This window comes from Actinospineispora eucalypti (assembly GCF_039543365.1).
Lineage (GTDB): Bacteria > Actinomycetota > Actinomycetes > Mycobacteriales > Pseudonocardiaceae > Pseudonocardia > Pseudonocardia eucalypti.
Genome location: NZ_BAABJP010000036.1, coordinates 1 through 56665, shown reverse-complemented (window position 1 = coordinate 56665; position 56665 = coordinate 1). Strand labels below are relative to the sequence as shown.

Annotated in this window: 53 protein-coding genes (1 of these 53 cut by a window edge); 39 read left to right on the top strand and 14 right to left on the bottom strand. The window is 72.2% G+C overall.

All coding sequences use genetic code 11. The features are described from left to right. The 7 genes from ruvA to ABEB12_RS28505 all read left to right on the top strand — a co-directional run. On the top strand, positions 1 to 373 hold the 3' portion of the coding sequence (gene ruvA / locus ABEB12_RS28535; RefSeq protein ID WP_185061333.1) for a Holliday junction branch migration protein RuvA. The gene continues 242 nt to the left of window position 1, outside the view; only the last 373 of its 615 coding nucleotides appear in the window; the start codon falls outside the window, past its left edge; its stop codon occupies positions 371 to 373. Further along, on the top strand, positions 370 to 1413 hold the full coding sequence (ruvB, locus tag ABEB12_RS28530; protein ID WP_185060542.1) for a Holliday junction branch migration DNA helicase RuvB: 1044 nt from the start codon (positions 370 to 372) through the stop codon (positions 1411 to 1413). The genes ruvA and ruvB overlap by 4 nt, the downstream gene beginning before the upstream one ends. Positions 1414 to 1461: 48 nt before the next feature. Continuing rightward, positions 1462 to 1872: a preprotein translocase subunit YajC gene (yajC, locus tag ABEB12_RS28525; protein ID WP_185060543.1), complete on the top strand. Its 411-nt coding sequence runs from the start codon at positions 1462 to 1464 to the stop codon at positions 1870 to 1872. A 33-nt stretch (positions 1873 to 1905) separates the two neighbouring features. Beyond that, positions 1906 to 3672, top strand: coding sequence for a protein translocase subunit SecD (gene secD / locus ABEB12_RS28520; RefSeq protein WP_185060544.1), 1767 nt, complete (start codon positions 1906 to 1908; stop codon positions 3670 to 3672). Positions 3673 to 3733: 61 nt separating this feature from the next. Next, complete coding sequence (gene secF / locus ABEB12_RS28515; protein ID WP_185061334.1) at positions 3734 to 4909, top strand: protein translocase subunit SecF; 1176 nt, start codon at positions 3734 to 3736, stop codon at positions 4907 to 4909. Beyond that, complete coding sequence (locus ABEB12_RS28510; protein ID WP_185060545.1) at positions 4906 to 5439, top strand: adenine phosphoribosyltransferase; 534 nt, start codon at positions 4906 to 4908, stop codon at positions 5437 to 5439. Before secF ends, ABEB12_RS28510 begins: the two co-directional genes overlap by 4 nt. Before the next feature lie 53 nt (positions 5440 to 5492). Next, a complete protein-coding gene (locus tag ABEB12_RS28505) occupies positions 5493 to 7817 on the top strand; it encodes a RelA/SpoT family protein (RefSeq protein WP_345703216.1) in 2325 nt (774 codons plus the stop codon). Between the two features lie 565 nt (positions 7818 to 8382). Here the strand turns inward: ABEB12_RS28505 and ABEB12_RS28500 are convergent. Genes ABEB12_RS28500 through ABEB12_RS28480 form a run of 5 tightly spaced genes read right to left on the bottom strand, consistent with a single transcriptional unit; the run spans position 8383 to position 14719 of the window. After that, the gene (locus ABEB12_RS28500; RefSeq protein WP_185060547.1) at positions 8383 to 10596 is read right to left on the bottom strand and encodes an FUSC family protein; all 2214 of its coding nucleotides are present in this window, start codon (positions 10594 to 10596) and stop codon (positions 8383 to 8385) included. 2 nt (positions 10597 to 10598) lie between these two features. Continuing rightward, positions 10599 to 11486, bottom strand: coding sequence for a peptidylprolyl isomerase (locus ABEB12_RS28495; RefSeq protein WP_185060548.1), 888 nt, complete (start codon positions 11484 to 11486; stop codon positions 10599 to 10601). 45 nt (positions 11487 to 11531) lie between these two features. Further along, the gene (hisS, locus tag ABEB12_RS28490) at positions 11532 to 12839 is read right to left on the bottom strand and encodes a histidine--tRNA ligase (protein WP_185061335.1); all 1308 of its coding nucleotides are present in this window, start codon (positions 12837 to 12839) and stop codon (positions 11532 to 11534) included. A gap of 55 nt (positions 12840 to 12894) precedes the next feature. Next, positions 12895 to 14169: a YibE/F family protein gene (locus ABEB12_RS28485; protein WP_185060549.1), complete on the bottom strand. Its 1275-nt coding sequence runs from the start codon at positions 14167 to 14169 to the stop codon at positions 12895 to 12897. Then, positions 14102 to 14719, bottom strand: coding sequence for a TetR family transcriptional regulator (locus ABEB12_RS28480; RefSeq protein WP_185060550.1), 618 nt, complete (start codon positions 14717 to 14719; stop codon positions 14102 to 14104). Before ABEB12_RS28480 ends, ABEB12_RS28485 begins: the two co-directional genes overlap by 68 nt. 80 nt (positions 14720 to 14799) lie before the next feature. On the opposite strand from ABEB12_RS28480, the gene ABEB12_RS28475 reads away from it, so the two are divergent. Then, positions 14800 to 15228, top strand: coding sequence for a hypothetical protein (locus ABEB12_RS28475; RefSeq protein ID WP_185060551.1), 429 nt, complete (start codon positions 14800 to 14802; stop codon positions 15226 to 15228). 22 nt (positions 15229 to 15250) lie between these two features. On the opposite strand, the gene ABEB12_RS28470 is transcribed toward ABEB12_RS28475, so the two are convergent. Beyond that, complete coding sequence (locus ABEB12_RS28470) at positions 15251 to 16087, bottom strand: MBL fold metallo-hydrolase (protein ID WP_185060552.1); 837 nt, start codon at positions 16085 to 16087, stop codon at positions 15251 to 15253. A gap of 86 nt (positions 16088 to 16173) precedes the next feature. Here ABEB12_RS28470 and ABEB12_RS28465 point away from each other — a divergent pair, with 86 nt between their 5' ends. From ABEB12_RS28465 to ABEB12_RS28430, 8 genes are all read left to right on the top strand, one after another. After that, positions 16174 to 18270, top strand: a complete 2097-nt coding sequence (locus tag ABEB12_RS28465) for an intein-containing Rv2578c family radical SAM protein (RefSeq protein WP_185060553.1) — start codon at positions 16174 to 16176, stop codon at positions 18268 to 18270. Between the two features lie 164 nt (positions 18271 to 18434). Beyond that, positions 18435 to 19403, top strand: a complete 969-nt coding sequence (locus tag ABEB12_RS28460; RefSeq protein WP_345703214.1) for an isopenicillin N synthase family dioxygenase — start codon at positions 18435 to 18437, stop codon at positions 19401 to 19403. Continuing rightward, positions 19396 to 21030, top strand: coding sequence for a cytosine permease (locus ABEB12_RS28455; RefSeq protein ID WP_221497668.1), 1635 nt, complete (start codon positions 19396 to 19398; stop codon positions 21028 to 21030). Before ABEB12_RS28460 ends, ABEB12_RS28455 begins: the two co-directional genes overlap by 8 nt. Positions 21031 to 21067: 37 nt before the next feature. Further along, positions 21068 to 22036 (top strand): TIGR03621 family F420-dependent LLM class oxidoreductase, encoded by a 969-nt coding sequence (locus tag ABEB12_RS28450; RefSeq protein ID WP_185060554.1) that lies wholly within the window; start codon positions 21068 to 21070, stop codon positions 22034 to 22036. 11 nt (positions 22037 to 22047) lie between these two features. Continuing rightward, complete coding sequence (gene aspS, locus ABEB12_RS28445; protein WP_185060555.1) at positions 22048 to 23832, top strand: aspartate--tRNA ligase; 1785 nt, start codon at positions 22048 to 22050, stop codon at positions 23830 to 23832. A 6-nt stretch (positions 23833 to 23838) separates the two neighbouring features. Continuing rightward, on the top strand, positions 23839 to 24780 hold the full coding sequence (locus ABEB12_RS28440) for a DUF389 domain-containing protein (protein WP_185060556.1): 942 nt from the start codon (positions 23839 to 23841) through the stop codon (positions 24778 to 24780). Positions 24781 to 24791: 11 nt separating this feature from the next. Continuing rightward, complete coding sequence (locus ABEB12_RS28435) at positions 24792 to 26036, top strand: hypothetical protein (RefSeq protein ID WP_221497669.1); 1245 nt, start codon at positions 24792 to 24794, stop codon at positions 26034 to 26036. 88 nt (positions 26037 to 26124) lie between these two features. Further along, entirely contained in the window at positions 26125 to 26967 is an 843-nt protein-coding gene (locus ABEB12_RS28430) for an SGNH/GDSL hydrolase family protein (protein ID WP_345703213.1), read from the top strand. Here ABEB12_RS28430 and ABEB12_RS28425 read toward each other — a convergent pair. The 3 genes from ABEB12_RS28425 to ABEB12_RS28415 form a co-directional block, all read right to left on the bottom strand. Further along, a complete protein-coding gene (locus tag ABEB12_RS28425) occupies positions 26964 to 28301 on the bottom strand; it encodes a DUF2637 domain-containing protein (protein WP_185060557.1) in 1338 nt (445 codons plus the stop codon). The genes ABEB12_RS28430 and ABEB12_RS28425 overlap by 4 nt on opposite strands. 109 nt (positions 28302 to 28410) lie before the next feature. Continuing rightward, entirely contained in the window at positions 28411 to 29562 is a 1152-nt protein-coding gene (locus ABEB12_RS28420; RefSeq protein ID WP_185060558.1) for an aminotransferase class I/II-fold pyridoxal phosphate-dependent enzyme, read from the bottom strand. Then, positions 29559 to 30059, bottom strand: a complete 501-nt coding sequence (locus tag ABEB12_RS28415) for an Lrp/AsnC ligand binding domain-containing protein (protein ID WP_185060559.1) — start codon at positions 30057 to 30059, stop codon at positions 29559 to 29561. Before ABEB12_RS28415 ends, ABEB12_RS28420 begins: the two co-directional genes overlap by 4 nt. A 68-nt stretch (positions 30060 to 30127) precedes the next feature. On the opposite strand from ABEB12_RS28415, the gene ABEB12_RS28410 reads away from it, so the two are divergent. Next, positions 30128 to 31462 (top strand): replication-associated recombination protein A, encoded by a 1335-nt coding sequence (locus ABEB12_RS28410; protein WP_345703236.1) that lies wholly within the window; start codon positions 30128 to 30130, stop codon positions 31460 to 31462. Between the two features lie 531 nt (positions 31463 to 31993). Here ABEB12_RS28410 and ABEB12_RS28405 read toward each other — a convergent pair. Beyond that, on the bottom strand, positions 31994 to 33094 hold the full coding sequence (locus ABEB12_RS28405) for a LacI family DNA-binding transcriptional regulator (protein WP_345703212.1): 1101 nt from the start codon (positions 33092 to 33094) through the stop codon (positions 31994 to 31996). A gap of 165 nt (positions 33095 to 33259) precedes the next feature. Between ABEB12_RS28405 and ABEB12_RS28400 the strand changes: the two genes are divergently transcribed. Genes ABEB12_RS28400 through ABEB12_RS28370 form a run of 7 tightly spaced genes read left to right on the top strand, consistent with a single transcriptional unit; the run spans position 33260 to position 39895 of the window. Beyond that, positions 33260 to 34249 (top strand): asparaginase domain-containing protein, encoded by a 990-nt coding sequence (locus ABEB12_RS28400; protein ID WP_185060560.1) that lies wholly within the window; start codon positions 33260 to 33262, stop codon positions 34247 to 34249. 1 nt (position 34250) lies between these two features. After that, entirely contained in the window at positions 34251 to 35129 is an 879-nt protein-coding gene (locus ABEB12_RS28395; RefSeq protein ID WP_185060561.1) for a polysaccharide deacetylase family protein, read from the top strand. 18 nt (positions 35130 to 35147) lie between these two features. Beyond that, complete coding sequence (locus tag ABEB12_RS28390) at positions 35148 to 36461, top strand: MFS transporter (RefSeq protein WP_185060562.1); 1314 nt, start codon at positions 35148 to 35150, stop codon at positions 36459 to 36461. Continuing rightward, complete coding sequence (locus tag ABEB12_RS28385) at positions 36461 to 37222, top strand: SDR family oxidoreductase (protein WP_185060563.1); 762 nt, start codon at positions 36461 to 36463, stop codon at positions 37220 to 37222. The genes ABEB12_RS28390 and ABEB12_RS28385 overlap by 1 nt, the downstream gene beginning before the upstream one ends. Then, entirely contained in the window at positions 37222 to 37935 is a 714-nt protein-coding gene (locus ABEB12_RS28380) for an SDR family oxidoreductase (protein WP_185060564.1), read from the top strand. The genes ABEB12_RS28385 and ABEB12_RS28380 overlap by 1 nt, the downstream gene beginning before the upstream one ends. Beyond that, positions 37935 to 38450 (top strand): hypothetical protein, encoded by a 516-nt coding sequence (locus ABEB12_RS28375; RefSeq protein WP_185060565.1) that lies wholly within the window; start codon positions 37935 to 37937, stop codon positions 38448 to 38450. Before ABEB12_RS28380 ends, ABEB12_RS28375 begins: the two co-directional genes overlap by 1 nt. A gap of 2 nt (positions 38451 to 38452) precedes the next feature. Then, positions 38453 to 39895 carry a M20/M25/M40 family metallo-hydrolase gene (locus tag ABEB12_RS28370; RefSeq protein ID WP_185060566.1) on the top strand — a complete coding sequence of 481 codons (1443 nt, stop codon included), beginning with the start codon at positions 38453 to 38455 and terminating at the stop codon, positions 39893 to 39895. Between the two features lie 301 nt (positions 39896 to 40196). Here the strand turns inward: ABEB12_RS28370 and ABEB12_RS28365 are convergent, their stop codons facing one another. Further along, on the bottom strand, positions 40197 to 40826 hold the full coding sequence (locus tag ABEB12_RS28365; protein WP_185060567.1) for a methyltransferase domain-containing protein: 630 nt from the start codon (positions 40824 to 40826) through the stop codon (positions 40197 to 40199). Positions 40827 to 40935: 109 nt separating this feature from the next. On the opposite strand from ABEB12_RS28365, the gene ABEB12_RS28360 reads away from it, so the two are divergent. The 6 genes from ABEB12_RS28360 (at position 40936) to ABEB12_RS28335 (ending at position 47003) form a co-directional block, all read left to right on the top strand. After that, on the top strand, positions 40936 to 41310 hold the full coding sequence (locus tag ABEB12_RS28360) for a DUF948 domain-containing protein (protein WP_185060568.1): 375 nt from the start codon (positions 40936 to 40938) through the stop codon (positions 41308 to 41310). Then, entirely contained in the window at positions 41310 to 41636 is a 327-nt protein-coding gene (locus ABEB12_RS28355) for a hypothetical protein (protein ID WP_345703235.1), read from the top strand. The genes ABEB12_RS28360 and ABEB12_RS28355 overlap by 1 nt, the downstream gene beginning before the upstream one ends. Before the next feature lie 103 nt (positions 41637 to 41739). Further along, positions 41740 to 44412 (top strand): alanine--tRNA ligase, encoded by a 2673-nt coding sequence (gene alaS, locus ABEB12_RS28350; RefSeq protein WP_185060569.1) that lies wholly within the window; start codon positions 41740 to 41742, stop codon positions 44410 to 44412. Positions 44413 to 44422: 10 nt separating this feature from the next. Next, on the top strand, positions 44423 to 44881 hold the full coding sequence (gene ruvX / locus ABEB12_RS28345; protein WP_185060570.1) for a Holliday junction resolvase RuvX: 459 nt from the start codon (positions 44423 to 44425) through the stop codon (positions 44879 to 44881). Between the two features lie 143 nt (positions 44882 to 45024). Beyond that, positions 45025 to 46182 (top strand): endolytic transglycosylase MltG, encoded by a 1158-nt coding sequence (mltG, locus tag ABEB12_RS28340; RefSeq protein ID WP_345703211.1) that lies wholly within the window; start codon positions 45025 to 45027, stop codon positions 46180 to 46182. Then, positions 46179 to 47003 carry a shikimate dehydrogenase gene (locus ABEB12_RS28335; RefSeq protein WP_345703234.1) on the top strand — a complete coding sequence of 275 codons (825 nt, stop codon included), beginning with the start codon at positions 46179 to 46181 and terminating at the stop codon, positions 47001 to 47003. Before mltG ends, ABEB12_RS28335 begins: the two co-directional genes overlap by 4 nt. A 395-nt stretch (positions 47004 to 47398) precedes the next feature. Here the strand turns inward: ABEB12_RS28335 and ABEB12_RS28330 are convergent, their stop codons facing one another. Continuing rightward, positions 47399 to 49009: a hypothetical protein gene (locus ABEB12_RS28330; protein ID WP_185060571.1), complete on the bottom strand. Its 1611-nt coding sequence runs from the start codon at positions 49007 to 49009 to the stop codon at positions 47399 to 47401. A gap of 149 nt (positions 49010 to 49158) precedes the next feature. On the opposite strand from ABEB12_RS28330, the gene ABEB12_RS28325 reads away from it, so the two are divergent. From ABEB12_RS28325 to ABEB12_RS28310, 4 genes are all read left to right on the top strand, one after another. Next, entirely contained in the window at positions 49159 to 49560 is a 402-nt protein-coding gene (locus tag ABEB12_RS28325) for a VOC family protein (RefSeq protein WP_185060572.1), read from the top strand. A 65-nt stretch (positions 49561 to 49625) separates the two neighbouring features. Next, complete coding sequence (locus ABEB12_RS28320) at positions 49626 to 49928, top strand: urease subunit gamma (RefSeq protein ID WP_185060573.1); 303 nt, start codon at positions 49626 to 49628, stop codon at positions 49926 to 49928. Next, complete coding sequence (ureB, locus tag ABEB12_RS28315) at positions 49925 to 50254, top strand: urease subunit beta (RefSeq protein ID WP_185060574.1); 330 nt, start codon at positions 49925 to 49927, stop codon at positions 50252 to 50254. Before ABEB12_RS28320 ends, ureB begins: the two co-directional genes overlap by 4 nt. Continuing rightward, positions 50251 to 51972 (top strand): urease subunit alpha, encoded by a 1722-nt coding sequence (locus tag ABEB12_RS28310; protein WP_185060575.1) that lies wholly within the window; start codon positions 50251 to 50253, stop codon positions 51970 to 51972. The genes ureB and ABEB12_RS28310 overlap by 4 nt, the downstream gene beginning before the upstream one ends. Positions 51973 to 52124: 152 nt before the next feature. Here ABEB12_RS28310 and ABEB12_RS28305 read toward each other — a convergent pair whose 3' ends face one another. Both ABEB12_RS28305 and ABEB12_RS28300 read right to left on the bottom strand, forming a co-directional pair. Beyond that, entirely contained in the window at positions 52125 to 52346 is a 222-nt protein-coding gene (locus ABEB12_RS28305; protein WP_185060576.1) for a hypothetical protein, read from the bottom strand. Then, the gene (locus tag ABEB12_RS28300) at positions 52346 to 53242 is read right to left on the bottom strand and encodes a hypothetical protein (RefSeq protein ID WP_185060577.1); all 897 of its coding nucleotides are present in this window, start codon (positions 53240 to 53242) and stop codon (positions 52346 to 52348) included. Before ABEB12_RS28300 ends, ABEB12_RS28305 begins: the two co-directional genes overlap by 1 nt. Before the next feature lie 215 nt (positions 53243 to 53457). On the opposite strand from ABEB12_RS28300, the gene ABEB12_RS28295 reads away from it, so the two are divergent. The 5 genes from ABEB12_RS28295 to ABEB12_RS28275 all read left to right on the top strand — a co-directional run bounded on the left by ABEB12_RS28295 (position 53458) and on the right by ABEB12_RS28275 (position 56419). After that, positions 53458 to 53625, top strand: coding sequence for a hypothetical protein (locus tag ABEB12_RS28295; protein ID WP_185060578.1), 168 nt, complete (start codon positions 53458 to 53460; stop codon positions 53623 to 53625). Positions 53626 to 53635: 10 nt separating this feature from the next. Continuing rightward, positions 53636 to 54316, top strand: coding sequence for an urease accessory protein UreF (locus ABEB12_RS28290; protein WP_185060579.1), 681 nt, complete (start codon positions 53636 to 53638; stop codon positions 54314 to 54316). Continuing rightward, positions 54306 to 54959 carry an urease accessory protein UreG gene (gene ureG / locus ABEB12_RS28285; RefSeq protein WP_185060580.1) on the top strand — a complete coding sequence of 218 codons (654 nt, stop codon included), beginning with the start codon at positions 54306 to 54308 and terminating at the stop codon, positions 54957 to 54959. Before ABEB12_RS28290 ends, ureG begins: the two co-directional genes overlap by 11 nt. A gap of 13 nt (positions 54960 to 54972) precedes the next feature. Further along, on the top strand, positions 54973 to 55725 hold the full coding sequence (locus ABEB12_RS28280; RefSeq protein ID WP_185060581.1) for an urease accessory protein UreD: 753 nt from the start codon (positions 54973 to 54975) through the stop codon (positions 55723 to 55725). Between the two features lie 73 nt (positions 55726 to 55798). Further along, complete coding sequence (locus ABEB12_RS28275; RefSeq protein WP_185060582.1) at positions 55799 to 56419, top strand: GNAT family N-acetyltransferase; 621 nt, start codon at positions 55799 to 55801, stop codon at positions 56417 to 56419. Positions 56420 to 56665 lie beyond the last annotated feature (246 nt).

The window sequence follows — 56665 nt, the reverse complement described above, 5'->3', positions numbered from 1 at the left end:
CCCCCGGTTGGCCCTGGCAATACTGGCGGTGCTGGAGCCGGAGGCGCTGTGCCGGGCGCTGGCCGACCGGGACACCGCCGCGATCAAGCGGGTGCCCGGGGTCGGGCCGAAGATGGCCGAGCGGCTGGTGCTGGAGCTGCGGGACAAGGTGGCCACCGTGGCCAGGGTGCCGGCGGCCGTAGGCGCTCAAGGTGCCGCCCCGCACACCGGCCGGGACCACGTGGTGGAGGCGCTGGTCGGCCTGGGGTTCGCCGCCAAGCAGGCGGAACAGGCGGTGGATGCGGTGCTCGCCGAGTCGGGCGGCAACGGCGGCCCGGTGGACACCGCCGCGGCGCTGCGTTCCGCGCTCAACCGGCTGGGTAAGGCGCGGTGACCGATCCCGCGGTGTCCGCGCACGCCGAGCCGGAGGACCTGGACAGCGAGGCCAGCCTGCGCCCGCGCCGGCTGAGCGAGTTCATCGGCCAGCCCCGGGTGCGGGAGCAGCTGCAGCTGGTGCTGCAGGGCGCACTGCGCCGGGGAGACCCACCGGACCACGTGCTGCTCTCCGGCCCGCCGGGCCTGGGCAAGACCAGCCTGGCCATGATTATCGCAACCGAGCTGGGCGCGGCGATCCGGGTGACCTCGGGGCCGGCCCTGGAACGGGCCGGCGACCTGGCCGCCATGCTGTCCAACCTGATGCCCGGCGACGTGCTGTTCATCGACGAGATCCACCGGGTGGCCCGGCCGGCCGAGGAGATGCTCTACCTGGCCATGGAGGACTTCCGGGTGGACGTGGTGGTCGGCAAGGGGCCGGGCGCGACCAGCATCCCGCTGGACATCGCCCCGTTCACGCTGGTCGGCGCCACCACCAGGGCCGGTGTGCTCACCGGGCCGCTGCGCGACCGGTTCGGCTTCACCGCGCACATGGAGTTCTACGAGCCGGAAGAGCTGGAGCTGGTGCTGCGCCGGGCCGGCGAGATCCTGAACGTGGACCTGCGCCCGGACGGGGCGGAGGAGATCGCCGGCCGGTCCCGGGGCACCCCGCGCATCGCCAACCGGCTGCTCCGCCGGGTACGGGACTACGCCGAGGTGCGCGCGGACGGCGCGGTGACCCGTGCGGTGGCCCGCGCCGCGCTGGCGGTCTACGACGTGGACGAGCTCGGCCTGGACCGGCTGGACCGGGCCGTGCTGACGGCATTGGTGCGCTCTTTCGGCGGCGGTCCGGTGGGGGTATCGACGCTGGCCGTGGCGGTCGGGGAAGAACCCGCTACCGTGGAGGAGGTCTGTGAGCCTTATTTGGTGCGCGCCGGAATGCTGGCCCGCACCCCGCGCGGCCGGGTGGCCACCGCCGGGGCGTGGCGACACCTGAACATGGAACCACCGCCCGACGCGGTGGGGGAGCAGAGCGAGCCCCCACCCACGTTGTTCGGGTGATCGAGGGGGCTGGCAGACTCAGCGAACCTCGAGGAAGAGCCGGAGACGATGAACAGTTCGATGTTGCCGCTGTTGGTGCTGGCCGCGCTGATGATCGGCGTCATGATGATGACCAGCCGCCGCCAGAAGCGGCAGATGCAGGAGCTGCAGAAGCTCCAGAACTCGCTGAGCAACGGCGACACGGTCTACACGACCAGTGGCCTGCGCGGCACGGTGGTCGACGACAGCTACGAGCAGACCATCGACCTGGAGATCGCCGACGGCGTGGTCACCACGTGGATGCGCGCCGCCGTGCGGGAGAAGGTCGTGGAGGACAACGCCGCGCCGGAGCCGGCCGAGGCCGAGGACACCCCGGCCGACCCGACGCCGGAAGCCCCGGCCAAGCCGGCCACCGACGGCCAGCCCACCGACAGCCAGACCACCGGCACCGACGCCGACGCGGCCAAGCGCACTTCCTGAGCCCGGGTTCAGCACAGTAGGAGAGAGATCGCAGTGGCACCTACGCCCGGGTCCATTCGGCCATGGCGGCACCTGGCGCTGTTCGTCGTCGTCGTTGCCGGGTTGTACTCGCTGGTTTTCTTCACCGGTGACCGCAACCCCAAGCCCAAGCTGGGCATCGACCTGGAAGGCGGCACGCGGGTCACCCTGACCGCGCGCACCGAGACCGGCCAGCCGCCGACCAAGGAACAGCTCAACCTGGCCAGGCAGATCATCGACGCCCGGGTGAACGGGCTGGGTGTGGCCGGCGCCGAGGTGGTGCAGGACGGCAGCAACCTGACCATCACGGTCCCGGGTGACCAGGGACAGAAGGCCAAGGACCTGGCGCAGACCGCCCAGCTGCGGTTGCGCCCGGTGATCGAGGCCCTCCAGGTGGAGCCGCCGCAGGAGGCGCCGCCGTCCGGTGGCGCGCCGGCCAGCGGGCGGTCCGGGGCGCCGGCGCCGAGGGGTCCCGGTTCGGCCGGGCCGCACGGCGACGCGATCGCCCTGCCCGGGGAGCCACTGCCCGGAGAGCCCGCGGCCGCCGGGTCGGCCCAGGGGCAGGCGGCCCCGCCGAAGCCGACGCCGCACCCGCACGCGCCCAAGCAGCCGAACCCGACCCCACCGCCCCCGGCCCCGCCGGCGGACGCGGCCCAGCAGGGTGTGGCGGACCCGGAGCTGGCCAAGGCGATCGCCGTCGAGAAGACGAAGCGGCAGAGCACCAACCCGCAGGTACAGGGGCGCGCGGCGCAGGAACTGGTGTGCGGCCCCAACGACGTGCTGAAGGGCTACGACGACCCGAAGAAGCCACTGGTCACCTGTGACCAGCAGGGCACCGAGAAGTACCTGCTGGGCGAGTCGATCATCGAGGGCACCGAGATCGCCAACGCGTCGGCCAACTACGACCAGCGCGGTGCCGGCTACGTGGTCAACCTGACCTTCAAGGCGGCCGGGGCGCAGGTGTGGGGGGACTTCACCACCAAGAACGTGGGCAAGCGGGCCGCGTTCGTGCTGGACACCCAGGTGGTCTCGGCGCCGACGATCAACGAGCCCATCCTGGGCGGCAACACGCAGATCAGCGGCCGGTTCGGCCAGGCGGAGTCGACGCAGCTGGCCGGGGTGCTGAAGTACGGCTCGCTGCCACTCTCGTTCGCCACTTCCGACGCGCAGACGGTGTCGGCCACGCTCGGGCTGGCCTCGCTGCAGGCCGGTCTGATCGCCGGTGCGATCGGTCTGGCGCTGGTGTTCGTCTACTGCCTGTTCTACTACCGGGCGTTGGGTGTGTTGACGATCCTGTCCCTGGGGTTGTCCGGGGTGATCGTCTATGCGGTGTTGGTGCTGCTGGGGCGGAGTATCGGGTTCACCCTGGATTTGGCCGGGGTGGCGGGTTTCATCATCTCGATCGGTATCACCGCCGACTCGTTCGTCATCTATTTCGAGCGGCTGAAGGACGAGGTGCGGGAGGGCCGCAGTTTCCGGGCGGCGGTGCCTCGGGCGTGGATCCGTGCGCGGCGCACGATTTTGTCGGCCGACGCGGTGAGTTTCCTGGCTTCGGCGGTGTTGTATCTGTTGGCGGTGGGTCAGGTGCGGGGTTTCGCGTTTACCCTGGGTATGTCCACGGTGCTGGACCTGGTGGTGGTGTTCCTGGTGACCCATCCGCTGGTCGCGCTGGCCGCGAACTCGAAGCTGTTCTCCAGTCCGACCTGGTCCGGCCTCGGCGCGGTGGCCCGGATCGGTGCGGCACGGCGGCGGGCGGCGGCGGCCGCGGCGAAGGGAGTCTGACGTGGCCTACCCGTCGAGCGGCGTGCCGGCACCGCCGCGGCCCAAGAGCGTCTTTTCCCGGATGTACACCGGCACCGGCGCGTTCGACATCGTCGGCAAGCGCAAGCGCTGGTACCTGAGCTTCGGCATATTGGTGCTGATCTGCGTCGGCTCGATGCTGATCAAGGGCTTCAACCTGAGCATCGAGTTCGAGGGCGGCAGCCAGATCCAGTTCCCCACCGCCGGGATCTCCGCCCCCGCCGACGAGCAGGCGGTCAAGGACGTGCTGGGCGGCGTGGTCGACCGGGTCACCTCGGTGCAGACCGCCGGCTCCGGTGCCGCGCAGACCGTGGTGATCCGCACCGAGACGCTGGACGCGGCCAAGCAGCAGGCCGCGGCCCGGACGCTGTTCCAGGCCTACCAGCCCAAGGCGGCCGACGGCCGGCCCAGCCAGAACGTGATCAGCGTCAGCGCGGTGTCGTCCAGCTGGGGTGGCGAGATCACCACCCAGGCGATGATCGCGCTGGCCGTGTTCCTGGTGCTGGTTTCGCTGTTCCTGGCGTTCTACTTCGAGCGATCCATGGCCATCGCGGCGGTGGTCGCGCTGGTGCACGACCTGGTGGTCACCGCCGGCGTGTACTCCATGGTCGGCTTCGAGGTCAGCCCGTCCACGGTGATCGGCCTGCTCACCATCCTCGGTTTCTCCCTTTACGACACCGTGGTGGTGTTCGACAAGGTGAAGGAGAACAGCCGGGGAATCCTGGGCCTCACCAGGCGGACCTACGCGGAGACCGCCAACCTGGCGCTGAACCAGACGCTCATGCGTTCGATCAACACCTCGTTGTTCGCGCTGCTCCCGGTGGCCGGGCTGTTGTTCATCGGCGTGGGTGTGCTGGGCGTCGGCACGCTGGCCGACCTGGCGTTGGTGCAGCTGGTCGGCATGATCGCCGGCGCGTTGTCGTCCATCTACCTGGCCACGCCGGTGCTGGTGGACCTCAAGATGCGGGACCGCCGCTACCGGCAGCAGGCCGCCCGGGTGTACGCCCGGCGGAACAAGCAGGCCGCCGCGGTGTCCGACGAGGACGAGCTGGACGTGAACGACGACGACGCGCTGAACACCGAGCTGCGCAAGGAGCGGGCGGTGACCGCCGCGACCGGGGTACCCACCCGGCACGTGTCGACCACCAGGCGTGACTCCAGCTCCCGCTCCGAACGCACCCAGTCGATCGGCCGGCCCAGCGGCAAGCGACGTCGGTGAGTTCCGGCACGGCGCTGGACCGGGCCTTCGGGCTGATCAGGGACGTTCCGGACTACCCGAACCCGGGCGTGCTGTTCCGGGACATCACCCCGTTGCTCGCGGACGCCGTGGCGTTCCGCGCGGTGATCGAGGCGCTGGCCGAGCCGGTGCGCGCGGCCGGGGCCGGCCTGGTGGTCGGGGTGGAGGCCCGGGGCTTCCTGCTCGGTGCGGCGGTGGCGCTGGCCGCCGGCACCGGGGTCGTCCCGGTGCGCAAGGCCGGCAAGCTGCCGGTCGTGGCGGCCAGCCGGGACTACCAGCTGGAGTACGGCTCGGCCACCCTGGAGTTGCCGGCCGGCGCCATCGACCCGGGCGCCCGCGCCTACCTGGTGGACGACGTGCTGGCCACCGGCGGCACCCTGCGGGCCAGCTGTGAGCTGGTCGCCGACGCCGGCGGCGAGGTGGTGGGCGCCGGCGTGCTGCTGGAGCTCACCGCGCTGGCCGGGCGGGACCGGCTGCCCGGCGTTGACCCGCACGTTTTGATGCGCGGTTAGGCGCGGCGCGGGTCTCGCCCATCCGGCCGGTATCCTCGTTGGATGGAGGGCGAGTGAGCACAGCGGAGCGCAGATCGGAGGCGGCGGCGGAAAGCCCCGCGCCAGCCGCGCCCGCGCGCCCGTCCGCCACCCGCCGGGTGCGCGCCCGGATCGCCCGCCGCATCTCCTCGCCCCGGGTCGGCCCGGTCAAGCCGGTGCTCGAGCCGTTGGCCGGGGTACACCGGCGGCTGCACCCGAACGCCGACCTGGCCCTGCTCCAGCAGGCCTACGACGTGGCCGAGGAGCGGCACGAGGGCCAGAAGCGCAAGTCCGGGGACCCCTACATCACCCACCCGCTGGCCGTGGCCACCATCCTGGCCGAGCTCGGCATGGACACCACCACGCTGGTCGCCGCGCTGCTGCACGACACCGTGGAGGACACCGGCTACTCGCTGACCGAGCTGGCCAACGACTTCGGCGACGAGGTGGCCCACCTGGTCGACGGGGTCACCAAGCTGGACAAGGTGAAGCTGGGCGCGGCCGCCGAGGCGGAGACCATCCGCAAGATGGTTGTGGCGATGGCCCGGGACCCCCGGGTGCTGGTGATCAAGCTTTCCGACCGGCTGCACAACATGCGCACCATGCGTTTCCTGCCGCCGGAGAAGCAGGCCCGCAAAGCCCGCGAGACGCTGGAGGTGTTCGCCCCGCTGGCGCACCGGCTGGGCATGGCCGGCGTGAAGTGGGAGCTGGAGGACCTGGCGTTCGCGCTGCTGCACCCGAAGAAGTACGACGAGATCGTCCGGCTGGTCGCCGACCGCGCGCCGTCCCGGGACATCTACCTGCGCCAGGTCATCGACGAGGTGAACGCCCAGCTGACCGGCGCCCGGATCCAGGCGACCGTGGAGGGCCGGCCCAAGCAGTACTACTCGATCTACCGGAAGATGATCGTCAAGGGCAAGGACTTCGACGACATCCACGACCTGGTCGGGGTGCGCATCCTGGTCGACGAGGTGCGCGACTGCTACGCCGCGATGGGCATGGTGCACGCGCTGTGGCAGCCCATGCCGGGCCGGTTCAAGGACTACGTGGCCCAGCCCCGGTTCGGCGTGTACCAGTCGCTGCACACCACGGTGATCGGGCCGGACGGCAAGCCGCTCGAGGTGCAGATCCGCACGCACGACATGCACCGCACCGCCGAGTACGGCATCGCCGCGCACTGGCGCTACAAGGAGACCACCGGCACCCACAGCGGGCAGGCCGTCGAGGTCGACGAGATGGCCTGGATGCGCCAGCTGCTGGACTGGCAGCGGGAGGCCGCCGACCCCGGTGAGTTCCTCGAGTCGCTGCGCTACGACCTGGCCACCCGGGAGATCTTCGTCTTCACCCCGAAGGGCGACGTGGTGACGCTGCCCTCCGGGTCCACCCCGGTCGACTTCGCCTACGCCGTGCACACCGAGGTCGGGCACCGCTGCATCGGCGCGCGGGTGAACGGCCGGCTGGTCGCGCTGGAGCGCAAGCTGGAGAACGGCGAGGTCGTGGAGATCTTCACGTCCAAGGCCGGCGGCGCGGGTCCCAGCCGGGACTGGCTGTCCTTCGTCGCCTCGCCGAGGGCCAAGGCGAAGATCCGCCAGTGGTTCGCCAAGGAGCGCCGCGAGGAGGCGATCGAGGCCGGCAAGGAGGCGATCACCCGCGAGGCCCGGCGCACCGGGATGCCCCTGCAGCGGCTGGTCTCCGCCGACTCGATGGCCGCGCTGGCCCGCGAGCTGCACTACCCGGACCTGTCCGGGCTGTACGCGGCGATCGGCGAGAGCCACATCTCGGCCAAGCACGTGGTGTCGCGGCTGATGGCGCTGCTCGGCGGGGTGGAGGACGCCGAGGAGGAGCTGGCCGAGCGGTCCACCCCGTCCACCGTGCAGCGCCGCCGCGCCTCCGGCGACTCCGGCATCGCGGTGGTCGGCTCGGACGGCGGCATGACCGACCTGTGGGTGAAGCTGGCCCGCTGCTGCACCCCGGTGCCCGGCGACGAGATCCTGGGCTTCGTGACCCGGGGCGGCGCGGTCAGTGTGCACCGCGCGGACTGCACCAACTCGGCCTCCCTGCGCGCGCAGAGCGAGCGGCTGGTGGACGTCGAGTGGTCCTCGTCGTCGAACGCGATGTTCCTGGTCAGCATCCAGGTGGAGGCGCTGGACCGGCACCGGCTGCTCTCCGACATCACCAACGTGCTCGCCGACGAGAAGGTGAACATCCTGTCCGCGTCGGTGACGACCTCGCGGGACCGGGTGGCGGTCTCCCGGTTCACCTTCGAGATGGGCGACCCGAAGCACCTGGGTTACCTGCTGCGTGTGGTGCGCAACGTGGAAGGCGTCTACGACGTCTACCGCATCACCTCGGCCAAGTAGCCGGTCGGTTCCCACCCCGCTCTCTCCCGGTTGCCTCCGAACACGCTATGGCTCTGCGTGGAGATACGCGACATCCGGTGTGTGCTCGATGCGGGGGGCACCGTCTGTCATGATCACCGTCAGTGGTGGATGCGCCTCGATTTTGGGGCGGTTGCCGAAGAGCGCCGGCCACCCCTGAGTACCCGATGATCATGGATTACATGGTCACCATGACACCAGTACCCGCTCCACCCGCCCCAACCGGCCACCAGGTCATGCTGACCATGAATCGCCCGGCCGGCGCGGCAACATTCGTCACTCTGGTTGCACGAGGGGAACGCCATGCGTGTTCGATCTTGCTTCAACCCCCACTCGTGAAAGAGAAGTGACGAGAGGGACGTGCTCAGCCCGGGTTTTCATGGTCCCGCTACGTGACCATGACGCCCTCACGCCGGCGCCCGGCACCTTCGCCGAGTGAGCGAGTTTCGAGACCGAGCCCACGACGCCGGACGTCGCGTATTTCCACGCAGAGCCATAGCGTGGAAAGTGTTATCTGGTGAAGAGTCTCAGCGGTCTGTCGAGTGCATCAGTTCCTGGCCTGGTCGAGGCGTTCGCTGGCCCGGTTGCCCAGGGCGGCGAGCAGCGTCTGGTCGATCCGGATCAGGTAGTGCAGGGCGTGCCGCAGCGCGCGGTTGGTGGGGTCGGTGAGCGCCCGGGTGAGCACCTCGTCGAACAGCGGCACGGCCGACCCGGTCGGCCGGCCCGTTGACTTGGTGAGCGCGGCGGGCAGCAGCTCCAGGTGCGCCCCGACCAGCGCGCAACCCGCACGCAGCACCTCCACCGAGTCCGCCTGACCCGGTTCACCGGGGCGCAGCGCGGCCGGCACGGGGGCGATCCAGCCGAGTGGGTAGCAGACCTGGGCCAGCTCGCGGCCGTACTGGTCACAGGCCCGCGCGGCGCGCACCCAGCCGCGCATCATCCGCCGCCCGCTGACCCCCGCCATACCGTGGCTCACCGGCCGCGCGGCCAGCCGGAGCGCACTGGTGGCAGCATCCAGGTCGCGCGCCGCGGTGATCAGGCCGTCCCCGGGACGCTCGCCGGCCAGCACGTCCACCGCCTGGTCGATCAGCGCGCCGAGCTGGTCGGCGAACTCGGCCAGCTTGTCCCGGACGGTGCCCCGGGTGCTGATCGGCAGCACCAGGTAGGAGGCGAGCACCCCGCTGACCGCGCCGATCGCCGTCTCCTCCAGCCGCAGGGCCAGCACCTCGACGGAGAACTGCCCGATCAGGCCGTACATCAGGGCCAGCAGCACGGTGATGAACAGGGCCAGGAACGCCTGGTTCACCCGCTGCAGGTAGAAGGCGAGGAACACGCAGACCACCACGAGGGCGAGGCTCAGCGCGTGGTGCCCGCTGAGCGGCGCGGCAACCAGCACACCGGCCAGCACCCCGCCCAGCGTGCCGAGCAGCCGCTGGCCGCCCCGGCTGAGGGTCTCGCCCCGCGAGGAGGTGCCCAGGAACACCACGAACGCGGTCAGCGCCGCCCAGTACCAGCGGTCCGGGGAGATCCAGTTGCCCACCACGATGGCCACCCCGCCGGCCACTGCGGTCTGGATGGCCTGTCGGGTGGTCGGACTCGGTTGCGGCCAGCGCGGGCCGGCCGGCGGCCCGGCGTTCGCCTCCTCGGGCTCCTGTGCCGGGGTCTCGTCCGGTTCCCCCTCGTCGTGGGGGCTGTCGAGGGCGGGTTCCTCCTCCTCGGCGTCCGGGCGAACCCGGGGGATGGTCCGCGCCATCATCTGGATGGCCTTCACCAGCGCGCCGGCCGGGCGGCCCTCGGCGGCCTCGGCCAGCCGGTCGGCGGCGGACAGGGCGTCCGCGCTGATCCCGGCCCCCTCCCGCACCGAACGGCGCAGCACGCCGAGCAGCCGGACCAACCGGCGCTGCTCGTCCGCCGGGCCGGGCCGCTTCAACCAGCGCGCGGCGGTGAGCGCCACCTCCTCGGTTGCCAGCTCCAGGTCGAACACTCGCAGGGCCAGTGCCTCGTTGCTGAGGCCGGGCCACAGCCGCTGCTCGCCGGTGCGCTCGATGCGTTCCTCGATCAGCTGGGCGGTCTCGTTCAGCCGGCGCAACCGGACCCGCAGCCGCATGTCCGCGCGGTCGGTCAGCTCGCCGTCCTCGACGGCCGCCCGGGTCGCGTCCAGCACGGCGCCGACCCGGGCGCGGAACGCGGGCACCAGCCGGGCCAGCACTGTGCTGTCCCGCTCGGGCAGGACGAACTCCCGAACCAGAAGGCTGCACGCGATGCCGGCGGTGGCCGCGATGATCAGCCGGGGCAGCTGCGCGGGGCCGGCGTGCAGGAACAGCGTGTAGAAGTACGCGATGAAACCGATCATGCCGACGGCGGTGCCCCGGGCCTCGAACCGCCGGATGTAGGCGGCCAGGAACATCACGACCACGAACCCCGCCGTGGCCGCCCAGGCGTGCGGGGAGAGCAGGGCCGCGGTGGTGGAGGTCGCGGCGGCGGCCACCGGCAGCAGCGCGCTGGTGATCATCCGGTCCCGCCGCTCCACGTCGCGGACCAGCGTGGACGACATCATGGCCAGCACGATGCCGAGCAGCTCGGCGGTGATCGGCTGGTCCTCGAGCCCGGCCAGCGCGACCATCAGCCCCACAGCCAGTGACACGGAGAGCGCCGCCACCGCGCCGTTACGTAATCGGAGCAGCCCGGGGTCGGAGCCGACCAGCGCGTCGGAGAGCCACGCCGCCGCCGTGCCGAGCCGCCGTCCGACCGATCCCGCCAACGTCAGCCGACGCTGACCTTGTCGATGGTGACCTTCATGTTGGGCTTTCCGCCGCCGGGACTCGGGTCCATCGAGCCGTCGTGGCCGGCGCGCGCGATCTTGTCCACGGTGCCCAGGCCGGCCGGCGTGATGTAGCCGAACACGGTGTAGTCCGGGCTCAGTGCCGAGGCGTCACCGTAGATCATGAAGAACTGGCTGCCGTTGGTGTTCGGCCCGGCGTTCGCCATCGCCAGGTAGCCCCGCCCGTAGCTGAGCTGCGGGTAGGTCTCGTCGGCGAACGAGTAGCCGGGTCCGCCGCCGCCGGTGCCGGCCGGGTCGCCGCACTGCAGCACCTGCAGGCCGGGATCGGTGGTCAGCCGGTGGCAGCTGGTGGCGTCGAAGTAGCCCTGCCGGGCCAGGCTGACGAAGCTGTTCACCGTGCACGGGGCGAGGCCCCGGTCCAGGGTCAGCTCGATCGGGCCGGCGCTGGTCGGCATGTTCACCGCCACGGTTCCGCGCGCGCTGATGTTGGTGGCCGGCGGCGCCTGCGCCGGGCGGGCCGGCGGCGAGCCGTCCGGCGGGTAGGCGCAGTTGACCGCCGCCGGGAACTGGTTCGGCCGGCGCAGCGGCGCGGCGATCTGCGTCGGGATCTTCAGGTCCGTGGTCGGCGCCGCGCTGCTCGGCCCCGGGGGCGCACTGCTCTGTGCCGGGTCGACCGCCGGCTGGGCCTCGTCCGAGCCACCGCTGCTCATCAAGCTGAACGTCATGACCGCCGCGACCACCAGGACCACCAGGACGATGGCGCCGATCATCGAGTACTTCCGGCGCTGTTCGGCGCGCACCTTCCGGCGGTCCTGCTGGCGTTCTAGCTTCCGCTTGGCGGCCTCACGGCGCTGTTGGTTGGTCGACACGCCCGGGAGCCTAACGAGGCGGCGCGCCGACGCCGCGAGGGGCCGTCAGGATGCGCCCAGCAGCGCGCGCAGCCGCGCCGCCGCCTCGGCCAGCGGGGCCTCGGTCTGCTCGCCGCTGGCCATGTCCCGCAGGGTCGCCACGCCCCGCTCGTACTCCCGGGGGCCGAGCAGCACCACGAACCGGGCCCGCTGGTCGTTCGCCCACTTCAGCTGCTTGGCGATCTTCCCGGAGGACCCCAGGTAGGTGCCCACCCGGCGGCCTTCCGCGCGCAGCTCGCCGGCCAGCGCGAGCAGTGCCGGCTCCGCCTCCTCGGCGAGCACGGTGATTGCTACGTCCAGGGCCGGCGCGTCCGCCTCGGTGTCCGTCTGCTGGGAGAGGATCCGTTCGATGCCGATGGAACCGCCGCAGGCCGGCAGGTCCGGCCCGCCCAGGGCGGCCACCAGGCCGTCATAGCGCCCGCCGGAGGCGATCGACCCGGTGAACCCGGGCGCGGTGACCTCGAAGATCGGCCCGGTGTAGTAGTCCAGGCCGCGCACCATGCGCGGGATGAACGCCACGCGGCCGGCGGGCAGCGAGGCGGTCAGCGCGAGCAGCCGGTCCACCTCGGCCAGGCCAGCGCGGCCGCGCTCGGTGCCGTCCAGCTGCTTGCGCACCCGTTCCGGGTCTTCGGCGGCCAGGTCGGCGACCAGCCCGGCGGCGATGTCCCCGGCCAGGCCGCGGGTCTCGAGTTCCGCGGCGACCGCGTCCGGGGCCAGCTTGTCCAGCTTGTCCAGCGTGATCAGCACGCGGCCGCCCAGCTCCTCGGGCACCCGGTAGGCGTCCAGCAGCCCGTGCAGCGCCTGCCGGGAGTTGATCTCGAAGCGGAACTCCGGGATGCCCAGCGCGGCGATGCCGTCGTTCACCGCGAGCAGGGTCTCCGCGTCGGCCACCGGGGAGGACGCGCCCACGATGTCGATGTCGCACTGGGTGAACTCGCGGAACCGGCCCTTGCCCGGCCGGTCGGCGCGCCAGACCGGGCCGAGCGCGTAGCGCCGGTACGGCATGGGCAGCCGGTTCCCGTGGGTGGCGACCACCCGGGCCAGCGGCACGGTCAGGTCGTAGCGCAGCGCCAGGTCGGCTTCCCCGGTGGCCTCGTGCTCGCCCCGGCGGAGGATCTTGAAGATCAGCTTGTCGCCCTCGTCGCCGTACTTACCGGTGAGCACGTCCAGCCGTTCGAAGGCGGGCGTCTGCAGCGGTTCGAACCCGTACCGCTCGAACGCCGCGCGCACCGATGCGAAGGCCCGTTCGCGGCGCCGCAGTTCGGCGGCCAGGAAGTCGCGGGTGCCGGAGGGCGGTTCGGCGTTCTGCGCCATGAAGGTGATCTCCAAGAATTGTGAAACCGTTCCTGACCAGCTTACGAGGGTGCGACTAGTCCGTTTTCTCGCGGCTGGCCACCAGCGCCGCGACCCCGGTGGTGATCGGCACCGAGGCGACCAGCCCGATGCTGCCGACCAGGGTGCGGACCACCTCGGTGGCCACCACCTGGGTGCTCAGGGTCTGGCCCACGCCCCGCCCGGAGACGGTGAACAGCAACAACAGCGGCAGCGAGGCGCCGGCGTAGGCCAGCACCAGGGTGTTCACCGCCGAGGACAGGTGGTCCCGGCCGATCCGCATGGCCGAGGCGAACAGTCCGGCCGCGGAGAGCGCGGGGTTCGCCCGGCGCAGCTCCCAGACCGCACTGGTCTGGGTCACCGTGACGTCGTCGAGCACACCCAGCGCGCCGATCACGAACCCGGCCAGCAGCAGGCCCTGCGGGTCCAGGTGGGCGGCATTGCCCAGCGAGGCGATCAGGTCCTGGGTGTCCTCCGCGCCGAGGCCGGTGAGCTGGGCGGCCTCGGTGAAGATGGTGCCCAGCGCGCCGATCAGGCCCAGGCTGACCAGCGTGCCGAACACCGCCGTCGAGGTGCGCGCGGAGAGCCCGTGGCTCAGGTAGAGCACCGCGAACATGATCAGGCAGGACCCGACCACGGCCACCGCCAGCGGGTTCCGCCCGTCCAGGATGGCCGGGAGCACGAAGCCGATCAGCACCAGGAAGCTGACGCCCAGCGCGACCAGCGCGGCCAGCCCGCGCCAGCGGCCCAGCAGCAGCACCGAGGCGGCGAACAACAGGGCCAGCACCCACAGCGAGGTACCGCGCTGGAAGTCCGACACGATGTACGAGCCGGAGTCGCCCGGATCACCGCCCGCGTAGCTGAGCACCACCTTGTCGCCGACGGTGTACCGGGGGCTGGTCGGGTCCGTGGGCACCACGCTGACGATGCCGCGCCCCGCCACCGGGCCGTCGGTCATGAGCAGGCTCAGCGCCAGGCAGTCCTTCGCGCCGGGGCCGGCCTGGCCGGAACCCGCCTGGGCGCAGTCCGCCGCGGTGACCGCCCGGACGTCGGCGGCGATCTGCTGGGTCGCCGCATTCGGCGCCTTGGGCACGCCGCCGAACGGGTAGAGCAGCAGCACACCGGCCACCGTGGCCACCATGCACGGCACCAACAGCGCGAACAGCAGCGTCCGGACCCGCTGGCTCGCGGGCTCCGCCGGGCCGTGCCCGTGGCCATGGCCGTGCCCGTGGCCGTGCCCGAGGTCATGGCTCTGGCTCTGGCCGACCGGCGGCTTCTGGCTGAGCACGCGGTCGCGACCGTGGCGTCCCATGCCGGCATCCTTGCAGGAGGTCCACGAACGCTTCCGCCGCCGCGTCCGTTCGGGCGGCGTCCCCGCTGACCATGCGGTCCAGCAGCAGGCCGTCGATGGTGTCCAGCACCAGGTCGGCCAGCGTGGCGACGCGGTCCGGTCGTGCTCCCAGCTCGCCGAGCCCGCCGCGCAGCATCACCAGCCAGGGCTCGCGCAGCCGGCGGTGCGCCGGGCGCCACCGCTCCGGTTCTCCCATGGACAGCGCGCACAGCTCCAGGTAGAGCCGGCCCACCCCGGCGATGCCCGACTCGTTGACCGCCCGCCAGGCGTATCGGACCAGGTCGGCGACGGTCTCCGGTTCGGGTTCGGCGGGCGGCATGCCCTCGGCCAGCCGGGCGTTGGCCAGCGAGACCAGCTCGGTGATCAGCTCGTCCTTGCCGCCGAAGTGGTAGATCAGCATGCGGTCGCTGGTGCCCAGGGCGGCGGCCAGCGGGCGCAGGGAGAGCCCGATCAGCCCATGGCTGAGCACGTAGTCGAGCGCTCCCTCGGCGAGCGCGGCCCGGCGGTCCACGGCGGCACTGTAGCAACTGCTTCAATTCTGGTGTAGCGACTGCTACGTTCAATGCGACCCGCGATGAGCGAGGAGGCGACATGACGGCTCCGACTGTTCGGCCGGCCCGGCCGGTGGCCCGGGCGGTGCTGCGATTCGACGGCTGCTTCGAGTTCGTGCTGGCGGCGTTGTGCCTGTGGCTCGCCGCCCGCCCGCCGAGGTCCGGCGGCTGGGCGCTGCCGGGGTGGGTGGGTGCCTCCTTGATGGTGGTCGTGGCCGGTGTGCTGGTTCTCGCCGGCGTGGTGCTGCTCGTGCTGGCCGGCCGGGTCGAGCCGGCCACGTTGCGCGCCGTGTCGATGGGGAACGGCGCCACGGCGGTGGCCCTGTTCGCGCTTGCCGGCCTCGACATCGGGGCGGGTCCGATGCTTCGGCTCGGGTTGGCACTGGTCGGCGTGGTCGTCGGCGCACTCGCCCTGGCCCAGGCCAAACTCGCCGCCGCGGCCAAGCTCGCCGCCGCGGAGCGAGGCTAGCCCGGCCCGTCGCGGCCTCGGCTCAGGTGAGGTGGTCGAACTCGCCGCTGGCCCAGCGGATGTGGCTCTCGGCGGAACGGTGAACCACCCGCTTGGCGTCCCGCTCGACGGCGTCGCCGCCCAGCGTGTACAGCCGGTCGTACTCGTACGCGTCGAGCCGGTCGACGATCCGGCGCACCACGGCCGGCGACATCGGCACCAGCTTCGGGTAGTTCCGCGTGAACGACACCCACCCGGGATAGCCGGTGGGCACGCCGCTGATCGTGTCGCCGGTGAGCAGGCTGCCGTCGCCGGTCAGTGCCACCGAGCTGCCCCGCATGTGTCCACCGAGCTGGATGAGCCGGATGCCGGGTAGCGGCTCGGCGAGGTCCCGCCACGGCTCGAGCACCGGGTCGGTACGCGGCAGCCATTCCAGGTCGTCGGCGTTGACCAGCACCGGGACGCGGCCGAACGCATGGCTCCAGCTCACCTGCGCCGCGAACATGTGCGGGTGGCTGGTGGCCACCACGGCCGCCCCGCCGAGCTCGCCGACCAGATCGACCACCTCGTCGTCGAGGTAGGCCGGCGGGTCCCAGAGCAGGTTGCCGTGCGGAGTCCGGGCGAGGAACGACCACTGGCCGATGGCGAACCTCGGCTCGCGGCGGAAGCTGTGCAGGCCCAGGCCGTGGTCCCGGTGCACCGTCCGGTGCGGCTGGGCGGCCAGCTCCTCGTGAGTGATCCAGCGTTGACCGTGTCGCCCGATGTCGCCGCGCTCCTCGATGCCGACCTCACCCCGGTCGAGGACGCAGCCGCCGTCGGGCGGCGGTTCGGGCGAGTCCGGGTGCTCCAGGCCGCAGCCGTCGCAGATCCACGTAGGCATGACGACATGCTTCAACCTCAACCGGACTCAAGGTCAAGTCCGGTGGTGCTCTTGCGTCGAAGGGGAACATATGTTCGAATATACCCATGCGATGGGCGGGACAGCAAGTGGGGGAGGACGGCGTCGGCGGTGACGCGGTCCTGCCGGGCATGCACGGTGTGCTGCGCACGGTACGCGTGCCCGAGTTCGCCGGCATGGTGTTCCACGAGGTGGAAGCCAGGTCGGTGCTCAACAAGGTGCCCGGCCGGTCCGCCATGCCGTTCGGCTGGACGATCAATCCGTACCGGGGATGCAGTCATGCCTGCACGTACTGCCTAGTTGGCGACACTCCGGTGCTGCTCGCGGACGGCCGGACCCGGCCGATCGCGGAGCTTCGGATGGGCGACGCGATCTACGGCACCGAGCGTCGGGGCGCCTACCGGCGCTATGTGCGCACCACCGTGCTCGCGCACTGGTCGACGGTCAAATCGGCGTACCGGGTTGCGCTCGCCGACGGCACCGAGCTGATTTGCAGCGGTGACCACCAGTTCCTCACCGAGCGTGGCTGGAAACACGTGGTCGGGCAGACCTGCGGCCACGGCCGGCGGCCCCATCTCACCACTGGGAACTCGATGCTCGGAACCGGTCGCTTCGCGGACAGCCCGGTGCACAACGAGTCCTACGAACGCGGCTACCTCTGCGGGATGATCCGGGGTGACGGGCACGTCGGTCACTACCCGGATGCGCGGCCGGGGAGGGAGAACTCCCGGCTGCACCGTTTTCGGCTCGCCCTGGCCGACCTCGAGGCGCTGCGTCGTAGCGCGCTGTATCTGGCGAACCACGGGGTACGTACAGACGAGTTCGCTTTCGGGTCGAGGGCCGAGACCGGCCGGCCCATGACCGCCATTCGGAACCAGTCACGCGGTGGAGTCGCACAGGTCGAGGCACTCATCGAGTGGCCGATGACGCCGGATCTCGACTGGTCTCGGGGCTACCTCGCGGGTGTCTTCGATGCGGAGGGCAGCAGTGCCGGCAGCATCCGTATCCACAACGGGGACGCGGAGATCCTGCGCCGGGTCTGTGAGGCCTTCGGGCTTCTGGGATTCCGCTGCTGTACGGAGCCCGCCCAGCCCAACGGGACACGTGCGGTTCGGCTGCTCGGCGGTCAGGTGGAGCGGATCCGGTTCTTCCACACCGCGGATCCGGCGATCACGCGGAAGCGATCACTGATCGGCGAGGCGATCAAGAACGATGCCAGGTTGGAAGTCGTCGCTATCGAGCCGCTCGGTGTCGAGCTGCCGATGTACGACGTGACCACCGGCACCGGGGACTTCATCGCGAACGGTGTCGTCAGCCACAACTGTTTCGCCCGCAACACGCACACCTACCTGGAACTCGACCCCGGGGACGACTTCAACCGCCAGGTGGTGGTGAAGGTCAACGCGGCGCGGGTGCTGGAGCGGGAGCTGCGCGCGCCCCGGTGGGGGCGGGAGCACGTGGCGATGGGCACCAACACCGATCCGTACCAGCGCGTGGAGGGGCGGTACCGGCTGATGCCGGGGATCATCACCGCGCTGGCCCGGTGGGGCACGCCGTTCTCCATCCTCACCAAGGGAACCCTGCTGGCCCGGGACCTGCCGCTGCTCACCCATGCCGCGCGCGACGTGTCGGTCGGGGCCGGGGTGTCCATCGCGCTGCTCGACCGTCAGCTGCAGGCCAGCCTGGAGCCGGGAACGCCCACCCCGGCCGCCCGGCTGGACCTGGTGCGGCGGCTGGCGGACGCGGGGTTGTCCTGCGGGGTGATGGTCGCGCCGGTGCTGCCGTGGCTCACGGACTCGACGGAGGCGCTCGACGCGCTGCTGGCCCAGATCGCGGCCGCTGGGGCCAGCGGGGCGACGGTGCTGGCCCTGCACCTGCGACCGGGCACTCGGGAGTGGTTCATGGCCTGGCTCGCCCGGGAGCATCCCGGGCTGGTGGACCGCTACCAGCGGTTGTACGCCAGGGGCGCCTACGTGGACCGCCGCTACCGGGAGGCGCTCGGGCAGCGGGTGGGGCCGCTGCTGCGCCGGCACGGGTTGGCTCGCCAGGCCACCTCCAGGGGGTTGGCCGGTGACGAACGCGCCGGGTGGCCCCGGGGCAGCCTGCCCGGGCCGAGAGCGGGTGCTGAAACGGAGGTGGCCGGCGAGCAGCTATCACTCATGTGACCACCAGGTAACCGATTTCCAGAAGGAGGTGATCGAGGCTGGTCTGAGCGAAAGGCGGAACCTAGTCTGGGCTGGACCCGCGGGCACCGGCCCGCGCCATCCGGGAAGCGGGCAGCCATGGTTCGGATCAGCATCGGTCGGGGCGGCATCGGGTCGGGGCAGTCGTGACCGCGGCCGACTACGTACCCAGGATCGACCTGAGCCCCTGGTTCGCCGGCACCGAGGCGGACCGGCGCGCGGTGGCCGACCAGGTCGACCAGGCGCTGCGCGAAGCCGGCTTCCTGCTCATCACCGGCCACCGGGTGGACCGCGCGCTGCGGGACCGGGTGCGGGCGGCGGCGCGCGAGTTCTTCGCCCTGCCGGAGGAGGTGAAGTCCCGATACGCCGTCGGAGTCGGTGGGCGGGGGTGGTTGCCGCCCGGCGTAGAGGCCAACGGGTACGCCGAAGGCACCGAGACACCGGCCGACCTGAAGGAGTCGTTCTCCTTCGCCGCCGAGGAGCCGACCGGTGACCCGGGTACCGACCAGCGCTGGTTCCAGCCGAACGTGTGGCCGGTCGAGGTGCCGGAGCTGCGGCCGGCGCTCACCGAGTACCTGGCCCGGATGGGGGAGCTGCAAGCGGAACTGATGTCGGTGTGTGCCATGGCGCTGGGGCTGCCCGCCGACTTCTTCGCCCGCTACTTCACCCACCCCACCTTCGGGTTCAACCTGAACTGGTACCCGGCGCTGCGCCGCACCGGGGCACCCGAACCGGGCCAGTTCCGCATCGGGCCGCACACCGACTTCGGCACGGTGACGATCCTGGACCGTGAGCCGGGTCTGGGCGGCCTGCAGGTGTTCACCACCGACGGGCGGTGGGTGGATGCGCCGTTCGACCCGGAGGCGTTCACCATCAACCTGGGCGACCTGATGGCCAGGTGGACCGGCGACCGGTGGCGGTCCACCCGGCACCGGGTGCTGGCGCCGTGCAGCGATGCGCCGGAGGAGGAGCTGGTCTCGCTCATCTATTTCGGTGAGGCCGACCACGACGCGGTGGTCGAGACGCTGCCGCCGCCGGTCGGGCACAACCAGTACCCGCCCGTGGTCTGGAGCGACTACCTCGCCGACAAGCTGGCGGCGATCTCCGTTGGCTGAGGCGGCGGAGGTGGGCGGGCCGCCGGGGGCGCGGGTCACGGTCGATGCCCGGGGCGCGGTGTCGGGTGAGCCGGTGCGGCCGGGCAGCTACGGCGACCGGGTGGTCGCGGTGGAGCCGGGCGGGGTGGAGTTCATCCCGGCCGGGGACCGGCACGGGCGGCCGCTGCACCTGGCGTGGACGTGGACGTCGCCGAACCTGGAGTTCGCCACGATCTTCCTGGGCGTCCTGGCGGTCGGCGTGTTCCGGCTGCCGTTCTGGGAGGCGGTGGCCGCGCTGGTGCTGGGCAACGCGCTCGGCGCGCTGTCCCACGGGCTGCTGTCCGCGCGCGGGCCGCGACACGGGGTGCCGCAGATGGTGCTGTCCCGGGTGGGCTTCGGCTACTGGGGCAACGTGCTGCCGGCCGGGCTGAACGCGGTCGCCGCCGGCATCGGCTGGTTCGCGGTGAACAGCGTGAGCGGTGCGTTCGCGCTGAGCGCGCTGACCGGGCTGCCGGCGCTGGCCGCGCTGGTCATCGTGGTGCTGGTCCAGGTGCTGGTGGCGTTCTTCGGGCACAACCTGGTGCAGGCGTTCGAGCGGTACGCGGTGATCTTCCTGGCGGTGGTGTTCCTCGCGGTCACCGTGGTGGTGCTGGGCAAGGCGCAACCGGGCGCCCCGGCCGATCCGGTGCCCGGCGGGTTCCTGCTGGTCGTCGCGGCGACCTTCGGCTACACGGCGGGGTGGAACCCGTACGCCGCCGACTACACCCGCTACCTGCCGGCGGACACCGACCCCCGGCGCACCGGCTGGTCGGCCGGCCTGGGCATCTTCGCCTCCTGCACCGTGCTGGAGATCGTCGGCGCCGCTTCGGTCACCGCCGGCGCGCTGTCCTCGGAGAACCCGGTCGGGGCGTTCACCGCACTGCTGCCGGGTTGGCTGGCCGCGCTGACCCTGTCGGCGATCATGTTGGGTGCGGTCTCGGCCAACGTGCTGAACATCTACTCCGGCGCGATCTCCTTCCTCACCCTGGGAATCCGCACCTCCCTGGCCTTCCGCCGGGCGCTGGTGGCCATCGGGTTCGGCGCGGTCGGGTTCCTGCTCGCCTGGGCCGGGCTGACCGGCGCCAGCCACAAGTACGAGAGCTTCCTGCTGGTCATCGCCTACTGGATCGCGCCGTGGCTGGGCGTCACCTTCGCCGACATCTGGCTGCGCCGGGGCCAACCGGTCGCCCACCTGTTCTACGACACCGGGCACCGCAACTGGGCCGGTCCGGTGGCGATGTTGGTGGGCATCGCCGTGTCCGTGCCGTTGTTCTCCAACCAGACCGCGTTCACCGGGGTGGTGGCGGCCCATTTCCCGGGGCTGGGCGACGTGGTGTGCCTGGTCGGGTTCGGCGTGGCGGCGGCGGTCTACGCCGCGCTGTTCCGGCTGGCGCGGGCCGGCTCGGCCGGTGCGCGGGACGGTTCCGGTGGTGCGGGAGACGGTTCCGCCGGTGCGGGAGACGGGTCCGCTGGTGCGGGAGACGGTTCCGCCGGTGCGGGAGACGGGTCCGCTGGTGCGGGAGACGGTTTCGGTGGTGCGGGAGACGGGTCCGCCGGTGCGGGAGACGGGTCCGCCGGGGCGCGGGACGGTTCGCCGATAGCGGACTGATCGCCCGGGTCGGCCCGGGGCAGGGCAGGGTGGGGGCATGCGCGAGTTCCGCTTCTCCACCAACGTGTTCGGCTTCGAATCCGGGCCGGCGTTCCTGGCGCGCTGCCGCCGCGTCGAGGAGCTGGGCTACGACGCCCTGTTCGCCGCCGACCACCTGGGCATACCCGCCCCGTTTCCCACGCTGGTCGCGGTGGCGGCGGCCACCGAGCGGCTCCGGGTGGGCACCGCGGTGCTGAACGGGGAGTTCTGGAACCCGGCCCTGCTGGCCCGGGAGATCGCCACCACCGACCTGCTCACCGGGGGACGGCTGGACCTCGGCCTCGGGGCCGGCCACATGAAGTGGGAGTTCGACGAGGCCGGCATCGAATGGCGGCCGCTGCGCGAGCGCACGCAGCGGCTGGGCGGGCTGATCGAGGAGCTGCGCCGCTACTTCACCACCGACTTCGAGCAGCTGCCCGAGGGCGTCACCGCGCCCAAGCCGGTGCAGCGGGTGGGCTTCGACGGCGCCGGCCCGCCGTTGTTCCTCGGCGGCACGGGGGACCGGATGCTGGCGCTGGCCGCCGAGCACGCGGACATCGTCGGGGTGGCCGGGGTGCTCCAGCGCAAGGGCCGCCCGCCCGGCACGTTCCGGCTGGCCACCGCCGCCGAGGCGGCGGAGCGGGTGGAGTTCACCCGGCAGCGGCTGGGCGGCCGGGACGTGGAGTGGCACCTGCTGGTCCAGGCGGTGGTGGTCACCGAGGACCGCGTGGCGGCCGCCGCCGGGCTGCTGGACCGGCTGGAGGGCACCATGACCCGGGACGAGCTGCTGGAGACGCCCTACGTGCTGGTCGGCACCGTGCCGGAGATCGCCGCGCAGCTGCGGGGCCACCGGGAGCGCTACGGGTTCTCGCACGTCACCGTGCACCAGCCGTACCAGGACGCGTTCGCCCCGGTGATCGGCCACCTGCGCGGCGAGAAACCTGGCGGTGAGAAACCTGGTGGTGGGGGGCCGGGGGTGGGCGGCTAACCTCAGCACCCGTGATTCGTTCCCACTCCGCCGGCGCGCTGCGCGCCGAACACGCTGGTGACACCGTAATCCTGGCCGGCTGGGTCGCCCGCCGCCGCGATCACGGCGGGGTGATCTTCATCGATCTCCGGGACGCCTCGGGCGTCGCGCAGGCGGTGTTCCGCGAGGGCGAGATGGCCGAGCGCGCGCACCGGCTGCGCGCCGAGTTCTGCGTCAAGATCACCGGCGAGGTGGCGATCCGGCCGGAGGGCAACGAGAACCCGGAGCTGCCGACCGGCGCCATCGAGGTCACCGTCACCGAGCTGACCGTGCTCTCCGAGTCCGCTCCGCTGCCGTTCCCGCTGGACGAGCACAGCGACGTGGGCGAGGAGGTCCGGCTCAAGCACCGCTACCTGGACCTGCGCCGCGCCGGCCCGGCGGCCGCGCTGAGGCTGCGCGGCAACGCCAACCGGATCGCCCGCCGGGTGCTGGACGAGCGCGACTTCATCGAGGTCGAGACGCCGACGCTGACCCAGTCCACCCCGGAGGGCGCGCGGGACTTCCTGGTGCCGGCCCGCCTGCGGCCCGGCTCCTGGTACGCACTACCGCAGAGCCCGCAGCTGTTCAAGCAGCTGCTCATGGTGGCCGGCCTGGAGCGGTACTACCAGATCGCCCGCTGCTACCGGGACGAGGACTTCCGCGCCGACCGGCAGCCCGAGTTCACCCAGCTGGACATCGAGGCCAGCTTCGTCACCGAGGACGACGTCATCGAGCTGGGCGAGGCCGTGGTCGCCGCGCTCTGGGCCGAGCTGGCCGACCACCAGGTCCCCCGCCCGATCCCGCGCATGACCTACGCCGACGCGATGGCCCGCTACGGCTCGGACAAGCCCGACCTGCGCTACGCGGTGGAGCTGACCGACCTCACCGAGTACTTCGCCGAGACCTCGTTCCGGGTGTTCCAGAACCCGTACGTGGGCGCCGTGGTGATGCCCGGCGGGGCGTCCCAGGCCCGCCGGCAGCTGGACGCCTGGCAGGAGTGGGCCAAGCAGCGCGGCGCGCGCGGGCTGGCCTACGTGCTGATCGGCGAGGACGGCTCGGTGGACGAGCGCGGCCCGGTGGTGAAGAACCTGTCCGAGACCGAGCGGGACGGGCTGGCCAAGGCGGTCGGCGCCGGCCCGGGGGACTGCATCTTCTTCGCCGCCGGCCTGGCCGGCGACGCCCGCGCGTTGCTCGGCGCGGCCCGCGACGAGATCGCCCGCCGGTGCGGCCTGGTGGACGAGAACGCCTGGTCCTTCGTCTGGGTGGTGGACGCCCCGGTGTTCGAGCGAGTGTACGACGACAAGGGCAACGAGATCGGCTGGACGGCCGTGCACCACCCGTTCACCTCGCCCAACGAGGACTGGGTGGACCGGTTCGAGGAGTCCCCGGGCGAGGCACTGGCCCACGCCTACGACATCGTCTGCAACGGCAACGAGATCGGTGGCGGGTCCATCCGTATCCACCGCTCCGACGTGCAGGAGCGGGTTTTCCGGGTGCTCGGCATGGACGAGGCCGAGCAGCGGCAGAAGTTCGGCTTCCTGCTGGACGCGTTCGCCTACGGGCCGCCACCGCACGGCGGCATCGCGTTCGGCTGGGACCGCATCTGCATGCTGCTCGCGCACGCCGACTCGCTGCGGGACGTGATCGCGTTCCCCAAGTCCGGCGGCGGCTACGACCCGCTCACCGGCGCCCCCTCGCCGATCACCGCCGACCAGCGCAAGGAGGCCGGGGTGGACGCCAAACCCGCCCCGCCGGCCCCGGCCAAGCCGGCCGAGTAGACCCAGGTGCTGCACCTGCGGGTGCTGAGCCCGCCCGAGCTCACGGACCGGGTGCGCGGATTGCTGGCCGCCGAACCCGGCTCCGCGCACCTGACCGTGCTCCCCGGGGCGGCCGTCGCGCCGCCAGGGGACGTCGTCGAGGCGGTGCTCACCCGGGAGTGCGCCGACGGGGTGCTGGCCGAGCTGGTCGAGCTGCGGCTGGACCAGCTCGGCGTGATCACCCTGGAGACCCTGGACACGGTGCTCTCCGACGCGGCCGACCGGGCCGAGGCGGCGGTGCCCGGCGACCCGGCCGACGCGGTGATCTGGGACGACCTGGTGGCCAGGTCCGGTGAGGAGTCGCGGCTGTCGATCTCCTTCCTGGCCTTCCTCACCATCGCCTGCCTGCTCGCCGCGATCGGTGCGATCACCGACTCGCCGGTCACCGTGGTCGGCGCGATGGTGCTCGGTCCGGAGTTCGGGCCGCTGGCCGCGCTGGCCGTCGGGCTGGTGCTGCGCCGGGGTGACCTGTGCCGGCGCGCCGGGCTGGCGCTCGCCGTGTCCTTCCCGGTGGCCATGGTGATCACGGGGGTGGTGGGTGCGCTGTTCCACGCCACCGGCCTGCTCCAGCGGACCACCCTGGACAACCTGGCCCAGGTGGACTTCATCTACAAGGTCGGCCCGTTCTCGCTGATCATCGCCCTGCTCGCCGGGGCGGCCGGGATGCTGTCGCTGACCTCGGCCAAGTCCGGAGCGCTGGTCGGCGTGTTCATCTCGGTGACCACCGTGCCGGCCGCCGCGTTCGTCGCGGTCGCGGCGCTGGAGGGCCGCTGGGACCGGGCGCTGGCCTCGGCGGTGCAGCTGCTGGTGAACCTGGCCGGCGTGGTGGTCGCGGCGGCGCTGGTGCTGTGGTTCTCGCCGTCCGCCCGAAGCGATCGAGCAGTGCGGAAGCGGGGTTCCGGCGGGTAGGGTCGGCGGCGATGACGCGTCCGAAAACCGGCGCCGCCCCGGTGCCGAGGCCGCCCCCCGCGCCGAGGTCGGCCGCTTACCCCGCTGTCCCGGCCGTCGCGGGTGAGGTGCTCGGCATCGCCGAGCGACTGCTCACCCGCCGGCAGGGAGCCACGGTCACCCTGGCCGACCCCGAGACCCTGGTCGGCGGCGGCCGCTCCGTGGTGGTGCGCGCGCGGGTGGCGGCCAACCCGTTCGGCCTGCCGCGCAGCCTGGTGATCAAGCACTACCCGGACGGGGCGGCGCTCGGCCGGGTGGACCGGTTCCGCCGTGAGGCGGCGAGCTGCCAGCTGTTCACCGCCATGTCCGGCGCCAGCCGGCCGAGCGCGGAGCTGATCGCGCACGACCCGGAGCGCCGGCTGCTGGTGCTGGAGGATCTGGGCCGGGCGTCCACCCTGGCGGACAAGCTGTTCGGCAGCGACCCGGTGGGCGCGGAGCAGGGCCTGATCAACTGGGCACAGGCGCTGGGCCGGCTGCACGCGGCCACCGCCGGGCGGGAGCGGGACTTCGGGGCGCTGCTGCGCCGCCTCGGCGAGCGGTCCTGGCGGGACCCGATGGCCGACGACGCGCGCAGCGCGCTGGCCGAGGTTCCGGCGCTGGTCGAGGCCCACCTGGGCGTGCGGGTGAGCGACGCCGCCGCCGAGGACGCCCGGGCCACCTCCCGGCTGCTCGGCGGCACCCGTTACCGGGCGTTCAGCCCCTCCGACAGCTGCCCGGACAACAACCTGGTGACCCCCAAGGGCGTCCGGTTCGTGGACTTCGAGTGGGGCTGCTTCCGGGACGTCATGCTGGACGCGGCGTACACCCGGGTGCCCTTCCCGGCCTGTGAGAGCAGCTTCGCGCTGCCCAGCGGGCTGGCCGGCGCGATGCTCGCCGCCTGGTGCGCCGAGGTGGTCGCGGTGTGGCCGGAGCTGGACGACCCGGTGCTGGCCGCCACCCGCATGCTGGACGCGCAGCTGCTCTGGGTGTGGTTCTGCACCCGGGAGCTGTTGCCGAGGGCGCTCGCCGAGGACGGGCGGACCGGGCCGGACCGGGACCGTTCGCCCCGGGCGCTGCTGGCACTGGCGCACTACTGGCGCCGGCTCGGCCTGGACGCCGCCGCCGGTGACCGAGCGGCCACCGTCGAGCTGGCCGACCAGATGGTCGCCGCCCTGGGCCCGAGGCTGGGCGAACAGGAGCGGGAGCTGCCGCTGTTCCCGGCGTTCCGTAGCAGGTAGACGGCGCACCGATCGTTCGGCAAGCGGTTCACGACGCGTCACCCCGTTCTCACCCCAGGTGAGTTCGGGCTTGTGATCGTGTGCAAACGTGACCGCTGAGATCATCACACCGCTGCCGGGCGGGTCCTCCGGCGAGCCGGCGCGCGCCGTCGGGACCCTGGTCGTGCTCGGTGACTCCACGCCGGTGGGCATCGGTGACCCCCAGTCCGGCGGCGGGTGGCGTGGCTTCGGCCCGTTGTTGCTGGATGCCCTGGGCGAGCGGGGGACGGTGCGCTACGCCAACCCCGCCTTCCCCGGTGCCCGGGTGGCCTGCGTGCGCCGGCGGCAGCTCGCCTCCGCGCTGCGCATGCGGCCGGATGTGGCGGTTCTGGTCGTCGGCATGAACGACACGCTCCGCTCGGACTTCGACGCGGACGTGCTGGCCGCCGACTACGACGCCATCGCGTCCGCGCTGCGGGCGGTCGGCGCCACCGTGCTCACCGTGCGCTTCCACGACCACAGCCAGGTGTTCTGGCTGCCCGGCCCGCTGCGCCGCGCGCTGTGCGAGCGCATCGGCGAGCTGAACACGGTGATCGACGGCGTGATCGCCAAGCATGGCATCGGCTGCCTCGACCTGCACACCCTGCCCGGCGGATACCAGCGGGCGGCCTGGGCGGTCGACCGGCTGCACCCGTCCGAGGTGGGTCACCGGATGCTGGCGAAAGGGTTTGCCCAGCTGCTCGAGGACGCCGGTTTCGCGGTGCCCAACCCGGTGAGCATGGCGCCCGCCGGCGGGCGGGAGATCACCGTGGCGCACCACCTGCTGTGGCTGCTACTGAAGGGTCTGCCCTGGCTGTGGCGCCGGAGCAGTGACCTGGTGCCCTACGCCATCTCCATCGCGTGGCGGGACTGGTGGCAGCGGCGCGCCGCCCGCCGGCAGGCCACGCTCTAACGCCCGCCTATAACGCTCAGCTCGGGGTCCAGCCCGTCGGCCTTGGCCCGGGCCCTGGCGCGCTGCTCGGCCAGCTCACGGGCCTGGCCGAGCAGGCGGCGGCCGGTGCGCGGCGCGACGTCGATGCCCAGCAGCTGGACCACCTTCTCGCCGGTCAGGTCGTCCTCCAGCTCGGGCTTCTCGGCCAGGATGCGAGCCAGCTGTTCCACCCGCTGGTCGGAGTGGGCCTCTTCGGGGTCCGTCGGCTCGTGGGGCCCGTTGCCGTTGCCGTTCATGGTGGTCCGCACGGGGATGCCGGGACGGCTCGGGGCTCCGTTGCCGTTGGTGGCGACGGCCGGCCCGGGGCGGGCGACCACGCTGGCCGGGGTGGTGGGGCGCATGGCCGGGGTCGGTGTGCGCTCCAGGGAGTGGCCGTCCACCGAGGCCGGGGTGGTCGAAGCGGCCGCGGCGGGCGCGGGCCGGGCCGGCTGGGTCGGGACCGGCCGGGTCTGGGCCGGCTGGGTCTGGACCGGCCGGGACTGGGCTGGCTGGGACTGGGCCGGCCGGCTGGCGGGCGTCCTCGGCGGCATCGGTGCCGGGGCGGCGGGCCGCGCCGGCTGGGGACGTTCGGTGTCCGGCGCCCTGGCCGGGCCGGCGATCGCCGGGATGTCCGGGGCGGTGGTCTCCACCTGCTTCGGCGCGTCCCGCTCCACCGGTTCGACGGAGGCGGCGGCGGTGACCGGGATGGGCCGGCGCTCCTCGTACTCGGCCCGGCTCACCTGGAGGTCCATCGCGGTGAGCTCCAGCACCAGCCGGCGCCACTCGAAGAAGGTGCGGAACGGGGAGAGCACCAGCCGGATCATCCGGGGGTAGGGCACCGCGACCGGCGGCGGCAGGCCCCGGCGGCGCTGCACCTGGCGGCGGAGCTCGGCCAGCAGAACCTCGAACGCCAGGTTGGCCGCGACCGGCACGGCGACACCGATGGCCACGGTGACCATGTCGTGGTTGGCCCGCAGGTAGGCCCAGATGCCGTTGCTCGCCGACGACGTGGCCACCGCGACCAGGGTGGCCAGCCGGGCCGGGATCGCCGGCCTGGCGTCCAGTGAGGCGGCCCAGGCCACGCCGGCCATGGACACCGCGAAACCGTCGATCACCAGGGGCAACAGGTGCGGGAAGATGAATCCCTTGGATGCGGCGAAGTCGCTCTGTTCCTGGAAGGACCAGACACAGCCCAGGATCCACACCGAGGCCACGGCGAGCAGCGCGGTGCGCATGGGTAGCGCCGCGCCGATCCGTTGCCAGTAGCCCTTCTCGGCTGGCTCCGGTCGGTTCCAAGCGGCGTCGGGATACGCCACTGATTGCCCCCTGCAGTCCGGTCTCTCGGCCGTTGACTCGTGAATCTTCTGACCCACTCTATGGTCTCGCGCGGTGAGTCACTACCTGTTCGGACGAATCGGTATGTAGTTAACAGTCGCGTAAAAACCGGGCCATCCGCTCCAGAGCCTCCTCGAGCAGTGGTAGCGCGGTCGCGTAGGAGCAGCGCACGTGCCCCTCACCAGGTGCACCGAATACATTACCTGGAACCACCGCGACGCCGTGAGAGTGCAGCAGGCGCTCGGCGAAGGTCTCGGAGTCCAGGCCGCTGGACCGGATGCTCGGGAACGCGTAGAACGCGCCGCCGGGCTCGGGACAGTCCAGGCCGATCTCCCGCAGGCCCTTGACGAACACGCGGCGCCGGCGGTCGTAGTCGGCCACCATCTCGGCCACGTCGTCGTCGGCCGCGAACGCCTCCACCGCCGCCAGCTGGGACACGTGCGGCGCGCACAGCATCGTGTACTGGTGCATGCGCAGGCACAGCTCGGCGATCGGCCGGGGCGCGCACAGGTAGCCCACCCGCCAGCCGGTCATTGCGTGCGCCTTGGAGAAGCCGCCGAGCAGCACGGTCCGCTCCCGCGCCCCGGGCAGCGAGGACAGGCAGGTGTGCGTGCCGGTGTAGGTCAGCCGGTCGTAGATCTCGTCGGAGATCAGGTAGAGGTCGCGCCGCTCGGCCAGGGCGACCAGGGCAGTAAGGTCTTCCCTGGTCTGCACCGCGCCGGTCGGGTTGGCCGGCGAGCCGATCAGGATGGCCTTGGTGCGCTCGGTGACGGCGGCTTCCAGGTCCTCGACGCGCAGCCGGAAGCCGTCCTCGGCGTGGGTGGCCACCGGCACCGGCGTGCCCCCGGCGAACGACACGCACGGCTGGTAGGCCACGTAGCAGGGCTCGGGGACGATCACCTCCTCGCCCGGTTCGAGCAGCACCCGCAGCGTCAGGTCCAGCCCCTCGGACACCCCGGCGGTGATCACGCACTCGGTCTCGTGGTCGAAGCGCGCGCCGTACCGGGTGTCCAGCTCGGTGCAGATCAGCTCGCGCAGCCGGGGCAGCCCGGCGTTGGAGGTGTACGTGGTCGCGCCGTGCTCCAGCGCGTAGATGCCGGCCTCCCGGACCCGCCACGGCGTCACGAAGTCCGGCTCGCCGACGCCCAGCGAGATGACGTCGGCCCGCTGTGCGGCGATGTCGAAGAACCGCCGGATCCCGGAAGGAGGGCAGGCGGAGATGACGCTGTTGAGCGGTTTCACGGCATGACCGGCAGCCGGTGGTCGGGCTCCGGCTCGTGGAACGCGTCGCCGTCCCGCTTGTAGACCTTGAGCACGAAGTGCGTGGCCGTGGAGTGCACCCGGTCGATGGTGGACAGCTTCTGCGAGACGAACTCGCTCACCTCGCGCAGGCTGGTGCCGGTGATGGTGCAGCGCAGGTCGTGCCCGCCGGAGACCAGGTACACCGAGCGCACCTCGGGGAACCGGGAGATCCGCTCCGCCACGTCGTCGAAGCCGACGCCCCGGGCCGGCGCGATGGAGACGTCGATGAACGCGGTGATCGTCTCCGGCAGGTCATCCGGGTTGGAGCTGTTGTACTTGTCCCAGTCGACCACTGCCTTGTACCGGCGGATGACTCCGGCGTCCTCCCAGGCGGCGATGCGCTCCCGCACCGTCTCCTCCGGGATGCCGGTCATGGTGGCGATCCGCTCGGCGGTCGCCTGCCCATCCCGGGCCAGCACTTCCAGTATCTCGCGCACGCCAAGGACCTTAACCGCGAGCGGGGCGGGGCGGCCGGGCGCGTAGCGTCTGGCGGGTGAGTGACGGGCTGTTTGAGCTGGAGGAGCCGGAGGCGCCGGCGGCGGTGGGTGGGTTGGCGGCCACGGCGCCGTTGGCGGTGCGGATGCGGCCGCGCACGCTGGACGAGGTGGTCGGGCAGGCGCACCTGCTGGCCCCGGGGGCACCGCTGCGGCGGCTGGTCGAGGGCGCCGCGCCGGCTTCGGTGCTGCTCTACGGCCCGCCGGGCACCGGCAAGACCACCATCGCCCGGTTGATGTCCCAGCACGGCGAGCGGCGGTTCGTGGCGCTTTCCGCGCTCTCCTCCGGGGTGAAGGAGCTGCGCGCGGTGATCGACGACGCGCGGCGGCGGCTGGACCGCACCGGGCAGACCACCGTTCTTTTCATCGACGAGGTGCACCGGTTCTCCAAGACGCAGCAGGACGCGCTGCTCGGCGCCGTGGAGGACCGGCTGGTGCTGCTGGTCGGCGCGACCACGGAGAACCCGTCGTTCTCGGTGGTCAGCCCGCTGCTGTCCCGTTCGCTGGTGCTGCAGCTGCAGTCGCTCACCGACGACGACATCGGCGTGCTGGTGGACCGCGCGCTGGCCGACCCGCGCGGCCTGGACGGCCGCTTCACCATGGCCCCCGAGGCGCGCGAACAGCTGCTCCGGCTGGCCGCCGGCGACGCCCGCCGGGTGCTCACCGTGCTGGAGGCGGCCGCCGACGCGGCGCTGGCGCTCGGCAACGCGGAGATCGACGCCGAGATCGTGCGGACCGTGGTGGAGGAGGCCTCGGTCCGCTACGACCGGGCCGGTGACCAGCACTACGACGTGATCAGCGCGTTCATCAAGTCCATCCGGGGCTCCGACGTGGACGCCGCGCTGCACTACCTGGCCCGGATGATCGTGGCCGGCGAGGACCCCCGGTTCATCGCGCGCCGGCTGATGGTGCACGCCAGCGAGGACGTCGGCATGGCCGACCCGACCGCGCTGCCGGTGGCGGTGGCCGCCGCGCAGGTCGCGCAGCTGGTCGGCCTGCCGGAGGCCCGGCTGGCGCTGGCCCAGGCCACCGTGCACCTGGCCACCGCGCCCAAGTCGAACGCGGTGATCAGCGCGATCGATGCGGCGATGGCGGACGTGCGGGCCGGTGGCGTGCAGGCGGTCCCGCCGCACCTGCGGGACGGGCACTACGCCGGCGCCGCCAAACTGGGCAACGCGCTGGGCTACCGCTACCCCCACAACGTCCCGGAGGGCGTGCTGGAGCAGCAGTACCCGCCGGACGAGCTGGTCGGCCGCGACTACTACGAACCGACCAACCACGGCGCCGAACGAGCGCTGGCCGACCGCGTACCCAAGCTCCGCCGGGTGATCCGGGGCGACCGCTGATGTCGATCGTTCGTTCAGGCGTGGGTCCGGTTTAAAGATCGGCCTGGACGGCGCGGTTTGGGCGGTCTGCCGCCGCGTGGGTGCGGCCCGTTGCGTTTGGGGTTCGGGTTTCGGGGTTTGGTCACGGAGCGTTGTTGGCTGTGGGTCGAGCGGCGGGCCTCGGTGGTCGCACGTTGGCGGGTAGTGGAGGGTGATCGTCGTCTCTGGTGGTTTAGCCTCGATATTCGACGCTAAACCGCCACCAACGGCGATCACCCCCTCCCCAGCAGTCGTCACCGTGCGTGGTCATGGGGAACGCAACGGGCCACACCCAAGCGGCGGCAGACCGCCCAACCGCGCCGTCCAGGCCGATCCTTAAACCGGCGCCGCCGTCTCGCCGGCGCCATGGTCTGCCCAAGTGCTGTGGTCTGCCCGGTGCGGCCGTCTTCCCGGCACCGCCGTGGTTTCCGGGCACCGCCGCCGAGCCGCCGCCGAGGTGAAGTCGTACAGGCCGCACCGTGCGCGGCATCGGCGGTCGGCCCGGCTAGCGCGCTAGCGCGCGGGCGCCTTGGGGCCGCCGTTGCCTGGTTTCCGGCCCGGGGCGCCGCCGGTGGTCGCGCGCACCATCAGCGCCGGCGCCAGCCGTTCGGACTCCACCGGCTCGCCCTGCATCCGCCGGACCAGCAGCTCGAGGCCGCGCCGGCCCATCTGGCGCATGGGGGAGCGCACCGTGGTCAGCGGGATGGGCAGCTCGGCGGCCAGCGGGGTGTCGTTGAAGCCGACCACGGACAGGTCGGAGCCGACCGCCAGGCCCCGGTCCCGGGCGGCCCCGAGCACGCCGATGGCGGCGAAGTCGTTCACCGCGAACAGGGCGGTGATCGGCCGGTCCCCGCCCAGCTCGGTGCTGAGCAGGTCGTCCGCCGCCACCCGGCCGCCCCGGGCGTCGAACCTGGAGTGCCGGATGCGCCCGGTCGGCACCTCGATGCCGGCCTCGGCGAAGGTGTCCACGAAGCCGGCGGTGCGGTCGATGCCGGTGCTGGCGTACGGCTCGCCGGCGATCACCGCCACCGAACGGTGGCCCAGCGAGAGCAGGTGCTCGGCGGCCAGCCGGCCGCCCGCGTAGTCGTCGCAGGTGACCGACACGTGCGCCCCTGCCCGCCGGCTGACCAGCACGAACGGCACGTTCCGCGCCGCCACCCGGTCCAGGAAGGCGCCGTCCACGTAGGCGTCGCCGAAGATCATCCCGTCCACCCGGCGGTCTAGCACCATCTCGGTGCGCGCCCGCTGCACGTCCGGGACGTCCCGGGTGTTGGTCACGAAGGTGGACAGCCCGTGCTCGGCGGCGGACTCCTCGATGCCCTCGTAGATGGTGGCCAGCACGATGTCGGAGAGCCGGGGGACCAGTACCCCGACCAGGTTGCTCCGCCGGGTGCGCAGGCTGGTGGCGTGCGGGTTCGGCCGGTAGCCCAGCTCGTCGGCGAGCGCGCGGATCCGCTGCACGGTGGCCTTGGACGCGGCCCGCAGCTGTTCGTCCGGCGGGGCGTGCAGCACCCGCGAGACGGTCGAGACGTGCAGCCCCAGCCGGTCCGCCAGTGTGCGCAGGGTGACCGGTGACTGCCCGGCAATCGGCGGCGCGGGGTTGTCGATTTCCACCGGGGCTCTGCTCCCTTTGCTCACTCTGACCACTGGTATCGCAGCGTAACAACCGTTTCGTTGACAGGAACGGGTGTCCGAGGCACGATACCCAATCGATTGCCGCAATCGTTCGGGTAAGCGTTCGAGCAGAACCAGAGGGTGCGTGTGCGGAAGCTAGTTGTGTTGTCAACCGGCGGGACCATCGCGTCCCGCCGCGACGAGCACGGCGTGGCGGTGGCCAGTGACCCGGTGGGGGCGCTGCTCGAGCGCGCGCCGTTGCCGGCCGGCGTGGAGGCGGAGGGGCGCGACGTCGGGCTGCGCGGCAGCTACCTGCTCACCCCGGCGGACATGGCCGGCGTGGTGCGCCAGGTGCACCTGGCGCTGGCCGACCCCGAGGTGCACGGCGTGGTGGTCACCCACGGCACCGACACCATGGAGGAGACCTCCTACCTGGCCGACCTCACCCACGCCGATCCCCGCCCGGTGGTGTTCACCGGCGCGCAGCGGCCGGCCGACGCGCCCGACGCGGACGGCCCGCGCAACCTGGCCGACGCGGTGGCGGTGGCGGCGCACCCCGGCGCGCGGGACCAGGGCGCACTGATCGTTTTCGCCGGGCAGGTGTTCGCCGCCGCCGGCACCCGCAAGACGCACACCGTCGCGCTGGACGCGTTCGGCGCGCCGGAGAGCGGCGCGCTGGGCTGGGTCCGGGAGGGGCGGGTGGCCCTGGTGGCCCGCCCGGTCCGGAACCCGGCGCTGCCAGCGGCCGCGCTGGACGTGGCGGCGACCAAGGTGGACATGGTGGCGCACTACCCGGGGGCGAACCCGGCCGCCCTGGATGCGGCGGCCGAGGCGGGAGCGGAAGGGATCGTGCTGGTCGGCACCGGCATGGGCAACGCGACGCCGGAGATCGCCGCCTCGGTGGCCCGGCTGACCGGGGCCGGCGTGGTCGTCGCGCTGAGCACCCGGGTACACGCCGGGCCGGTGGTCGGCGTCTACGGCCGGGGCGGCGGGGCGGACCTGATCGCCGCCGGCGCCCGGCCCACCGGGACGCTGCCCGCCTCCCAGGCGCACATCCTGCTCACCGCGCTGCTCGCCGCGTACCGCAAGCCCGAGAAGGTCGCCGAGGAACTGGCCCGCCGGGTCGGGGAAACCTCAGAGGAAAGGACGGACTGACATGGCCAAGGAGATCAGGGTCGCGTTCGGCGTAGACGTCGACGCGGTCGCCGGCTGGCTGGGTTCCTACGGCGGGGAGGACTCGCCGTGCGACATCTCCCGGGGGATGTTCGCCGGCGAGGTCGGGGTGCCCCGGCTACTGAAGCTGTTCGAACGGGCCGACCTGCGTACCACCTGGTTCATCCCGGGCCACTCGGTGGAGACGTTCCCGGACCAGACCCGGGCGGTGGTGGAGGCCGGGCACGAGGTCGGCGTGCACGGCTACTCGCACGAGAACCCCATCGCGATGACCCGCGAGCAGGAGAGCGCGGTGCTGGACCGGAGCATCGAGCTGATCGAGAAGGTCAGCGGCACCCGGCCGACCGGCTACGTGGCGCCCTGGTGGGAGTTCTCCCCGATCACCAACGAGCTGCTGCTGGAGCGGGGCATCAAGTACGACCACTCGCTGATGCACAACGACTTCACCCCGTACTACGTGCGGGTGGGGGACAGCTGGACGAAGATCGACTACTCCGGCCGGGCCGAGGACTGGATGAAGCCGCTGGTCCGGGGCGAGGAGACCGGCCTGGTGGAGATCCCGGCCAACTGGTATCTGGACGACCTGCCGCCGATGATGTTCATCAAGGCCAGCGCCAACAGCCACGGCTTCGTCAGCCCCCGGGCGCTGGAGGAGATGTGGCGGGACCAGTTCGACTGGGTCTACCGGGAACTGGACTACGCGGCCTTCACCTTCACCCTGCACCCGGACGTCTCCGGCCGGCCGCAGAACCTGCTCATGATCGAGCGGCTGATCGAGCACATCAACGCGCACGAGGGCGTGCGCTGGTCGACGTTCAACGAGATCGCCGACGACTTCCTCGCTCGTTTCCCTCGTCCCTAACCGCCGGAGGGCGCCGCCATGTCGTTGGAATCCGCCACCAGCTCGTTGCCCAGGTTCAGCATCCGCGATACCCGGAAGGCCTCCGTCCTCGCCTTCCTGGCCTGGACGTTCGCCGTGTACGACTACATCCTTTTCGGCACGCTGCTGCCGGAGATGGCCAAGACCTTCGGCTGGGACCAGGCCACCGCTTCCCTGGTCTCCACCCTGGTCTCCGTGGGCACCGCCGTGGTCGTGCTGGCCATCGGCCCGGTGGTGGACCGGATCGGCCGGCGCAAGGGCATGATCCTCACGGTCACCGGCACCGCCGTCTCCTCGGCGGTCAGCGCGGCCACCCCTGGGATCGCCTTCCTGGTCGGTGTGCGGTCGCTGAGCGGCCTGGGGCTGTCCGAGCAGGCGGTGAACTCGACCTACCTCAACGAGGTCTACGCGGTCACCGAGGACGAGAAGATCAAGAAGCGCCGGGGCTTCGTGTACAGCCTGGTGCAGAGCGGCTGGCCGGTCGGGGTGCTGATCGCGGCGGCGTTCGTCGCGGTGTTCCTGCCGCTGGTCGGCTGGCGCGGCTGCTTCCTGCTGGCCTTCTTCCCCGCGGTGATCATCGCCATCGCCTGCCGTTCGCTGAAGGAGAGCCCGCAGTTCGAGCTGGAGGTGCGGCTGCGTTCGCTGCGTAAGGAAGGCAAGACGGCCGAGGCGGAGGAGCTGGCCCGGAGCTACGGGGTGACCGAGGAGCCGTCGGCCGGGTTCGCCGCCATCTTCAAGGGCGCCGCGCTGCGCAACACCGTGGTGCTCGGGTTCGCCTGGCTGGTCAACTGGTTCGGCATCCAGGTGTTCAGCGTGCTCGGCACCACGGTGCTCACCGAGGGCAAGGGCGTCAGCTTCGACAACTCGCTGCTCATGCTGATCGTGATCAACGCGATCGGCGCGCTGGGCTACTTCTTCCACGGCTGGGCGGGGGACCGGTTCGGCCGGCGGAACGTGATCGCGGTCGGCTGGGTGATCTCGGGCGTGCTGTTCGCGCTGATGCTCACGGTCGCGCAGGGCACGCTGGCCGTGGTGCTGCTCTACTCGTTCGGCATGTTCTTCCTGATCGGCCCGTACGCCGCGCTGCTGTTCTACATGGGCGAGTGCTACGAGACGCAGTGCCGCACCACCGGCTCGGCGTTCCTCACCGCGCTCTCCCAACCGGGCGCGATCTTCGCCGGCATCATCGTCACCTCGATGCTGGCCGCCGGGCAGAACTGGAGCCACGCCGCGCTGGTGGTCGGTGCGCTGGGCACCCTCGTGTCCGGGGTGCTGATGTTCGCCGCCCGCACGGCCAAGGCGCTGGAGGGCTGATGGCCGGCGAAGTCGCCATCGTCTCCGGCGCGGCCAGCGGGATCGGGCGAGCCCTGGCGGTGGCCTACGCGGAGCGGGGCATCCGCACCGTGATCGGCACCTTTCCCGGCGACCCGCACGACCCGGGCGGGACGCTGGCCCAGGTCGTCGGTGTCGGCGGCGAGGCAGTGGTCGCCGAGGTGGATGTGCGGGACAGCGCCCAGGTCGAGGCGTTCGCCCAGCGCGCGCTGGACGAATGGGGCCGGCTGGACATCGCGGTGGCCAACGCCGGGGTGCTGCGCCGGGCCTCGCTCGCGGAACTGGACGACGACGCCTGGGACGACCTCTTGCAGGTGGACCTGACCGGGGTGCTGCGGGTGTTCCGGTCGGCGTCCACCCGGATGGCCGGCCCGGGCGCGATGGTGGCGGTGTCCTCGATCGCCGGCGGGGTGTACGGCTGGGGCGAGCACGTGCACTACGGCGCGGCCAAGGCCGGCGTGCTCGGCCTGGTGCGCAGCGTCGCGGTCGAGCTGGCGCCCCGGGGGATCCGCTGCAACGCGGTGATCCCCGGTTACGTGGTCACCCCGCAGTCGCTGGACCCGGTCAACTCGCTCGGCCCGGACGGCCTGGCCCGCGCGGGCGCGGACATCCCGCTCGGCCGGGCCGCCGAGCCGGCCGAGCTGGCGTCCGTGATCCGGTTCCTGACCAGTTCCGACGCCGCCTACGTGACCGGGCAGGCCCTCGTCGCGGACGGCGGGCTGACCGTCCGCATGCCGGCCTGATGGGGTTGTTGGGCGGGCGGACCGCGCTGGTGGTCGGCGGTACCGGCGGCATCGGCCGGGCGATCGCTTCGGCGTACCGGGACGAAGGGGCGGCGGTGGTGGTTGCCGACCGCTCAGTGGCGTCGGCCACCGACGACGCGGTGCCGGTCGAGGTGGACGACGAAGGGTCGGTGGCCTCGGCGGTGCGGGCGGCCGCGGATCGGGTCGGACCGCTGGACATCCTGGTCAACTCGGCCGGCATCCTCACCGAGTCACCGCTGGTCGACATGGACACCGCGACCTGGGACCGGACCCTGGCGGTGGACCTCACCGGGGTCTTCCTGTGCTGCCGGGCGGTGCTGCCCGGCATGCTGGACCGGGGCTGGGGCCGCATCATCAACATCGCCTCCCAGCTGGGCATCAAGGGCGGCGTCGGGCTGGCGCACTACGCGGCGGCCAAGGCCGGGGTGATCGGGCTGACCAAGTCTCTGGCGCTGGAGGTGTCGGCGCGCGGGGTGCTGGTCAACGCGATCGCCCCGGGGCCGATCGAGACCGCGATGGTCGCCGGCATCACCGAGGACTGGAAGCGCGCCAAACGGGCCGAGCTGCCGCTGGGCCGGTTCGGCCGTCCCTCGGAGGTGGCGCCGACGGCGGTGCTGCTGGCCAGCGACCCCGGCGGGAACCTGTATGTGGGGCAGACCCTCGGTCCCAACTCCGGCGACGTGATGCCCTGATGTGCGGCGCCTGCGGGGAACGGGCGGTGCTCGACTGGGCGCGCCCGTTCGTGGCCGGCCTGCCGGCACGGGCCTCTCTGGGGTCGGCGGTGACGTCGTTGCTGGTGGGGACCGGGCCGACGGTGCGGCCGTGGGGGAAGGGCTGGGTGGTCAGCCGGCCGACCGGTGCCTCGGTGGCGTGCGGCTCGGTGACCGAGCTGGTCGCCTCGGTGCGGCCGTGGCTGGCGCCGCTCGGCGGGTTCGCGCCTTCGCGGCCGTCCGGGCGGCTGGCCGTGCCGCCCCCTCGGGCCGGTTCGTCCTGGCGGCCGGGTGAGGCTTCGGTCCGGGTTCTGGTGCCGGAGTACGCCGCCGACCTGGTGGCCTGGCTGGAGTGCGGCCGCCAGACCGGTGCGCCCGGGGTGCGGGCCAGCTGTGCGCTGGACGAACGCCGGACGCTGCACGTCGAGGCGCGGGCCGGACAGGTTTTGCATACAGAAGTCATGGAGTTCCCGCGCGGCGGATGGCAGGGTAGTTGACCATGTCGACGTCGACGGTGCGGTTGGGTCTCGTGGTCCTGTTGGCCAGCGGTGCGCTGCTCACGGCCGGGTGTGGCGGCGGGGGACCCGCCGCCGGAGCCCCGCCCGGAGCCGCGCCGAATGCCGGTTCGGGCTCCGGGTCGGGCGCCTCGCCGGGTGCCTCGCCGGGTGCCGGAGGCGAGGCGCCGTACCAGGTTTCCGCGCCGGTGACCTCGGCCCTGACCACGATCAAGGAGGCGCCGTCGGTCGCCGCCGCGCTGGCCGCAATCCAGCGGGACGAGCCGCGCACCGTCGCCGACCAGATTGCGATCAACCAGATCCCCGCGCCCCCGTTCAAGGAGGACCAGCGCGCGGCCGACTACCTGCGCCGGCTGACCGAGGCCGGCCTGGAGAACGTGCACCGGGACAAGGAGGGCAACGTCTACGGGCTCCGCCGGGGCACCGGCGGCGGGCCGACCATGGCGGTCTTCGCGCACCTGGACACGGTGTTCCCCGAGGGCACCGACGTCACGGTGAGCCAGCGGGACGGCCGCTACTACGGCCCCGGCATCTCCGACGACGCGCGCGGGCTGACCGCCGTGCTGGCCATGGCCCGCGCCATGCGGGACGCCAACATCCAGACCAAGGGCGACATCATCTTCGGCGGCACGGTCGGCGAGGAGGGGTTGGGCAACCTGCGCGGGGTGAAGGCGTTCTTCGCGGAGAACGCCGGCGTGGACGGCTTCATCACGATCGAGCCGGGTGCCCCGGACGAGGTGACCTACCAGGCCACCGGCAGCCGCCGCTACGAGATCGCGTTCACCGGCCCGGGCGGGCACAGCTTCGGCGACTTCGGCCGGCCCAGCGCCATCCACGCCATGGGCCGGGCGATCACCAAGATCTCCGAGCTGCGGCCGCCGGCCTCGCCCAAGACCACGTTCACCGTGGGCACCGTGGACGGCGGCACCTCGGTGAACGCCATCGCCGGTACGGCGAAGATGGCGGTGGACATGCGCTCCAACGACCCCGCCGAGCTGAAGAAGCTGGAGGACCAGCTGCTCCCGCTCGCGGCGGCGGGCGCCGACGAGGAGAACGCGCGCTGGGGCGCCGCACCCGGCAAGGGAGTCACCGTGGCCAACAAGCTGATCGGTGACCGCCCGGCCGGCAACCAGGACCGCAACGTGCCCCTGGTGCAGGCCGGTTACGCCGCGCCGGGCCTGCTCGGCCTCACCGGCAAACTGGGCGACCCGTCCAGCACCGATGCCAACGTCCCGATCAACCTGGGCATCCCGGCGGTTCGCCTCGGCGGCGGCGGAGGCGAGGGCAACACCCACTCGTTCACCGACAAGGAGTGGTTCGACCCCAAAGACGCCCACTTGGGTCCGCAGAACGCACTCCTGGTAACCCTCGCCATGGTCGGCCTCTCCGGCGACCGCCCCACCGACCCCCTCCTCCCCTCCCGCTAACCCCACCCCCGGCGAGTCGGGGATCTGGGTACGGCGAGTCGGGGATCGGGGTACGCCGAGTCGGGGATTCGGGTACGCCGACCTCGGGCGGAGTGGTGCGCCGGAGGTGGCGGTGGCGCGCCGACGATCGCCTGGACAGCAGACCTGGTTCGGCGATTCGGTCCGAATCCACCTCTCGGGAACGTCGGCGCGATGGGTGAGAGGCCCCGGCATGCACCCATGCCGTACCCCGATCCCCGACTCGCCGTACCCGAATCCCCGACTCGCCGTACCTCGATCCCCGACTCGCGGAGGGGGTGGGTTAGGGGCGGCGGAGGCGGGTTAGCCAGGCGGCTACGTTGACTACGGTGCCGGGTTTGAGTTCGACGCCGCGGTCCTCGTTGTCCGGGACGGTGCCGCGGAAGTGGGACAGGCGCAGTTCCTCGAGCGTCCAGCCGGTGGTGAACGCATCGCGGATGACGTGCTCGCCGATCCGGGGGCCGAAGCCGGGCTCGGTGTCGGACAGCGCGATCAGGTGCAACACACCACCGGGACGGAGAGCGCCGTGCAGCGAGCGCACGTACCGGGCGCGGTCGGTGTCGTCGAAGATGTGGAACAGGCCGGTGTCCAGCACCGTGTCGTAGCGCCCGTCGGCGGGCAGCTCGAGCGCGTCGCCCTCCTCGAACCGGGCGTCCACTCCGCGGGCCACCGCCGCCGCCCTGGCCTGCCGCACGGCGGCCGGCGCCCCGTCGACGCCGATCACGTCGTAGCCCAGCCGGGCCAGGTAGATGGTGTGCTCGCCGGTGCCGCAGCCGGCGTCCAGGATGGTCCCGTTGAACTGGCCGGCCTCTTCCAGCTCCACCACCACCGGCTGGGGCTCGCCGATCACCCAGGGCGGACTGCCGTTCTCGTAGGCCTCGTTGAACATATCCAGTGCCGGCGTGACGTCCATGCTGGATAGGCTAGGAACTCAACGCAGGTTGAGGTCAAGCCGATAAATGCCGCCCGGACCCCGCGCGGTAGCCTGGACACGATCAATTCGCAGACCTGGGAGGCGCGCCATGACGGCCGGGCAGATCGCCGCACTCATCGCCGCCGGCGCCTTCGTGCTGCTGGTGCTGCTGCTGGCGATTCCGCTGATCAAGCTGGGCCGCACGCTCGACGAGGCGACGATCGCGATCCGCAAGACCCACGAGGGCAGCGCGCCCATCCTGGACGGCGCGAACACCACGATCTCGCACGTCAACACCCAGCTGCGCCGGGTCGACGGCATCACCGTCAACGCCCGCGCGGTGAGTGGCAATGTGTCCGCGTTGACCTCGCTGTTCACCGCCACCATGGGCGGACCGCTGGTGAAGACGGCGGCCTTTTCCTACGGCGTCTCCAAGGCGATCAAGGCTCGCCGGGAGCGCAAGGAGGCCAAGGGCAAGAAATGATCAAGAGGCTGTTCTGGTTGGGCCTGGGCATTGCGGCCGGCGTGGTGGCCACCCGCAAGGCCGCCGAGGCCGCCGAGAAGTTCACCCCGGCGGGGGTCGGCGAGCAGGTCGGTGACGGGCTGCGCGCGCTGGCCTCGTCGATCGGCGCGTTCGGCGCCGAGGTGCGCGCCGGCATGGCCGAGCGCGAGCACGAGCTGACCGACATGGTGGAGCGCCGGTCCGGCCAGCCGCTGCCCGGTTTCGACGCCGCCACCAACGCCGCCCTCGGCATCGATGCCCGTTCCGACGCGCGAGCGCGTGGGGCGGGGGGCCCGGGCTTTTCGTAGCACCGAGCACGCGCCCAGTTCGGCGCGTGCGGGAGAAAGAGCCCGCCCTTCCGCCGTCCCGTTCGTCCGTCAGCCACCCGCAAGACTTCTCTGAGGAAGCACCGTGGAAACCCACGAGATCATTCGACGTTTCACCGACCATTTCGTGCGGGGCGGACACACCTCCGTGCCCAGCGCGTCGCTGATCCTGGACGATCCGACCCTGCTGTTCGTGAACGCGGGGATGGTCCAGTTCAAGCCGTACCTGCTGGGTGAGGTGCCGCCGCCGTACCCGCGCGCGACGTCCATCCAGAAGTGCGTGCGCACCGGGGACATCGAAGAGGTCGGCAAGACCACCCGGCACAACACGTTCTTCCAGATGGCCGGCAACTTCTCCTTCGGCGACTACTTCAAGGCGGGCGCCATCGAGCACGCCTGGAACCTGGTCACCGGCAGCCAGGACTCCGGCGGGTTCGGGTTCGACCCGGAGCGCATCTGGACCACCGTCTACAACGACGACGACGAGGCGCTGGAGCTCTGGCGCAAGATCGCCGGGCTGCCCGAGGAGCGCATCCAGCGCCGGGACGGCAAGGACAACTACTGGGACATGGGCGTGCCCGGTCCCGGCGGCCCCTGCTCGGAGATCTACTACGACCGCGGGCCGGAGCACGGCCGCGACGGTGGCCCGGTCGCCGACGAGGACCGGTACCTGGAGATCTGGAACCTGGTCTTCATGCAGGACGTGCGTGGGGACGAGAGCCCCAAGTACGGCCACCCGCCGATCGGCGAGCTGCCCAACAAGAACATCGACACCGGCATGGGCGTGGAGCGGGTCGCCTACCTGCTGCAGGACGTGGCCAACGTCTACGAGACCGACCTGGTCCGGCCGGTGATCGCGCGCGCCGAGGAGATGTCGGGCCGGCGCTACGGCGCGGACCCGGTGGACGACGTGCGGTTCCGGGTGATCGCGGACCATGCGCGGTCCGGTGTGATGATCATCGGTGACGGGGTGACCCCGTCCAACGAGGCGCGCGGCTACGTGCTGCGGCGGCTGCTGCGCCGGATCGTGCGCTCGGCCCGGCTGCTGGGGGTGCACGAGCCGGTGCTGGGTTCGTTCGCCGAGGTGGTGCGGGACGCGATGGCCCCGTCCTACCCGGAGCTGGTCACCGACTTCGAGCGGATCTCCGCGGTGGTCCGGGCCGAGGAGGACGCCTTCCTCCAGACGCTCACGTCGGGCTCGCGGATCTTCGACACCGCCGTCACGGCGGTCAAGAAGGCCGGCGGCAACCAGCTGCCCGGGGACCAGGCGTTCCAGCTGCACGACACCTACGGCTTCCCGATCGACCTCACCCTGGAAATGGCCGGCGAGGCCGGGTTGAGCGTCGACGAGCCCGGGTTCCGCCGGCTGATGGAGGAGCAGCGGCAGCGGGCCAAGGCGGACGCCGCCGCCCGCAAGACCGGGCACGGCGACGTGTCGGCCTACCGGGCGGTGCTGGACGCGCACGGCACCACCGACTTCCTCGGCTACACCGACCTGACCAGCTCCTCGCGCATCGTGGGGCTGCTCGCCGACGGTGTCGCGGTACCGGCCGCCGGCACCGGCACCGAGGTGGAGGTGCTGCTGGACCGCACCCCGTTCTACGCCGAGGGCGGCGGCCAGCAGGCCGACACCGGCGTGCTGCGAGGCGACGGGTTCGCCGTGCAGGTGCGGGACGTGCAGTCCCCGGTGGCCGGGCTGAACGTGCACCGGGGCGTGGTCGCCGAGGGCGAGGCCCGGCTGGACGCCGAGGTGCACGCCGAGGTCGAGATCTCCCGCCGGCAGGCCATCTCCCGGGCGCACTCGGCCACCCACCTGGTGCACGCCGGGATGCGCCGGGCGCTGGGCGACTCGGCCGCGCAGGCCGGTTCGCTGAACGCGCCGGGGCGGCTGCGGTTCGACTTCACCTCGCCGGCCGGCGCGGTGCCCGACTCGGTGCTGCACGACGTGGAGGACGAGGTCAACGCGGTGCTGCTGGACGACCACGAGGTACGGGCGTTCACCACCACGCTGGACGAGGCCCGGCGGATGGGCGCCATCGCGCTGTTCGGCGAGCGGTACGGCGACTCGGTCCGGGTGGTGGAGATCGGTGACTACTCGCGCGAGCTGTGCGGTGGCACCCACGTGCACCGGTCCGGCCAGCTGGGCCTGGTGAAGCTGCTGTCCGAGTCGTCCATCGGCTCCGGCATCCGCCGGGTGGAGGCGCTGGTCGGGCTGGACGCGTTCCGCTTCCTGGCCAAGGAGCACGTGCTGGTCAGCCAGCTGTCCGAGCAGTTCAAGGCCCGCCCGGAGGAGCTGCCGGAGCGGATCGGTGGTGTGGTCGAGCGGCTGCGCGACGCGGAGCGCGAGCTGGAGAAGGTGCGCGCGGACGCGGTGCTGGCCTCGGCCGGCGCGCTGGCCGACGGCGCCGAGGACGTGGAGGGTGTCGCCCTGGTGGCCGCCGCCGCGCCGGACGGCGTGCCGGGCAACGACCTGCGCGCGCTGGCCAGCGACGTGCGCGGCCGGCTCGGCGCCCGGGCCGGTGTGGTGGCGCTGTTCAGCGCCAGCGGCGACAAGCTGTCCTTCGTGGTGGCCACCACCGAGGCGGCCCGGAGCCAGGGCTTCGCGGCCGGCAAGCTGGTGCCCTCGTTCGCCGGGGCGATCGGCGGCCGGGGCGGCGGCAAGCCCGACCTGGCGCAGGGCGGCGGCAGCAACCCGGCGGGCGTGCCGGCGGCGGTGGCCGCGCTGCGGTCCGCCGTGCGGTCGGCCGCGACCGGCTGAGCCCCGGTAGATGGAGAGTGTGGCCCGGCCCGGGCGGAAGCTGGGCGTCGACGTCGGCTCGGTCCGGGTCGGCGTCGCGGTCAGCGACCCGGGCGGGGTGCTCGCCACGCCGCTGGTTACGCTCCGAAGGGACGAGCGGGACGGATCGGACATCCGCCGCCTGGGCGAGCTCGTCGAGGAGTACGAGGTGGTTGAGGTCGTGGTCGGGCTGCCCCGCACGCTGGCGAACCGGGAGGGCCCGGCCGCCGAGGCGGCCCGTGGCTACGCGGCGGCGCTGGGCGAGCGGCTGGCCGTGCCGGTACACCTGGCCGACGAGCGACTTTCCACCGTGGTGGTCAGCCGGGCGATGAGCGCGCGGGGGCTGAACACCCGCAAGCAGCGCGGCGTGGTGGACCAGGCGGCCGCCGCGGCGATCCTGCAGGGTTGGTTGGATGCGAACCGCGCCGCCGGCGGCGAGGCAGGCGAGTGAGCGGCCGGCCGCCGAGGGTGGACGGGGACACCGAACCGCTGGGTATCGTCGGCGGGCGCGGGGGCACGCGTTCCTGGCACGAACGGGCCAGGCAGGACGACCAACGCGTCCGCGCGGACCGAGCACCCGGGAGTCGGCGGCCAGTGCAGCGATCACGCGAGAACCCCCAGCCGCCCCGGCGGCGGAAGCGGCGGCGCGCGCCGGTGGTGCTGGTGCTCCTGCTGTTCCTCGGCATCGCGGTCGGTGGCGGCTACCTGTACTGGGCGACCAACATCAAGGTCGCCGACTACGAGGGCGAGGGCAACGGCGACGTCGTCATTCAGGTCAAGGACGGCGACCTGATCAGCGCCATCGGCGCGGAGCTGGCCCGCCAGGACGTCGTGCGCAGCTCCCGGGCGTTCACCGAGGCGGCGGCCGAGAACGACGCGCGGGCCCGGTCGGTGCAGCCGGGTTACTACCGGATGCGGCTGCGCATGTCCGGCGGCGAGGCGGTGAAGCTGATCCTGGACCCGGACTCCCGGGTCGGCCAGCTGGAGATCAAGGGCGGCGTGCAGCTGGACGACACCCGGGGGCCGAACGGGGTGGTCGTGCCCGGCGTGCTGAGCCTGATCTCCAAGGCCACCTGCGCCGAACTGAACGGCTCGAGCACCTGCATCAGCCCCGAGCAGCTGCGGGCCACCATGGCCAGCACCTCGCCGGCGCAGCTGGGAGTGCCCGGCTGGGCGCTCGGCGAGGTGAGCAAGGCCGACCCCCGGCGCCGGCTGGAGGGGTTCTTCGCCCCCGGCCGTTACGACGTGCGGCCGGGCAGCCCGGCGACCGAGGTGCTGCGCACCCTGGTGACCCGGTCGGCCACCCAGTTCGAGGCGCTCGGCCTGGTCGCGGCGGCCGACCAGAGCCGCTACAGCGCCTACCAGCTGCTGGTGATCTCCTCCCTGGTGGAGAAGGAGGGGATCACCGCCGACTTCGGCAAGATCTCCCGGGTGATCTACAACCGGCTGCAGCAGCGCATCCGGCTGGGCATGGACTCCACCGTGAACTACCCGCTGGACCTGCAGGAAGTGCGCACCAGTGCGGAGGAGCGGAGCCGCCAGGGGCCGTACAACACCTACCTCAACTACGGCCTGCCGCCGACCCCGATCGGCGCCCCCGGGCAGCGCGCGTTGCAGGCCGCGCTGCAGCCCGAGCCCGGCCCGTGGGTGTACTTCGTGCGCTGCCAGAAGGAAGGCAACTCGTGCTTCGCGGTCACCCTGCCGGAGCACCAGAAGAACGTCTCGGCGGCCGTCGCGGCGGGGGCGTTCTGAGCACGCAAGCGCGCCGCGCCGCGGTGCTCGGCTCGCCGGTGGCGCACAGTCTTTCCCCGGTGCTGCACCGCGCCGCCTACCGCGCGCTGGGTCTTTCCGGGTGGCGCTATGACGCGATCGAGTGCGACGAGGCCGCGCTGCCCGGTCTGGTGGACGGCTTGGGGCCGGAGTGGGTGGGCCTGTCGGTGACCATGCCCGGCAAGCGCGCCGCGCTGGCCCGGGCCGACGAGCGCACCGAGCGGGCGGTCGCGGTGGACGCGGCGAACACCCTGGTCCGTCTGCCGGACGGCCGGTGGCAGGCCGACTGCACGGACATCGACGGGGTCACCGGCGCACTGATCTCGGCCGGCTGGGCCGGGCCCCGGTCGGGGGCGGCCCTGGTGCTGGGCGCGGGTGCGACCGCGTCGGCGGTAGTGGCCGGGCTGGCCGAGTTGGAGCTGCGGAACGTGCAGGTCATGGTGCGTAAACCGGCGCGGGCCGCCGGACTGGTCGCGGTGGCGAAGCGGTTCGGGCTGGAGGTTGAGGTGGTTGCCTGGGACCCCGCTCTGCCGGGCGTGGGCGGGGTGGACCTGGTGGTGAGCACGGTGCCGGGCGGGGCAGCGGATCCCTGCGCGCCGGCGGCGGCCCGGGCGCCCTTCGTGCTGGACGTCGTCTACCACCCGTGGCCCACGCCGATGGCCAAGGCCGTCGAGTCGGTCGGTGGCCGGTTGGCTACGGGTTTGGACATGCTGCTGCATCAGGCGTTCGGGCAGGTGGAGCAGTTCACCGGCCGGCCCGCGCCGCGTGAGGTCATGGCTTCGGCTTTGGCTGGTGTCCGCTAGCCGCCGGATGTGCACGGTGCCGGTTCACGGACGGCTTGGACGGCGCGGCCTGGGCGTTCTGCCGCGGCTTGGGTACGGCCCGTTGCGGTTTGGCGCGGCCCTGTTGCATTCGCCGAATCGAAGCGGCACCGCTGCCTTTGCATGATCATCAGGGCAGGGTGGCCGTTTCGGGCCCGTGAGGCGACCCTGGTGCCCTGATGATCATCGTTTACATGGTCAGCATGACATGGTGGTCGCCCTCGGACCCCTGGGAGGGCCGTAGTGTCATGGTGACCATGAGCGCGGTCCTGCGGCGCCCGGCGCAAACGCAACGGGCGCGGCTCAAGCCGCGGCAGACTGCCTAGCCGCGCCGTCCAAGCCATCCCTAAAACCGGCACTGCACCGAACCGCACGATTTACCCAGGCAGCACGTGCTCCCCGGTCTTGTCCGTGCTCAGGCACAGCGAGCACACGTGCGCCGTGTGCGTCAGGCAGGCGACCACGTCGGGGCGTTCGAACTCCTGGTCACACACGTGGCAGGCCAGCGTCTCGCCGGACGGGTTGCCGTACTCGTCGTACATGGGCAGCGTGATGCCGTCGTCGGTGCGGCGCAGGTAGTACCGGCCCTTGGTGGCGATGGCCAGCACCGGCGGCAACACGGTGGCCAGCACGATGGCGACCAGCGGGGAGAACGGCCGCAGGCCCTCGCCGAGCCCGCCGAAGAAGGCCACGATCGACACCCCGGCGGCCAGCAGCATGGAACCGAAGCCGACCGGGTTCACCGCGTAGAGCATGCCCCGGCGGAACTCCGGTTTCTTCGGGGAAAGGCCCAGCAGGTACTTGTTGAACACGATGTCCGAGGCGACCACCACGACCCAGGCCATGCCGCAGTTGGCGTAGAAGCCGAGGATGGTGTTCAGGAAGTCGAACATGTTGGCTTCCATCAGCACCAGCGCGATGAGCAGGTTCACGCCGAGGAACACCAGCCGGCCCGGGTAGCGCTTGGTGACCCGGGTGAACGAGTTCGTCCAGGCCAGCGAGCCGGAGTAGGCGTTGGTGACGTTGATCTTGATCTGGCTGATCACCACCAGGATCACCGCCAGCGCCATGGCCAGCCAGCCCGGCATGATGTCCTGGTAGATCTCCAGGAACTGGTGCACCGGCTGGTTGGCGATCGAGGCGCCGCCGCCCGTCGCGCCGGCGATCAGGTACACCGCGAGGAACAGCCCGATCACCTGCTTGATCGCGCCGAAGATCACCCAGCCGGGGCCGGCCAGCACCATCGCGGTCCACCAGCGGCGGGCGTTCTCCGGCGTCTTGGGCGGCATGAATCGCAGGTAGTCGATCTGCTCGGCGATCTGGGCGATCAGCGAAAGGCAGACCCCGGCGCACAGCATGACCGCGCCCAGGCTGGGTGCGCCCTGGCCCTGCTCGCCCTGGTAGGCGAAGAACGCGCCGACCGAGTCGGGGTGGCTGACCAGCAGGTAGCCGAACGGCAGCACCATCAGCACCAGCCACAGCGGGGTGGTCCAGACCTGCAGCTTGGACAGCAGCGACATGCCGTAGACCACCAGCGGGAAGATCACCACGGTAGACAGCGCGTAGCCCAGCCAGAGCGGGATGCCCAGGCCCAGGTTCAAGCCCTGGGCCATGATCGAGCCTTCCAGGGCGAAGAAGATGAACGTGAAGGTGGCGTAGATGACGTTGGTGACCACCGAGCCGTAGTAGCCGAAGCCGCTGCCCCGGGTGATCAGGTCCAGGTCCAGGTTGTACCGCGCGGAGTAGTAGGCCAGCGGGAAGCCGGTGAGCGCGATGACGACCGCGAACACCGCGATGCCCCAGAGCGCGTTGAACGTGCCGTACGCGATGCCGATGTTCGCGCCGATCGCGAAGTCGGCCAGGTACGCGATGCCTCCGAGCGCGGAGATCGCAACCACCCCGGTGGACCATTTCCGGTAGCTGCGCGGCGCGAAGCGCAGCGTGTAGTCCTCGAGGGTCTCCCTGGTCGCCGTGGTCAAATCTGCCATGCCGATCAGCGTCAGTCGGCGCGGGTATCCCCGGGTTTCCCGACCGTGACTTTTCGGTTACCGGCTGTCCCACTGGTTCGCCCGAGTGTTGGCTGGCGGCCGAAATGTGACCGTCGCTACGCTGGCCAGCCCCATCCGAGGAGCATCCCGTGGCATCTCGACTCAACCCGTACCTGAGCTTCGACGGCACCGCCCGGCAGGCGATGGAGTTCTACCGCGACGTCTTCGGCGGCGAGCTCGCGCTGCACACCTTCGGCGAGGTCGGCGGCGGGCACGGCGACGACAACGACAAGATCATGCACGGCATGCTGGAGACCGACGCCGGCTACACGATCATGGGCGCGGACAACCCGCCGGGCATGCCGTTCCAGCCAGGCAACACGATCACGGTCAGCCTCAGCGGCGACGACGGCGACCGGCTGCGCGGCTACTGGGAGCGGCTGGCCGACGGCGGCTCGATAGCGGTTCCCCTGGAGAAGCAGATGTGGGGCGACGAGTTCGGCATGTGCACCGACCGGTTCGGTACGCCCTGGATGGTCAACATCGGCTGATACCGGTAACACCGGCGACACACCCGGGTGACACGATCTCCCGCACCGGACGAAGGGAGATCGCGGTGTTGCTGTCCCCGCATGAGCAGGAGCGGCTGCTGGTTCACCTGGCCGCGCGGCTGGCCCAGGAGCGCCGCGACCGGGGGTTGAAGCTGAACTATCCCGAAGCGGTCGCGGTGATCAGCTCGTTCGTGCTGGAAGGCGCCAGGGACGGGCGCTCGGTGGCCGACCTGATGGCCGCCGGGCAGCGCGTGCTCACCCGGGACGACGTGATGGACGGCGTGCCCGAGATGATCACTTCCGTCCAGGTGGAGGCCACCTTCCCGGACGGCACCAAGCTGGTCACCGTGCATCGGCCCGTCCAGTGATCCCGGGGGAGTACGTGCTCGCCGGCGCCGCCGTGCCGGTGGAGGGCGAGATCGTCGAGCTGACCGTGGTGAACACCGGCGACCGGCCCGTCCAGGTCGGTTCGCACTACCACTTCGCCGCCGCGAACCCGGCGCTGGAGTTCGACCGGGAAGTGGCGCACGGACATCGCCTGGCCGTGCCGGCGGGCACCGCCGTGCGGTTCGAGCCGGGCCTGGAGCGGGTGGTCGCGCTGACCCCGCTGGGCGGCACCGCCACCGTTCCCGGGCTGCGTTTGACCCACCCCGGCGCCTCCGGCGCCTCACCATCCCCCGGGCTGGACTCGTGAGCTGGCACATCGAGCGCGAGCGCTACGCGGAGCTGTACGGCCCGACCACCGGTGACCGGGTGCGGTTGGCCGACACCGACCTGTTCATCGAGGTCACCGAGGACCGCTGCCGGGGTCCGCGCGGCGGGGACGAGGTGGTCTTCGGCGGCGGCAAGGTGATCCGCGAGTCGATGGGCCAGGCGCGGGCCTCCCGCGCCGAGGGAGCGCCGGACCTGGTGATCACCGGTGCGCTGGTGCTGGACCACTGGGGCGTGGTGAAGGCCGACGTCGGGGTGCGGGACGGCCGCATCGTCGCGCTGGGCAAGGCCGGCAACCCGGACACCATGGACGGGGTCTCGCCCGAGCTGGTGATCGGCCCGGGCACCGAGATCATCGCCGGCAACGGGCTGATCCTGACCGCCGGCGCGGTGGACTGCCACGTGCACCTGATCAGCCCCACCCAGGTCCCGGAGGCGGTGGGCTCCGGGGTTACCACGCTGATCGGCGGGGGCACCGGGCCGGCCGAGGGCACCAAGGCGACCACGGTGACGCCGGGCGAGTGGTACCTGGCCCGGATGTTGCGCGCGATGGACGGGCTGCCGGTGAACGTGGCGCTGCTCGGCAAGGGCAACACCGTGGGGTTGCCGGCGCTGCGCGAGCAGGTCGCGGCCGGGGCGTCCGGGTTCAAGCTGCACGAGGACTGGGGTTCCACGCCGGCCGCGATCGACGCCTGCCTGCGGGTGGCCGAGGAGACCGGGGTGCAGGTGGCCATCCACACCGACACCCTCAACGAGGCCGGCTACGTGGCCGACACCCTGGCCGCGATCGCCGGCCGGGGCATCCACGCCTACCACACCGAGGGGGCCGGCGGCGGGCACGCGCCGGACATCATCACCGTGGCCGGCGAGCCGAACGTGCTGCCCAGCTCGACCAACCCGACCCGCCCGCACACGGTCAACACGCTGGACGAGCACCTTGACATGCTGATGGTCTGCCACCACCTGAAGCCGTCGGTGCCGGAGGACCTGGCGTTCGCGGAGAGCCGGATCCGCCCGTCCACCATCGCCGCCGAGGACCTGCTGCACGACCTCGGCGCGATCTCCATGATCGGCTCGGACAGCCAGGCGATGGGCCGGGTGGGCGAGGTGGTCATCCGTACCTGGCAGACCGCGCACGTGGGGAAGAAGCGGTGGGGGTCGCTGCCGGGGGACGGCGCGGCGGACAACCTGCGCGCCCGCCGGTATGTGGCCAAGTACACGATCTGCCCGGCGGTGGCGCACGGCCTGGATCACGAGATCGGCTCCGTGGAACCCGGCAAGCTGGCCGACCTGGTGCTCTGGCAGCCGGCGTTCTTCGGCGTGCGGCCGTCGGTGGTGCTGAAGGGCGGTTTCATCGCCTGGGCCGCGATGGGCGACGCCAACGCGTCCATCCCGACCCCGCAGCCGGTGCTGCCTCGGCCGATGTTCGGCGCGTCCCCCGAGGGCGCTTCGGACACGTCGGTGCACTTCGTCGCGCCGGGGGCGCTGTCCGGTGACCTGGCGGACCGGCTGGCGGTGCGCCGGCGCCTGGTGCCCACCCGGGACACCCGCGCGGTGCGCAAGGCGGACCTGCCGAACAACGACGCGCTGCCCCGCATCGAGGTGGACCCGGAGACCTTCACCGTGCGGGTGGACGGCGAGGTGGTGGAGGAGGCGCCGGCCACCGAGCTACCGATGGCCCAGCGGTACCACCTTTTCTAATTTTGTTTTACGTTGAACAACAGACGTAACTTCCGTCACACGTGCTTCGTTAAGGAATTGTAAGGCCGGAGCCCGTGGGGGACGGGCGTGCGAGGCAAGGGCCGCCGTACGGGGTAAGGGGGTGCCGACGGCGGCCCTTGTCCTTTTGGCGTTCAGCCGCGCCGGCCGGGCAGCCAGGAGAAGTCGACGCCGCAGGTCAGGGTGCTCCAAGCCGGGTGGCGTGGCGGGACGGCGGCCAGCCGCGCCTCCTCCTCCAGCCAGTGCGCCGCCGACACCGCCATGCCGTCGATCTCGGCCTGCTCGCGGTAGGCCCGGACCCGGGCCAACTCGGCCAGGCGTGCGACCTCGTCGTCGCCACTCCCGCGCGAACACATCAGTCGGCCCGCACGGTGGCCAGGAAGGCGGCGAGGTGGGGCTCGCCGACCAGGTCCAGCGGCGCGAGCGTCGCGGTGCCGGTGAGCAGTTCGCTGGCCGCTTCCCGGAGGATTTCCAGGGCGTTCGCCCGATGCCACGGCACGCCGCTCAGCCGCGCCCGTTCCAGCCGGGCCGCCAGTGTCGGGGCGACGCGCGGCGGACCGCCCGCGTGCTGGAGCGCGACGACCCGGGCCGAGCGCAGTCCGGGGGCGACCGCGAACGTCTCGCGCACGGTGAGCAGCACATGCGACGCGATCGCGGTCGCCCGGTGGCATCCGCGCAGGGCTCCGACGCCCGGGACCGTGGTGACCAGGGACACCTCCGCCCCGATCACTCCGACCGCCGCCGCCGGCGCCTCGTGGTCGTCGAACGCCTCGGTGAGCGCGCTCAGCACCGCCGACGGTTCGTTGTGCAGCAGTCGCTGCCAGCCCCGGTCCAGTCGCTGCTGCAGGTGCCGGTGCAGGTGGTGCCGTTCGCGCTCGAGCTGCCTGATCTCGTGCTCGGCCGTCGTGCGGGCGTCGGCGAGGGCCTGCCGGCGAAGGGAGCGCTGGAACGGCCCGAGCCCGGCCAGCACCCGCTTCCGGTGCCGGACGACGACCGAGGCGGCGTTCACCTCCGGGGGCGGTGGCGCCTCCGGCGCCCGGGCCGGCGGAAAATCCCGTCGGTGCAGGTTGTGCAGCTGGTCGAGGGCCGGCTGGAGCCGGCCGGCCCGCAGGTGCTGCTCGGCCTCGGCGAGCGCCTGGCGGGAGGCGTTCGGGCACCGGGCGCCCGTAGACGGCGCGTCGATGCTGGTGCGCAGGCCCGTGCCGGAGGCGCGGATGCGCACCCCGGGCGCGGCCTTGAACGAGAACGGCATGGCATCTTTCCGCTCTGCTTCGCGCGGTCCCGTCGAGGGAGGGCAGTGGGCATAGCGCCGGTTGGCCTAATGCCGTTAACCCGGGGCGGGTATCGAGGCCGGTTCGTGACCTGCGCGCGAGGTTTTCGAGACCGGCAACAGCGAGTCCAGGTGGCTCGCGCGGGCCGTTCAGGTAGGGCTGCCCGGCCAGCCGGGGGTCGGTCATGGGGTCGGTCATGGCCAGCGCGGTGATGAACGTGGCGCTGCCGGCGCACGGCGGGTCGCCGGAGGCGTTGTCGGCCAGTTACAACCTGGCCGTCGCGGCGACCGCCGGGCTCACGCTGTCGATGGCCCTGCTGGCCGCCGTCGGCCTGCGCCCCGGTCGGCCGGGCTCACCCGGGTAGATTCCTCGCGATGAAGCTCGGGGGGTTGTTGCTGCTGGCGGACTCGCGGCTGCCGTCCGGCGGGCACGTCCACTCGGGCGGGGTGGAGGCGCAGGTCGACCGGGGGTTGATCCGGGATCCGTCCGACCTGGCGCTGTTCCTGGACGCGCGGATCCGCACCGCCGGCCTGTGTGCCTCGGCATTCGCGGCGGTCGGTGCTCTGGTCTCCGGGCGCGACTGGCTGCCCTGGGACCGCGCGGTGGACGTGCGCACGCCGGTGCACGGGCTGCGCGAGGCCTCCCGGGCGCAGGGGGCGGCGCTGCTGCGCACCGCCCGCCAGGCCTGGCCGGCGGGCGAGGGCCTGCGCGCGCTGGCCGAGCTGGGCCGGCCCCACCATCCGCTGGTGCTCGGTGCCGCATCGGCGGCCGCCGGGGCGGGTCCGGAGCAGGCGGCCGCGCTGGCGGTGCACCACCTGGTGGGCGGCGCGGCCACCGCCGCTGTCCGGCTGCTCGGGCTGGATCCGCTGCGGGTGGCCGCCGTGCAGGCCGGGCTGGTGCCGCTGGCCGACCGGACCACTGCCCAGGGGGTCGAGGCCGCGCGCGCCTCGGTCGCCGCCGACGACCCGGACCTGCTGCCGGCCGACACCACGCCCCTGCCGGACATCGCGGCCGAACTGCACCACGCCTCGGAGGTGACCCTCTTTGCATCTTGACCATACGAAGCACGAGCACGCACCGCTGCCCGCCGGAACCCGCCGGGAGCTGCGCATCGGGATCGGCGGCCCGGTCGGCGGCGGGAAGACCGCGCTGGTCGCGGCGCTGTGCAAGCAGCTGCGCGACGAGCTGTCGGTGGCCGTGGTGACCAACGACATCTACACCGAGGAGGACGCCGAGTTCCTCCGCCGCCACGCGGTCCTGCCGGACGACCGGATCCGCGCGGTGCGCACCGGCTGCTGCCCGCACACCGCCATCCGCGACGACATCACCGCCAACCTGGCCGCCGTCGAGGAGCTGGTCGCCGCGCACGACCCCGATCTGGTGCTGGTGGAGAGCGGCGGGGACAACCTGACCGCGACCTTCAGCTACGGCCTCATCGACGCGCAGATCTTCGTGGTGGACGTGGCCGGCGGGGACAAGGTGCCGCGCAAGGGCGGCCCCGGCGTCATTCGCTCCGACCTGCTGGTGATCAACAAGGTGGATCTGGCGCCGCTGGTCGGGGCCGACCTCGAGGTCATGCGCTCGGACGCGGAGCGGGTGCGGGAGGGCCGGCCGACCGTGTTCACCTCGCTCCGGCAGAACCCCGAGGCGCCGGACGTGGTCGGCTGGATCCGCCAACGCCGGGCTCTCGTTACGTGAAGGCCCTCCCCACGTGAAGGCCCTCGCCGAGCTGGACGTCGAACCGGGCCAGCGCATCCGCTGGCGCACCCGGCCGCCGGTGGTGGTGCGCCGCACCGGCCCGGCACGGGTGCACCTGGTGCAGGCGGCCGGGGGGCCGCTCGGCGGGGACGAGCTGGAACTGCGGTTGCGGCTGGCCGAAGGAACCGAGCTGACCGTGGGTTCGGCCGGCGCCACGGTGGCCCAGCCGTCCCGCTCGGACGACGCCGGGCCGGCCCGCTGGACCGTCACGGCCGAGCTGGCCGAGGGCGCGCGGCTGCGCTGGTGGCCGGAGCCGACGGTGGTCTGCGACCGGGCGAGGCTGCACACCGAGTTCCGCCTGGCCGTGGCCGAAGGCGCGGCCGCGCTGGTCCGGGAGGAGGTACGACTGGGCCGGTACGGGCAGGCCGGCGGCGCCTACCGGGGCGCGCTCACCGCCGACCACGCCGGGGCGCCGCTGCTCCGGCACACCACCGTGCTGGACGGCGCGGACCCCGCGCTGACCGGGCCGGGTGGCACATCCGGCGCACGGCATGTGGTGACCGTGCTGGGGGTCGGCGCGGTCACCGGGCCGGCCGGCGACACCCCGGCCTCGGGGGAGCGGCCGGGCCTGCGATGGGCCTGCCACCGGCTGGCCGGGCCGGGCTGGTTACTGGTCGGGATCGGTGCGGACGGGGCGGCGCTCGCCGAGGTGGCCTACCGATTCACGCCCGAGGTGGCCCTTCTGGGACAGCCCGCCGGCGGGTGACGATGCCCGGGTGCCGATCAACGAGCTTGGCCAGCCGATAGGGCGGCCCCTGCCGGAATGGACCCCGCGACCCATGCCCACCGCTTCCGAGCTGGTGGGCCGGTACTGCCGCTTGGAGCGGCTGGACCCGGACCGGCACGCCGAGGGGTTGTTCGCCGCCGACCGCCGGGACACGCGTGGGGAGAGCTGGACCTACCTACCCTACGGCCCGTTCCCGGACCTGGACGACTACCGGAAATGGCTGGCCGCGGCGGCCGAGCCGGCCGACCCCCGGTTCTACGCGATCGTCGACGCGGCGGAGCGGCCGCTTGGGGTGCTCAGCCTGATGCGGATGCAGCCCGAGTTCGGGGTCATCGAGGTCGGCCACGTGCACTACTCACCGGCGCTGCAACGCACCCGGGAGGCCACCGAGGCCCAGTACCTGGTGGGCCGGTACGTGTTCGACGAGCTGGGTTACCGGCGGTGGGAGTGGAAGTGCGACGCACTGAACGACCCCTCCCGCGCCGCCGCCGAGCGCCTCGGGTTCCGCTACGAGGGGACGTTCCGCCAGGCCACGGTGGTGAAGGGTCGGAACAGGGACACCGCGTGGTACTCCATCCTCGACGCCGAGTGGCCGGCGCTGCGGGACCGCTTCGAACAGTGGTTGCGTCCGGACAACTTTGAACCGGCTGGCCGCCAGCGCTCGCCCCTGTAGGAGCTGCCCGGAAAGCGGATCTCGAAACTCCCTGACGAACAGGGAACGGCGGTCGTTTCCTCTCAGCGCGACGCGAGCCGCTTCAAAGAAATTTGGTCAACGGCGCGCTGGCACAACCACGACTCGGGAGGCCAGCGGGTCAACCCTCGAAAACCGGTGCTCAGAACGGTGGTTCGGGTTCTAGGGACTGTTCCAAGATCGGTGTTTCCGGCCCGACGCGCCGGGCTGAGGTCCGGCGAGATGGGC

Bases quoted from the DNA above. Each gene is read 5' to 3' on its own strand.
- yajC (WP_185060543.1), top strand. From the start codon at position 1,462: ATGAACAGTTCGATGTTGCCGCTGTTGGTGCTGGCCGCGCTGATGATC.
- secF (WP_185061334.1), top strand. From the start codon at position 3,734: ATGTACACCGGCACCGGCGCGTTCGACATCGTCGGCAAGCGCAAGCGC.
- hisS (WP_185061335.1), bottom strand. From the start codon at position 12,839: ATGGCGCAGAACGCCGAACCGCCCTCCGGCACCCGCGACTTCCTGGCC.
- ABEB12_RS28485 (WP_185060549.1), bottom strand. From the start codon at position 14,169: ATGGGACGCCACGGTCGCGACCGCGTGCTCAGCCAGAAGCCGCCGGTC.
- ABEB12_RS28475 (WP_185060551.1), top strand. From the start codon at position 14,800: ATGACGGCTCCGACTGTTCGGCCGGCCCGGCCGGTGGCCCGGGCGGTG.
- ABEB12_RS28470 (WP_185060552.1), bottom strand. From the start codon at position 16,087: ATGCCTACGTGGATCTGCGACGGCTGCGGCCTGGAGCACCCGGACTCG.
- ABEB12_RS28465 (WP_185060553.1), top strand. From the start codon at position 16,174: ATGCGATGGGCGGGACAGCAAGTGGGGGAGGACGGCGTCGGCGGTGAC.
- ABEB12_RS28450 (WP_185060554.1), top strand. From the start codon at position 21,068: ATGCGCGAGTTCCGCTTCTCCACCAACGTGTTCGGCTTCGAATCCGGG.
- ABEB12_RS28435 (WP_221497669.1), top strand. From the start codon at position 24,792: ATGACGCGTCCGAAAACCGGCGCCGCCCCGGTGCCGAGGCCGCCCCCC.
- ABEB12_RS28395 (WP_185060561.1), top strand. From the start codon at position 34,251: ATGGCCAAGGAGATCAGGGTCGCGTTCGGCGTAGACGTCGACGCGGTC.
- ABEB12_RS28390 (WP_185060562.1), top strand. From the start codon at position 35,148: ATGTCGTTGGAATCCGCCACCAGCTCGTTGCCCAGGTTCAGCATCCGC.
- ABEB12_RS28385 (WP_185060563.1), top strand. From the start codon at position 36,461: ATGGCCGGCGAAGTCGCCATCGTCTCCGGCGCGGCCAGCGGGATCGGG.
- ABEB12_RS28380 (WP_185060564.1), top strand. From the start codon at position 37,222: ATGGGGTTGTTGGGCGGGCGGACCGCGCTGGTGGTCGGCGGTACCGGC.
- ABEB12_RS28375 (WP_185060565.1), top strand. From the start codon at position 37,935: ATGTGCGGCGCCTGCGGGGAACGGGCGGTGCTCGACTGGGCGCGCCCG.
- ABEB12_RS28370 (WP_185060566.1), top strand. From the start codon at position 38,453: ATGTCGACGTCGACGGTGCGGTTGGGTCTCGTGGTCCTGTTGGCCAGC.
- ABEB12_RS28365 (WP_185060567.1), bottom strand. From the start codon at position 40,826: ATGGACGTCACGCCGGCACTGGATATGTTCAACGAGGCCTACGAGAAC.
- ABEB12_RS28360 (WP_185060568.1), top strand. From the start codon at position 40,936: ATGACGGCCGGGCAGATCGCCGCACTCATCGCCGCCGGCGCCTTCGTG.
- ruvX (WP_185060570.1), top strand. From the start codon at position 44,423: ATGGAGAGTGTGGCCCGGCCCGGGCGGAAGCTGGGCGTCGACGTCGGC.
- ABEB12_RS28330 (WP_185060571.1), bottom strand. From the start codon at position 49,009: ATGGCAGATTTGACCACGGCGACCAGGGAGACCCTCGAGGACTACACG.
- ABEB12_RS28305 (WP_185060576.1), bottom strand. From the start codon at position 52,346: ATGTGTTCGCGCGGGAGTGGCGACGACGAGGTCGCACGCCTGGCCGAG.
- ABEB12_RS28300 (WP_185060577.1), bottom strand. From the start codon at position 53,242: ATGCCGTTCTCGTTCAAGGCCGCGCCCGGGGTGCGCATCCGCGCCTCC.
- ABEB12_RS28295 (WP_185060578.1), top strand. From the start codon at position 53,458: ATGGCCAGCGCGGTGATGAACGTGGCGCTGCCGGCGCACGGCGGGTCG.
- ABEB12_RS28290 (WP_185060579.1), top strand. From the start codon at position 53,636: ATGAAGCTCGGGGGGTTGTTGCTGCTGGCGGACTCGCGGCTGCCGTCC.
- ABEB12_RS28275 (WP_185060582.1), top strand. From the start codon at position 55,799: ATGCCCACCGCTTCCGAGCTGGTGGGCCGGTACTGCCGCTTGGAGCGG.